Here is a 57671-nt window from a genome sequence, read left to right as displayed (position 1 = left end):
GGGCTGCAGCGCGAGGTGCGCGACTATGAGCCGCATCTCGCGCTGGAAGGCGGGCCGGACGGGTTAATACCCTACCGGCGTATGCTGGAGCAGCTTCCGCTGCTTGAGCAAATGCCTCGCATCGTCGCTTTCGAGCTCGGCATGGGCCAGCCTCGCATCGTCGCTGACATGATGCGAGAAATGTCGCAATGGGATGACATTCGCATCATCAGTGACTACGCTGGAATCGAGCGTCACGTCATTGCGACGAAGCATTAACTTCGCTCGCAGTAAAAAGCGGTTCCTCTAAGAAAGAGGAACCGCTTTTTGTATTTATCTGACTCTCCATTGCACATGTATCCCTTATCCCTAAGCAAACTTTAATGCGACAAGTATAATACGCCTCTAATCCTTATTCCGGCATCATATTGGTGCTTATCGCGATGCGATTCCATGCGTTGATCGTAATAATTGCCATAATGATTTCTCCGATTTGTTTGCTTTCGAAATACCGCGCAGCTTCTTCATACACAGCATCGGGCACATGTTCCTTCGTAATGACTGTGACCGATTCTGTTAAGGCGAGTATCGCTCGTTCTTCCTTCGTGAAATACGGCGTATCACGCCAAGCGCTTAAAGCATAAATCCGTTGCTCGGTTTCACCCAGGCTTCTTGCGTCCTTCGTGTGCATGTTAATGCAGTACGCACAGCCATTTATTTGCGATGCGCGAATTTTAATCAATTCTTGCAGCTGCTTGTCGATGCTAGTAGTGCCTAGGTATTGTTCCAATCCAACCATTGCTTTATATGCGGCGGGTATTTCTTTGGCTATCTGGATTCTTTCTGACATGTTTCTCATTCTCCTCTGCGTTCTGATTTATTTGCTTTCATCCTCTAAGACAAAACACAGCGATCGGATGTGACAGCAGATTGATAATAAGGTTTAATTTATTTCGGGTTGCCCCATACTCCGTCTATCTGAATAGGTGGAGGTCCCAATTTTAAACAGATCATTCAATCCGAACATGCTTCAGCTTGTCGGGATTCAACATGACATAAATCCGCTCAACCTTCTGCCCTTCCTCATCCAGTTGAAAGCTGATAACGCTTCTTGGCATGCCGTCTTTGTTCACGATGACACCAGCTTGTCCGTTAACGTCAGCGAATTGATGGCCATCTCCCAAGAAGGTCCTCGGAATTACACCCTTCAAAAAGGCGATGACTCTGGCTCTGCTAATTATAGCGAAGATAGCTGCACGCACCTTGCCGCCTCCATCGGAAATAAGAATCGCTTCTTCCGACAAAAGAGAAACCAATTTATCGAAGTTTCCAGAAGCAGCTGCTTCCATGAATGCGACAGCAAGCGGCTCTGCTTTGACCGTGTTTGTGGGAAGCAGAGTCCTTTTCTCTTGAAGCTTCTCTTTAGCTCGGCTGTATATTTTACGGCAATTGGCTGCCGTTTTATGTAAGCATGAAGCGATTTCCTCATAATCGTATTGGAGTGTTTCTCTAAGTATAAACACAGCCCGCTCAACTGCTGTAAGCTGCTCAAGCATAACAAGCAGAGCATAAGAAATGTCTTCCTGCTCCGCATAAATTTCAGCAGGGTCTTGTTTGGTCGTGCTGACGTCTGGTTCGGGCAGCCAATGTCCAACATAGACTTCTTTTCTTTTGCGTGCAGATTGACTGAGATTGATCGAGCGGTTAGTGAGCATTCGAACGAGATAGGCTTTTTCATTTTTAATCTCACTGAGGTCTAGAAGACTGTAGTCTGCAAAAACATCCTGAACGAGATCCTCAGCCTCATTGAACGTGCCAAGCATTCGATAAGCAATCGAATGGAGCAGCGGTCGATAAGCTGTATAGGTTTTTTGGAAATCCATCAAGCATCCATCCTTCACATTTACTGACATTATTATAACTTGCTAGAAGGGCGTATGCGATAGGATCAAAAATAGATAGATTGCTAGGTTTATATATTCGGGTAAACGGACATAATGACGGATAGATACGTTCCGGAACGCAAGCAGACGCACTGACGGGTGCGACGAGAGGAGCTTGTGTTATATGTCCAGCCATTATTCCCTTCATTCCTATTCCAATATTTCAAAATCCGCTCATTCTAATTCGGGTCATTCTAATAAGTTAGTTTATCGTAAATCGTATGGTTTTATTATTTTTGCACTTATTGTCTTAATTATGAGCTGGGAAGCCCAGCAAATGGATGCTGCGGTTGCGGGCGGAGAAATTCCGCAGGAAGCGATTCGCCTTCGTATTTTAGCCAATTCCGATAATCCTGCTGATCAAGTCGTGAAGCGTCTTGTCCGGGATGAAATCGTTAAAGCGATGAATAGTTGGGTAACGGGCCCTCAGACAATTGAGGAAGCACGTCAGACGATTCTCGCCAATATGCCTGAAATTGAACGGATTACAGCGGAAGTGTTGAAGAGCCGCGGCTTTGAATATAGCTCCTCCGCAGAGCTTGGCATGGTTCCGTTCCCGACGAAGATGTACGGCAATCAAGTTTACCCTGCTGGAGACTATGAAGCATTACGTATTACACTTGGTGAAGGCGGCGGTCAAAATTGGTGGTGCGTACTGTTCCCGCCACTATGTTTTATCGACGCTGTAAGCGGTGAGGCAGCGGCAGCATCTGGAGCAGAGACAGAACAAGCAGCGGCAGTGAAATCGGATACTGCACCTGCCAAGACAACTGCACTAGAAACAGCTTCTGCAGACACTCCTTCTCAAGGTGAAGCGCCAGAAGCGAAATTTTTTCTTTGGGAAATGATCAAGTCCTTCATTGATTGGATAAAATCACTGTTTTCATAAGAAACGACAGCTGCGCCTTTAAAGGTGAAGACGCAGCCGTCGTTTCTGCTTGTTTACGGGTGCTTATGCTATAATAGCGAATGAATGAACAATTTCAATTAAGAGCAAGGATTGAAGGATAGAGATGACTAAAACAAATGTATGGCGCGTGAATAAGGCTCATGATCATCAACTGCGGGAAGAACTATCGGAAGCCGCGAATCAATTAAGAGAAGGCGGCCTTATTGCTTTCCCGACCGAGACGGTTTATGGGCTTGGCGCGGATGCTCGATGCACAGCGGCGGTTGAGCGAATTTTCACCGCAAAGGGGCGTCCATCGGACAATCCTCTAATTGTGCATATTGCCAATCGCAAGCAATTAGATGAGCTTGTGCTGCCTTATTCTGAACTGGCTTCATCGCTGATGGAAAACTTTTGGCCAGGACCGCTTACCATTGTGCTGCCCGTTCGTGAAAATGCGTTATCGCCGCTCGTAACGGCTGGACTATCTACCGTCGGTATTCGAATTCCTGATCACAGAACGGCGTTGGCGCTGCTTGAGATAGCAGATTGTCCGGTCGCAGCACCGAGCGCCAACCGATCTGGAAGGCCAAGTCCTACACTTGCTGAGCATGTGCTGGAGGATCTGGATGGACGCATCGATGGCCTCATTGATGACGGTGCGACTGGTGTCGGCCTCGAGTCAACGGTGATCGAGCTCGCTGGCGAGAATAGCATTCGTATTTTGCGGCCAGGCGGAATTACTCGCGAAGCGCTTCAGAAAGCGGCACCCTCTGCGGCAATTGATAGCGCCTCAATAGAAGAACCAGAGTCGGCCCCGCGATCTCCAGGCATGAAATATACACATTATGCACCAAAAGGGGAGCTCGAGCTGGTACAGGGTGATTTTGAAGCTGTCTCAGCATACATTCAAGATCAAGTTGGAGCTGCAAGGGAGCGCGGCGAGGTAACTGGCGTGCTCGCCTTCGAGGAAAGATTGGATCGCTACGATGCGGATTATGTATTCTCGTTAGGCAGTGAGGAGGAGCTTGGCACAGCGGCTCATCAGCTTTATGCGGCATTGCGTGATTTTGACGGAGCTGGCGCTCAGCGCATTTGGGCAGAGAGCTGCAGTGAGCACGGCATCGGCGCAGCACTAATGAATCGGCTAGCCAAAGCGGCTGGAAACCGAATTATTCGCGTATAGAAAGTGATCTAGGAGTGAATATCATTTTCCAAACAAAATTAGCCTGAAACCGCACTAGTATGTTTGTCCTCATGTCCGCATATGTTTGGTAAAGACTACAAGCGGACATGGGGGAGATAGGCTGTGATTGAAGCACAATTGCAAGCTGGACAGTTTTTAACGCTGCTCATTATTGCGGTGGCGCTCAGTCTAGACGCTTTTTCTCTTGGACTGGGCATCGGGCTCAAAGGCATAAGGCTAAGGGAAATATTGAAGCTGGGCGTTGTTATCGCGTTGTTCCATATGATTATGCCGCTGGCAGGCATTTTTACAGGTCAATACGTAGGCTCCCTGCTTGGAGATGTGGCCACGACTGCGGCGGGTATTTTGCTGGTACTGCTCGGCGGACACATGATTTATAGCTCGCTGCGCGGTGAGGCGGTTCAATCCTTTGACCATAAATCCTTGTGGGGTTTGCTCGTGCTTTCACTTAGCGTCAGTATTGACTCATTCTCAGTTGGCATTACGCTTGGGATGTTCGCAGCAAACATGTTGATGACGGTTCTGCTTATTGGCCTGCTCGGCGGTGTGATGTCGATATTTGGCTTAATGCTTGGCCGTAAAGTCAGCGGTCAGCTTGGCGAATATGGAGAGGCAATAGGCGGAGGGATTTTATTCGTATTCGGCATCTTGTTTATTTTTTAAAAGATAAGAAAGTAGATCATCTTCTAATACTTATTTATATTTCACCGTCAAAGGTGCTTCAGCGTCTAAAGGACGCCGAAGGCGTTTCTGCTTGATCGTTGAACAGTTTGGCATAACGTGCAAAAGGAGTTGGCAGTGTGAAACGTATTTTATTTGTTTGTACAGGCAATACATGCCGCTCGCCAATGGCAGAGGCTATGCTTCGCCGGATGGCTGCTTTGAGAGGAATTACCGTCGCCGTTCGCTCCGCAGGCATATCCACCATTGATGGCCTGCCAGTGTCAGCTCAAGCAGTGGAAACACTTAGGCAGCGGGACATCGAGCACAAGAGCACGTCGCTGGCGCTTACGAGCGAGGCGGTCGGTTGGGCTGATATTATTTTGACGATGACGGTTAATCATAAACGTGGATTGCTGCAATGGCATCCCGAAGCGGTTGACAAAATCTATACGCTAAAGGAATATGCGAATCAAGACGCTCAGGTGCTCGCTGATATTGAAGAACTGGAGCAGCTATATACGGAGCTTCATATGAAGCAAGCGCTGGGTCAGCAGCTGACAACTGGCGAGAGAAGACGATTGCTCGAACTGGAGCGTCGTATACCGAGCTTTGACATCGTTGATCCTTTCGGAGGCTCGCTTGCTATATACAACAGCAGCGCCAATGAAATAGAGGATGCACTCGTCAAGCTGCTGGACAAGCTGGCCAAAAGATAATTCGTGACAGGACAGCTTCAGCTGTTTAATGGATTGATTTTTTAAGCCGTTTCAGTTATTATAAAATGACAATATACGGTTTCCGATGTAACTGGCGACGGAAGTGGGTAACCACGGTGGAGCATCGGAATATACGGCCGGTCGCCTGGGCAAAGAGCAGCATGCTAATAAGCATGTCTTGCTCTTTTTTCGTCTTTTTGAGCAAAAATAGGTATACTAGCACTGTGATGTTACATTTCTAAGGAGGTCTTTACGTTGAAAATTGCTATTGGTGCTGATCATGCTGGATACCGTTTGAAGGACGTCGTTGTACCGTTTCTTCTGTCGCTTGGCCATGAAATTGAAGATGTTGGTTGCAACTGTGACCAATCAGTCGATTATCCGGACTATGCATTGCCCGTATGCGACCTTGTTACAAGCGGCAAAGCAGAGCGCGGTATACTGATTTGCGGAACGGGTATCGGTATGACGATTGCGGCAAATAAAGTACGCGGTATCCGCTGTGCACTCGTGAATGACATGTTCTCAGCCCAAGCAACTCGGGAGCATAATGATACGAATGTTTTGGCGCTTGGGGAACGAGTGGTTGGTCCTGGAGTGGCACTTGAAATTATTCGCATCTGGCTTGATACGCCGTTCTCGAACGGAGAACGTCATGTCGGTCGTCTTAATAAAGTGAAACAAATTGAAGAACAGAACAGCAGCCAGTCCTAATTAGGGGGCAATCGCAATGAACGTAGACGAAAACGTACAGTTTGGAAGCATTTCAGAGCAGGTGGAACAAATTGTTCGGGAGCTAGTTACGGCAGGCAAGCTTGTTATGAGTCAGCTGCTAGTAATCGGTGTAAGTACTAGTGAGGTGCTCGGTCACCGCATTGGAACTTCGGGTACAATTGAAACGGCTGCACAAATTTACGCAGGCGTTGAAGCGGTTCGCAGCGAGGTTGGCTTCATTCCGGTTTATCAATGCTGCGAGCATCTGAATCGTGCGCTTGTGATTGATCAAGCTTCCGCAGAACGATTGGGACTAGGCATCGTAGGTGCAATTCCGGTACCGAAAGCGGGCGGATCAATGGCGGCATACGCCTATCGTCAGCTGAAGGCACCTTGTCTGGTGGAAACGGTACAGGCCCATGCGGGTATCGATATCGGTGATACGTTTATTGGCATGCATTTGAAGCGGGTGGCTGTTCCCGTTCGTCCGACTATTCGTGAAATTGGCGGAGCCCATGTCACGATGGCCATTACGAGACCGAAATTAATAGGCGGCTCCCGTGCAGTATACGAGCTGAGCACGGATATAACGGCACAGCAATCTGCTGGGACATGCGAATAGTTGATTTATGATCATAATGATTTGATTTTAAATAAAGGGTTTCTAATTTGAGGAGGAATTTAATCATGGAAAATTTGCGCAAACAAGACCCAGAAGTATTGAAAGCATTAGGACTAGAGCTTACACGTCAGCGTGACAACATCGAGCTTATCGCATCCGAGAACATCGTTAGCGAAGCGGTATTGGAAGCTATGGGAAGCGTCCTAACGAACAAATATGCAGAAGGTTACCCAAGTAAACGTTTCTATGGCGGTTGTGAACATGTTGACATCGTTGAGGATATTGCACGCAATCGTGCGAAAGAACTTTTCGGCGCTGAGCATGCGAACGTGCAGCCACACTCCGGCGCACAAGCGAACATGGCTGTTTACCTTGCAGCTTTGCAGCCTGGCGACACTGTACTTGGTATGAATCTTGCGCATGGCGGCCATTTGACGCACGGCAGCCCTGTTAATGCATCTGGATTGCTTTATAACTTCGTTGCATACGGCGTGCAAGAAGATTCCTTCACGATTGATTATGAAGAAGTTCGTAAGCTTGCTTTCAAGCACCGTCCTCGTTTGATCGTTGCTGGTGCAAGTGCATATCCACGTACGATCGATTTCGAGAAGCTTGGCAAAATTGCTAATGATGTAGGCGCTTTGTTCATGGTTGATATGGCACACATCGCTGGTTTGGTTGCAGCTGGTCTTCATCCGAGCCCAGTGCCTCATGCTCATTTTGTAACGACTACAACACACAAAACACTTCGTGGACCTCGCGGCGGTATGATCCTTTGTCGTCAACCTTGGGCTGCAGCCATCGATAAAGCGGTTTTCCCTGGCTCGCAAGGTGGTCCTTTGATGCATATTATTGCTGCTAAAGCAGTAGCTTTCGGAGAAGCGCTTAGGCCTGAATTCAAGCAATACGCAACACAAGTTGTTAAGAATGCAAAAGTTCTTTCTGAAGAGCTTGTTGCAAAAGGCTTCAATATCGTATCTGGCGGAACAGACAATCACTTGATGCTGCTTGACACACGCAGCCTGAACATTACAGGTAAAGTAGCAGAACATGTGCTTGATGAAGTCGGAATTACCGTTAACAAAAATGCAATTCCATTTGATCCGACAAGTCCGTTCGTAACATCTGGTATTCGTATTGGTACACCAGCAGCAACAGCTCGCGGCATGGATGAGAAAGCAATGAAGGTTATTGCTGAGGTTATTGCACTTGTGCTTAACAGCCCTCAAGATCAAGATGTGCTCGCCAAAGCGCGCGGCATGGTCCGTGATCTTACGGCACAATATCCGCTTTACCCTGGCATGACTTACTAATCATAAATAAATTATTATTTAAAAAGACCTATTTGTGCATATGCATGAATAGGTTTTTTTTTGATTATATGCCGTGCATAAATAATATTTCTATAAAAAATAATCCAGCAAGAAGCAGATTGCAATCGATGAGCAAACGTCAATATTAAAATGAAAAAATGTTCAGCCAATGCATCTAGAAATTAATAAATATATATAATAGTCGATATAACATATGTTATAGTGTAAAGACTGAAAAAAACGGGTTTTAAGTGATAAATAAATATGATTTTAAAATTAATATGGAAATATAAAGTATATTGAATTTAATCTGTATTTTTAAAAATTAGTTCTATTTTTGTTAATAATTAACTGTAAAAATATTAATGTGAAAAATTAATGAAATAATTAACTGAATAAACGCTGTACAGCATTAACGCAACAAATTAATTAATTGAATAAACGCGTCAAAGCGCTAAAGAATAGTGTATAAAAGTAAATATAAACAAAAATTTACAGCTTACATATTCTTGATAAATAATTAACATGGTTGTATAGTGAAAAATATTATTAAATATAATCTCATTGTTTAAATGGGAAGAGTGTTTGACAATGCTCAAGGGGATACGTGCATTTGCATTGGACAAGCTAGTTGAAGATGCAAAAGTTTGTGTATTAGGCGCGAGTGGGTTGAACGGTATTGCCAAGTTAAACAGAGCAGAGAAAAAAACGGGAGGATTACAATGAGAACAAGAAAGTTTGGTTTATCATTTATTGCTGCTTTACTCATTCTTGCTATTGTTGCTGTAGGTTGTACGCCGAAAGAAGAAACAGGCAACAACGGTGCTACAAACGGCGCCACAAACGGAGGAACAACTGCAGCGAAAGTTTTCAGATTGAACATTCACTCTGAGCCTTCAACTCTTGACCCGGCACTTATGGAAGACAACGTATCAGGTACACTTGCAACTGGTATTTATGAGGGTCTAACTCGTAAAAATGAGAATGGTGAATCCATTCCTGCAACAGCTGAAAGCTGGGAAAAATCAGAAGACGGCAAAACGTACACTTTTAAAATCCGTAAAGACGCAAAATGGAGTAACGGCGACCCTGTTACTGCAAATGACTACGAATTCTCTTGGAAACGCGCTCTTGATCCTGCTGTAGGTTCAACTTACGCGTACCAATTCTACTACATCGTTGGCGCACAAGATTATAACGAAGGCAAAACGACAAACACTGATGCGGTTGGTATCAAAGCTCTTGATGCTCAAACGCTTGAAGTTAAACTCGTTTCACCTACGCCTTACTTCTTGAGCCTTACTTCTTTCTATGTTTACAACCCTGTTCATCCTTCAGTGAAGGACAACGAGGCTTGGGCTGCTGATGCAAAAACAATCATCGGTAATGGTCCTTTCAAAATGAGCGAATGGCAGCACAATACTTCCATTAAGCTTGTTCCTAACGAAAACTACTACGAAAAAGACCAAATTAAATTTGCAGGCGTTGACTTTACAATGATCACAGAGTCTGCAACTGAGCTTGCTAACTACGAGACAGACAAACTTGATTACACTGGTAAACCAACGGGTGAAATTCCAGCTGAACAAATCCCGGTTCTGAAAGAATCGAAAAAAGACGAGATCGTTACAAAAGGTATCGCAAGCTCGTACTACTACCAATTCAACACAGAAGAAGTTCCTTTCAACAACTTAAAAGTTCGTAAAGCACTTGCAATGGCGATCGACCGCCAAGCAATCGTTGAGAGCGTAACGATGGCTGGCGAAGTTCCTTCGTTTGGATTTGTTCCACCAGGCATCATCGGTTTGAAAGAAGATTACCGTAACGAAGTAAAAGATGATTTCTTCACTGAAAATGTTGACGAAGCAAAAACATTGCTTGCTGAAGGTCTAGCTGAGCTTAAGCTAGCTAAGTTCCCTAAAGTAACATTGACATTCAACACAAGCGACGGCCACAAGAAAATTGCTGAAGCAATCGTTGAAATGTGGCGTCAAAACCTTGGTATCGAAGTTGGTATCGAGAACCAAGAGTTTGCCGTTCTACTGAAAAACCGTACAGCAATGAACTATCAAATCGCTCGCGCAGGTTGGGGAGCTGACTACAACGATCCAATGACTTACTTGGATATGTTCGTAACTGGCGGCAGTCAAAACAATACAGGTTTTGCTTCTCCTGAATATGACGCTTTGATCAAAAAAGCGAATGCAAGCGGAGATCAAGCTGAACGTGTTGCGGCTATGACTGAGGCAGAAAAAATTCTTATGGAATACATGCCGATCATGCCGATTTACTACTACAGCAACGTTTACATGCTTAAACCTGGATTCAAAAACATCGTTACAGACTATAAAGGCGACATTGACTACACAAGAGGTTACTACGAAGCGAAATAGTCGTCCTTCCAGCACCTGAAGCTAGGGATATATGCGGGGTGTCCGCATATATCCCTTTCTTGTTGACAGATTCAGGCTTTATCACTTATAGCATTGCTTCTTGTTTATATTCTGTAAGGAGGTGTCCATTGCGTTGATAAAATATGTATCCAAGAAGTTTCTATCCATGTTTGTCTCGTTGTTTGTTCTTGCGTCCGCTACGTTCTTTCTTATGAAAATCATCCCGGGCGATCCCTTTATTAGGGAGAAGGCTATTCCCGAGAAAATAAGAGAGCACCTCTTGCAAATGTACGGCCTTGATCAGCCGGTATGGAAACAATATTTGATGTATTTGAACAATTTGCTTCATGGCGATTTAGGGATGTCAATGAAGCAGCAATATATGTCCGTTACTCGTATTATTAAAGAAAGCTTTATTTATTCTGCGCAAATCGGCCTTTTTGCCGTCATTGTGTCTTTAGCATTAGGTTTGATTCTGGGCATCATTGCGGCGCTTAATCATCGTAAATTTTTGGATAGCTTCACGATTGTTATTGCAGTGCTAGGGGTATCGATTCCCAACTTTTTGGCAGCATCCATTTTACAGTTCGTGCTAGGCAGCAAGCTGCGCTGGCTAAATGTATCGGGACTTAACGATCCTACAGATTTCATTATGCCTGTTCTTGCGCTTTCATTCCTTCCAGCCGCATTTATCGCGCGTCTGACGCGCTCAACGATGCTAGAAGTACTATCCGCTGACTACATTAAGACCGCTCGCGCCAAAGGTCTCAGCGGCCGCATTATCTTGGTTCGTCATGCTCTACGCAATGCTATTTTGCCAGTAGTAACTTATATCGGACCGATGACCGCTAACATTATTACCGGATCTGTCGTTGTCGAACAAATTTTTGGTATAGGTGGAATTGGAAAATATTTTGTACAAAGTATTACTAACCGTGACTATACGCTCATAATGGGGCTTACTTTATTTTATGGTATTATCCTGATGGTTGCGCGGTTCTTGACTGACGTTGCTTATGGCTTTGTCGATCCGCGTATCAAGCTGACAAGAGGAGGCGGAAAAGGATGAAGGATAAGACCTTTACGCCGGATCAATTCGCTAAGCTGAATAAAGACGAGAAGCACACGGAAGTTGTTGTTCGTGAGAGCATCTCTGCATGGAAAGATGCTTGGCTGCGTCTGCGTTCCAACAAAATAGCAATGTTCAGCTTAATTGTATTGCTTATCGTCTCCCTTGCGGCGATTTTTGGCCCGATGATATCGGAGCAGGATTTTCAAACCAATCACTTGAAGGAAAAAAATCTGGGCCCTAACGCTACCTACTGGTTTGGTACAGATGATCTCGGACGGGATCTCTTCACCCGTACTTGGATGGGCGCTGGAATATCTCTGCAGGTTGGTATATATGCTGCACTAGCTGACTTGGTGCTCGGAGTTATTATCGGCGGAATTATGGGTTATTTCGGCGGACGTGTCGATGAGATATTGAACCGTTTTTGTGAAGTTCTATACTCCATTCCAAGCATGCTTATTATCATTCTTTTGATTGTCATATTAGAGCCTAGCATGTTCACGATCGTGCTTGCGCTTAGTATAACCGGTTGGATCAGTATGGCTTGGATTGTGCGCGGCCAGATCATGCAGCTCAAAAACCAAGAATACGTTATGGCTGCTCAAGCGCTCGGCGCTAGCACTCCACGTATTCTATTCAGACATCTTATTCCTAACGCAATGGGCCCGATTATCGTAACGTTGACGCTTACTGTTCCAAGTGCGATCTTCGCAGAGGCATTCCTCAGCTTCTTGGGACTAGGTGTTCAATCCCCGGCTGCGTCACTGGGTACGATGATAAATGATGCAATTAAAGCATGGACACTGTATCCGTGGAGAATGATTTTCCCAGCAGCAGTTATAAGCATTACGATGCTTTGCTTTAATATTTTTGGCGACGGTCTGAGAGATGCGCTTGATCCGAAAATGAAGAAGTAGGAGGTGGTCAATGATGGAGAAGTTACTTGAAGTAAAAGACCTTCGTGTTAATTTCAAAGTTCGAGGCGGTATCGTTAAAGCGGTTCGCGGTGTGAATTTTCACGTCAACAAAGGCGAGGCAGTAGCCATTGTTGGGGAGTCCGGTTGCGGCAAGAGTGTAACCGCACAATCGCTCATGCGTTTGATTCCATCGCCTCCGGCCGATACTAAAGGATCGATTATGTTTAAAGGCCAAGAAATTTTGAAAATGTCCAATAGTCAAATGGAAGACATCCGTGGTAAAGAGATGGGGATGATCTTTCAGGATCCGATGACCTCTCTTAATCCTACGCTAACGATTGGCCGTCAGATTACAGAGGGACTAATCAAGCACCAAGGAATAAGCGGTGCAAAAGCGACTGAACGCGCCATTGAAATGCTTGAACTTGTAGGTATTCCGAACCCTGCTTCACGGGTTAATCAATATCCGCATCAATTCTCTGGAGGCATGCGTCAACGGGCGATGATTGCTATCGCACTTGCATGCAACCCATCGCTTCTTATTGCGGATGAGCCTACAACAGCATTAGACGTTACAATTCAAGCGCAAATTATGCGAGTCATGAAGGACTTGCAGCAAAAACTTGGCACTTCTATTATTCTTATTACGCATGATTTAGGCGTTGTAGCAGATATGTGTGACCGCGTTATCGTTATGTATGCAGGTAAGGTTGTAGAAACGGGTACAAAATGGGAGATCTTCAAAAACCCTAAGCATCCTTATACAAGAGGACTGCTGCGCTCGCTTCCGCGTCTTGATCAGAAGAAGGAAGAGCCGCTGGTGCCGATTTACGGTATGCCGCCGGATTTGATTAAACCGCCGACGGGCTGCAGCTTCTGTGCTCGCTGCGATGAAGCAATGCGGGTATGCGTGGACAATGATCCTGAATTGCTCCCGGTAGATGGCAATGAGAATCATGAGTCAGCATGCTGGCTAGCACATCCTTATGCAAATCGGGAGGTGTCAGTATGAGTGCACCATTAATTGAAATTAATAATTTGCGTAAATCTTTTAATTTAGGCGGTGGAGCGACGCTCCATGCTGTTAATGATATATCCTTCTCCATCAAAAAAGGAGAAACGGTCGGCGTCGTTGGCGAATCCGGTTGCGGAAAATCAACAGCTGGTCGTACCATCATGCGGCTTTATGAACCAACTAGCGGTGGTGTTAACTTCGACGGGCAAGATATTTATAAGTTGAAGGGTCCTAAGCTCAAGGAACTTCGCCGTGATATGCAAATGATATTCCAAGATCCATACGCATCATTAAACCCGCGTATGACGGTTATGGACATCATTGGAGAAGCGCTTGATATTCACAAGCTTGTTGCTAGTAAAAAAGAACGCAAGCACAGAGTTGAGAATCTACTTGATGTCGTTGGTCTTAATCCCGATCACGCTACAAGGTATCCGCATGAGTTCTCTGGCGGTCAGCGTCAGCGTATCGGTATTGCCCGCGCACTTGCAGTTGATCCGCGTTTCATCATTGCGGATGAGCCGATCTCAGCGCTAGACGTATCGATTCAAGCGCAAGTTGTAAACTTAATGATGGATCTGCAGCGTAAGATGGGCTTGACTTACTTGTTTATCGCGCATGATTTGTCCATGGTTAAGCATATAAGCGACCGCGTAGCGGTTATGTATCTTGGTAAAATCGTCGAGCTTGCAGAGAGCAGTGAATTGTACGCAAGTCCAGCACACCCTTATACAAGAGCTCTGCTATCGGCTATTCCAATTCCAGATCCGGAGATTGAAGCTACCCGTGAGCGTATTGTATTGACTGGCGATTTGCCAAGTCCTATCAATCCGCCATCAGGCTGCCAATTCCATACGCGTTGTCCGATTGCGACTAATAAATGCAAAGTGGACGAGCCTGCACTGCTTGAAGTGAGAAAAGGGCATTTTGCCGCTTGTCACTACGCGTCAGTATAAAGAGACGATGTTTTATTCAACATTTAGAAAACATTCATTGAGGGCTATTTAAGCTTCATGTGTATAGATTTTTTGAAAAAGGTGGAGCAAGGATGATTCCTGCTTCATCTTTTTTTGTTTTGAGCAGGTTGTGCACAATTTTGTGAATATTCTGTGGACAATTGTGGATAACTTACGTTAAAAATGTGGATAGTTTATAATTTGAACGATTTTTTTGAATATATAAAATGATTACTTCACTGAATGTGGATAAAAGTTTGCATGTTTTCTTCACGATCCCCTGTAGATAAGCTTGAGGAGAGCGGCTTCGCAGTGCGCAAGCACAAGGAGCAGGATCATAGAGCGGTTGTGCTGGACATTACGGGGAAGGGTGAGGAAAATCCGTCCGTAACAATGAAGTAGGCATACACGGCATTACAGCACTGTTTAACGGCTTCTCTTCAGAAGAGCTTTAATTTTGTATGCGAGCTTCTTTATCGTCTTGCTTAATGTGCAAATGTTCACAACCGCATGGCGGTTTTTTTATTTTGTAGGATAACAGCAATGGTCCGTGCTATTAGGAGATGTGTTAATATATGGGGAAGACGAACTGACGTGGGAGGGTTAGGATGGAGCAATTTGTAACGATATTGTTCATTGTAGTTTTGGTTATTGTTGTATTAAGTGCAATTTCAAAATCGAATAGTTCAAACAGCAACGCTAAATCGGGCGGAAGAGGCAGAGGTTCCGTTGGTCGTACCAATGCGTTTACACCTTGGCCGAATGCCGAGCTGCCGACTGCACTTGGCGTACCGTACGGCCACCCTGCGAGAACCGCGGCGGAACGCTTGGAATCCGCGCTAGGCATCGATTTTGAGAGCCGAGTAAAGGATAGGGTATTGAAGGAGTTTCCAAGGATATCGGATAAAGAATGGAACTGGACCTGGTTTGAGCTTAAGCGCTACTTTCTCATGTGCGGCATCATGCGCAGCGTTCCTATGTATAGCAAGCAGGTTGATGCGGTATGGCATGAGATGCTGATGTTTACAAGGGAGTATGAACAGTTTTGCACGCGCTTCTGCGGAGAAATGATTCATCATGCCCCGCATGCTCCAGGTGCACAGCCGCTTATGGGAGAACGAGCGATGTTTGACTGGGCGTATGGCGAGCTGTTTGGGCAAGCGCCGGCTAGCGGCAGGTTATGGGGTGCCTTTTACCGAACGCAAATGCCGGAGCAAAGGCTGGGAGAACTTGCTGGGTGGAGCAATGAAGAGCTGCGCAAGGAGTGGTTCAACGTTAAAACAACAGCGCGTTATGCCGATTTGAATGCCGCGGCTGACTATATGATCGAACGGGCAAAATCACAGCTTATTGCGGCTGGAGACGGCAATGCTCCGCACGGCAAAGAAATTCGCACGCGAAACAGCTATAATTATGATCCTGTTCTTGGAGCTACTGGCCTGCTTTCGGGACTTCTTATTTACAATTCTATATCGCATCCGAATGATTTTGCACAGCAGATGGATCAAGCTCAAAATGAAGAGGAGCGCAAAGCAAATGGAAGCGGCGATACCACTTATGCTTGCAGCGGCTCATCCGACGATGGAAGAGATGACCATTCGGACGGAAGTGACAGCGGAGATAGCGGATCAGGCGGGGATTCATCCTGCGGAAGCGGTGGAGACGGTGGTGGATCATCTTGCGGCGGCGGAGGCTGCAGCAGTTAAAAGGAATATAGTTACAGCGGCCTGTGACTCCTATTTTTGGAATCACCGGCCTTTTTTTGCGCAATCATAAAACTCAAGATGCAAGGGCTTGTTTACAATGCTATAATATACGGGATTGTGTGAAGACTACTATACAATAACAACAACAAACGGGAGGAATACCGCTCCATGAGCAAAGTAATCATTTGCGACCATCCGTTAATTCAGCATAAGCTGACTTTTATTCGGAATAAAGAAACGAATACAAAAGATTTTCGGGAATTGGTTGATGAAGTAGCTACAATGATGTCATACGAAATTACGAGAGAAATACCGCTTGATACGATTAAGGTGCAGACGCCTGTAGCCGAGACGGATTCGAAGGTTGTATCCGGAAGAATGCTTGGGCTTGTGCCTATTTTGCGCGCTGGTCTTGGTATGGTCGACGGTATACTGAAGCTGATTCCATCGGCAAAGGTAGGTCATATCGGTCTTGCACGTGATCATGAAACGCTCCAGCCTAAGGAGTATTACATTAATTTGCCTACGGATGCGCCGAATCGTCTGCTCATCGTTATCGATCCAATGCTTGCAACTGGCGGTTCTGCTATCGCAGCCATCAATTCGCTAAAAAATCATCATTGCGATCAAATTAAATTAATGTGTCTTATTGCTGCTCCAGAAGGCGTGAAGGCGGTTCAAGAAGCGCATCCTGATGTCGATATTTATATCGCCGCACTCGATGAGCGTCTGGATGAGAAGGGTTACATCATCCCTGGTCTAGGTGATGCTGGAGACCGCATGTTCGGAACAAATTAGCACAGAGTCGTATGAAATGATAATAGGAGTGGAATCTTTTGTCTAAACTGAAGGTAATGACTATTTTTGGAACACGTCCTGAGGCAGTCAAGATGGCGCCGCTCGTACTTGAGCTCCAGAAGCGAGAGGATGAAATCGAATCGATCGTCTGCGTGACTGCGCAGCATCGCCAGATGCTTGATCAGGTGCTAGATTTTTTTGAAATTCATCCCAACTACGATTTGAATGTGATGAAGGATCGTCAAACGCTAACGGAGACGACTGTGCGCGTATTAGAGGGGCTTGATCCTGTTCTAACGCAAGCGAAGCCTGATATCGTGCTTGTTCACGGCGATACACAGACAACGTTTCTAGCGAGCTATGCAGCGTTTCTAAAGCAAATAAAAGTCGGCCACGTTGAGGCGGGACTTCGTACTTGGAATAAACTTTCTCCGTATCCGGAAGAAATGAATCGGCAGCTTGCCGGCGTGCTCTCAGATGTGCATTTTGCACCGACAGAATGGTCGGCGAACAATTTACGCAAAGAGAACAAGTCGGATGCTGCCATTTATGTGACTGGGAACACGGCTACAGACGTATTCCAATATACGGTGGACGAGTCCTTCTCGCATCCAGTCATCGACTGGGCGAAGGGAAAACGGATGATTCTCATGACAGCTCATCGGCGTGAAGCGCTAGGCGAGCCGCATCGCAACATTTTCAGAGCGGTGAAACGTATTGCCGACGAGCACGAGGATGTCGTTGTCGTGTATGCGGTACATCCAAATCCAGCCGTTAGGGAGCCTGCGAATGAGATTTTGGGCGATCACCCGCGTATTCGCTTGATTGACCCGCTTGATGTGTTCGAGTTCCATAATTTCTATCCACATGCCTTTATGATCATGACGGATTCTGGCGGTTTGCAAGAGGAGGCTCCGTCGTTTGGCGTGCCGACTCTCGTGCTTCGCGATACGACCGAGCGTCCTGAGGGGATTGAAGCAGGAACGTTAGAACTGGTCGGTACGAATGAGGAGCTGGTGTACAGCAGGGCACATGCGCTGCTAACCGATTCTCAGCTGTATTCTCGTATGAGCCAAGCGGCTAACCCTTATGGCGATGGCACCGCTTCCGAACGTATTGTAGATGCGATCTTGCATCATTTTGGCAGGCTAAAGGATCGTCCTGTTTCGTTCACAGAACGTTCATAGATTACACCGAGGTGATGAGCTGAGAGGCGAATGTACAGCATACAGTAGTACTGTACGGTTTTCGGGACGCACAACACCTTATGTATCAAGGGTTTTGGTCGATCAATTCACCAAAAGTTTGCAGTTAATTCAATTGACAAACGTGTTGTGGCTTGGATAAAATAAATGAGGATTGACAGGGGTATGAACCATGAATAAAAAGGACAGAAGGGACAATCCACTGCTCGCGGCCGGACTAGTCGGTGCACTCGGATTGCAAGTCGCTGTATGTATCTTTTTAGGCTATTGGATCGGCACTTCCCTCGGGAACCGTTTTGGTGACGCGAAGGGATGGGCGCTCGGTGGCATACTGGTCGGTCTGGCTGTCGGACTACTCTCAGCCATTCTGCTCGTTAAGAAGGTTATGGAGGACGCCGATGGATAAAATAATGAAGACAGCTTTACGTACGCTTATTTATGCAATGGCGGTATGCCTAATTGTATGGGCTTTCTTGCCGGACTGGCGTACGGTGGCTCTCGGTCTTCTTGTGGGATTGGCAGCAAGTTCCATGAATGCGTTTTTACTAAGACGCAGAGTAGAAATGGTCACCCTAGGAGCAGCGGGGGTTGGACCACGCAAGAGAGGTCTTGGTCTAGGAAACCGCATCGCAACAGTGTTGCTGGTTGCCATGATCGCCTATCGTTTTCCGGAGGATCTCAGCATGCCGGCCGCGTTAGCTGGCTGTATGGTCATGCCGTTTATTCTTTTGGTAGCAGCATATATTCACAATAAAAACAATCTTAGCGGAAAGGGGTGAAAATTTTAGATGCATGTATTTCCGGTGATACCACTCGGGCCGTTTAATATTGATCTCTCGACCTTGATAGCACTTGTGGTGTCAGTCATTGTGACGTTCTTGATCGCTAAGCTGGCTGTTCGCAACCTTTCGGTGGACAACCCGTCGAAGATGCAGAACTTCATGGAATGGGTAGTGGAGTTTGTACACAGCTTTATTGCTAGTACAATGCCGCTCAACCGTGTAAAGCCATTCTTGTCTCTAGGTCTAACGCTTATTATGTTCATATTTATCTCCAACGTGCTAGGCTTGCCATTCGGTATCGTTACTGAACCGCATCACGCGATGCCTTCGATAGGATTTACTGAAGAGATGTTAGAAGAGCATAAGGAAGTAGCATGGTGGAAATCACCAACGGCTGACATTTCAGTAACTGCTGGGCTTGCGCTTATCGTATTCGTGATCATCCATTTCCTTGGTTTGAAGCAGAATAGAAAGCACTACTTGAAGCATTACTTGCATCCGTTTCCGGTTTTCCTTCCAGTTAACTTGCTAGAAACAATCGCTAAGCCAGTAACACTTGCGCTTCGGTTGTTCGCTAACATCTTCGCAGGTGAAGTACTGATTGCAACAATCCTGATGCTGGGCTGGATTGGTACGCCGTTCCTGGTTGCATGGCAGGGCTTCAGTCTTTTTGTAGGCGGCATACAGGCTTTCTTGTTCACGATTCTGACGATGGTTTATATTTCACAATCAGCCATTCACGATGAAGAGGAAGCACATTAATTTTCGCTTTATGTCTTAATTCAACATTGAGGTTGGTTATACAAAAAAACAACAATTTTCGAGGAGGATTTTAAAAATGGAATTATTAGCAGCAGCTTTGGCAGTAGGTTTGGGTGCGATTGGCGCGGGCGTAGGTAATGGTATGATCGTTAGTAAAACAGTAGAAGGTATCGCTCGTCAACCAGAACTTCAAGGTAAATTGCAAACAACAATGTTTATCGGTGTAGGTATCGTCGAAGTTGTGCCTATCATCGGCGTAGTTATCGGTTTCTTGGCTTTCTTCCAAGCATAATATTTGAAACTGGCGGGGAAGGCCTTAGCCCTCTTCGCCTTCGTTATGATTAAGACAATATTGTGGTGAGAAAGGAGTGGCATCAATGGCATGGATTTGGGAATCGACAGTAATCGCAATGGTCGCGTTTGGCGTATTGTACTGGTTACTTAATAAGTATGCGTTCGGTCCGTTATTCGATGTAATGGAGAAGCGCAGACAGCTAGTTTTAGAGCAAATGAATACAGCTGAAAACAGCCGCAAAGCAGCCGATCAGCAAATGGAAGAGCAGAAGTTGGCACTCCAACAAGCTCGCAAAGAAGCTTATGAAATTATTGAGCAATCCAGAACGACGAGCTCGAAGCAAGCAGACGAGATCGTTCAAACGGCAAAAACAGAAGCATCCCGTCTGAAAGACGATGCTCTCAAAGATATCGAAAGCGAGAAAAACAAAGCTATTGCAGCGCTTCGTACAGAAGTTGGCGGCATCTCCGTGAAAATCGCGTCGAAAATTATTGAGAAGCAAGTGGATGAAAAATCACAAGAACAGCTTGTTGGTCAATATTTGAAAGAAGTTGGAAATAAATGAGCCGCGATGCAGTCGTAGCGAAGCGCTACGCTAAAGCACTGTTCGAGGTTGCGCTGCAGCAAAAGGTTGTTTCAGAGGTTGAGGAGCAGCTTAAGCTGATCGTGCAAGCTCTTGAGCAGGACGCTGACATTGAAAAATTTCTGTCTGTCCCAAGTATTGCTCCAGAACAAAAGATCGCCGTTCTCAAAGCAGCATTCGGTGATCGTGTATCTGCACTAGTTTTCAACACGGTACAGATTCTTATCACTCGCAGACGCCAAGATGTTATTGCTGATGTATATGCAGCATACACCAAGGTTGCGGGAGATTCGCTTGGTCAAGCGCATGCTACGGTTTATTCCGCACAAGCTATGTCTGATGATGAGCTTGCTAATGTAGCAGCACAGTTCGGACAATTGACCGGCAAAACTATTATTGCACAGCAAATCGTAGAACCATCTTTGCTAGGAGGCGTACAAGTACGCATCGGCGACCGTCTATATGATGGAAGCTTGTCCGGCAAGCTGGAACGTTTACAAAAATCGTTTAAAATCTAATGCACTGTAGATAGGGGTGAACGAATTGAGTATCAGACCTGATGAAATCAGCACGCTGATTAAACAACAGATCGAAAATTTTAAATCCGAAATTCAAGTCGTAGACGTCGGCACCGTAATCAATGTCGGTGACGGTATCGCCCGCGTACACGGTTTGGAAAATGCGATGCAGGGTGAATTGCTCGAATTCTCAAACGGTGTAGTCGGTATGGCTTTGAACCTCGAAGAAAGCAACGTCGGTGTCGTTATCCTTGGACCATACACGGATATTCGCGAAGGCGATCAAGTTAAACGTACAGGCCGTATCATGGAAGTACCTGTCGGCGAAGAGCTTCTTGGCCGCGTAGTAAATCCACTTGGTCAGCCACTAGATGGTAAAGGTCCAATCAACACGACTCAATTCCGTGCAATTGAATCTCCAGCACCAGGCGTAATCGACCGTAAATCGGTTCATGAGCCTATGCAAACAGGTATGAAAGCAATCGACGCAATGGTACCAGTAGGCCGCGGACAACGTGAGCTTATCATCGGTGACCGTCAAACGGGTAAAACTTCCATTGCAATCGATGCAATCATCAACCAAAAAGGCAACGGCGTAAAATGTATTTACGTTGCTGTTGGTCAAAAACAATCCACTGTTGCTAACGTAGTGGAAACACTTCGTCGCCACGGTGCTCTTGAATACACTATCGTAGTAACTGCTGGTGCATCTGAGCCGGCTCCATTGCTCTTCCTAGCTCCTTATGCTGGTTGTACAATGGGTGAGTACTTCATGTACAAAGGTGAGCATGTTCTTGTTATCTACGATGATCTATCGAAACAAGCCGCTGCTTACCGTGAGCTTTCACTCTTGCTTCGTCGTCCACCGGGTCGTGAAGCATACCCAGGTGATGTATTCTACCTTCACTCCCGTTTGCTAGAGCGTGCGGCTAAACTAAGCGACGCTAGAGGCGGCGGTTCAATGACGGCATTGCCATTCATTGAGACACAAGCATCCGACGTATCGGCATACATTCCTACGAATGTTATCTCGATTACAGACGGTCAAATCTTCCTAGAAGCAGATCTGTTCTATTCCGGTCAGCGTCCAGCGGTTAACGTTGGTATCTCTGTATCCCGTGTAGGTGGTTCCGCTCAAATCAAAGCAATGAAAAAGGTTGCTGGTACTCTTCGTCTGGATCTTGCGGCTTACCGTGAGCTTCAAGCGTTCTCGCAGTTCGGCTCAGACCTTGACAAATCGACGCTAGCTCGTCTTAACCGCGGTGCGCGCACGATGGAAATTCTTAAACAAGACGTTAACAAGCCGATGCCTGTTGAGAAGCAAGTTATCTCGATCTTCTCTGCTGTTAAAGGTCACTTGGATGAGATTCCAGTTGGCGATATCCTTCGCTTTGAGGAAGAGTTCCACGCGTACCTCGATTCGAACAGCCCTGAAATCGGCCAATCGATCCGCGATACGAAGGATCTTGTTGCGGATAACGAGAAAGCTCTCGTTGATGCTATCAATAAATTTAAGAAAAGCTTCTCTGTATCAGCATAATCCAGCAAATACGGGTGAAACTTATACCTTCTTATAATCCAATATAAATCTAAGCCCGTTCTTCATGTTCGGGCCTAGATAACTTTCTCCACCAACACCAGGCTTTGGAGCAGGTCCAAAGCAACAAAGGCGGGTGAAAACCAAATGGCAAAAGGTATGCGCGATATTAAACGCGAAATCAAGAGTAAACAAAATACGAAGCAGATTACGAAAGCAATGGAAATGGTTGCCGCTTCCCGTCTTAGAAAAGCACAAGAAGCAGCGCAAGCATCACGTCCATATGCTGAGAAGCTGAAGGAAGTTGTAGCAAGCATCGCAGCTGGTACTAAAGATGTGAAGCATCCTATGCTAGAGAAGCGTCCAGTGAAGAAAACGGGTTATCTCGTTATTACATCGGACCGCGGACTAGCAGGCGGCTACAATGCGAATATTCTTCGTAAAGTAACGCAAACGATTCGTGAGAATCATAAGTCGACTGATGAATATGTATTGTTCGTTATCGGACGGAAAGGTCGCGACTATTTCCGCCGCCGCAACATGACAATTGTTGAGGAAGTTATCGGCTTGCCAGATGCTCCAACATTCGCAGACATTAAATCGGTTGCTTATTCAGCCGTTAATATGTTCTCAGAAGGCGCTTATGATGAGTTGTACTTGTACTATAACGAATTCGTTAATGCGATTACTCAAGTGCCGACAGACGTACGTTTACTGCCGCTTGCAGAAGTAGGCGGGAACACGGCTGTCACATCGTATGAATACGAGCCATCACCGGAGGGCGTGCTTGAAGTGCTGCTGCCTAAATATGCGGAAACGCTCATTTACAGCGCAGTTCTAGACGGAAAAGCAAGTGAATTCGGGGCACGTATGACTGCCATGGGAAGCGCCACGAAAAACGCGACAAAAATCATCAACCAATTGACGCTCACTTACAATAGAGCGCGTCAAGCAGCGATTACACAAGAAATTTCCGAGATCGTTGCAGGGGCAAATGCCCAATCTTAATATATACACTGCAAGGGCCAGGCGCTTGCGATAAGCTGACCGGCGTGCAGTAACAAGAAGGAACCAGGAGGGAAAACCATGAAAAAAGGACATGTTGTATCCGTCATGGGTCCGGTCGTAGACTTAGAGTTCGAACGCGGCAATTTGCCGGAAATTTTGAACGCTGTCAAAATCGAGCAAAAGGGCGAAGCAGGCGGCATTGATATTAACTTGACGCTTGAAGTAGCCGTTCACCTCGGTGACAATAAGGTACGTGCCGTAGCTATGAGTACGACAGACGGTCTTGTACGCGGTATGATCGCTGTAGATACAGGCGCACCTATTACTATTCCGGTTGGTGCTTCTACGCTTGGTCGCGTATTTAACGTGCTAGGCCAACCAATTGACGAAGCTGGCGATGCTTCATCGGCAGTTAACCTTCCGATTCACCGCGCAGCACCTGCTTTCGACGAATTGTCCACGCAAGCGGAAATTCTTGAAACAGGCATTAAAGTAATCGATCTTCTTGCTCCATACGCAAAAGGCGGTAAAATCGGCCTCTTCGGCGGCGCAGGCGTAGGTAAAACGGTTACGATTCAAGAGCTTATTAACAACATCGCTCAAGAGCATGGCGGTATTTCCGTATTCGCGGGCGTTGGTGAGCGTACTCGTGAAGGAAATGACCTTTACCACGAGATGAAAGATTCCGGCGTACTAAGCAAAACAGCGATGGTATTCGGACAAATGAACGAGCCGCCAGGCGCACGTCAACGCGTTGCTTTGACAGGTCTGACAATGGCTGAGTATTTCCGTGACGAAGAAGGAAAAGACGTACTATTGTTCGTCGATAACATCTTCCGTTTCACGCAAGCAGGTTCCGAGGTTTCGGCCCTTCTAGGCCGTATGCCTTCCGCGGTAGGTTACCAGCCAACGCTGGCAACTGAAATGGGTCAATTGCAAGAGCGTATTACGTCTACGAAAAAAGGTTCGGTTACTTCGATCCAAGCGATCTATGTACCTGCCGATGACTATACGGATCCAGCTCCTGCAACGACGTTTGCCCACTTGGATGCAACGACAAACTTGGAGCGTAAAATCTCCGAGATGGGTATCTTCCCAGCGGTTGATCCACTCGCGTCGTCTTCACGTATCCTAAGCCCATCTGTTTTGGGTGCTGAGCACTATAACGTAGCTCAAGGCGTTAAGAAAATTCTTCAACGCTACAAAGAGCTTCAAGATATTATCGCAATTCTTGGTATGGATGAGCTAAGTGAAGAAGATAAATTGACCGTGTCTCGCGCACGTAAAATTCAACTTTTCCTTTCTCAACCGTTCCACGTTGCTGAGCCGTTCACAGGAACTAAAGGAAAATATGTACCTGTAAAAGAATCGGTTCGCAGCTTTAAAGAAATTCTCGAGGGCAAACATGACGACCTTCCGGAAGAAGCTTTCCGATATGTTGGTGTGATTGAAGAAGCCGTGGAGAAAGCCAAAACGCTTTAATAGCGAAAGGCGGGAGGAATCCACATGAGTTCTTTTTTAGTAGAGATTGTAACACCTGAGCGTAAAGTGTACGCAGAGACTGCGAATATGGTTAGTGTAACAGGCGTTGAAGGTGAACTTGGCATATTGCCAAATCACATTCCGCTTGTCACACCGCTTCGCATTGCACCTGTCGTTATCAAACGCGGTAATAAAGTAGATGTTGTTGCAGTTAATGGAGGCTTTATCGAGGTACGCAAGGATAAGATTGTTATTCTTGCCGAGAGCGCTGAGCTTGCAACTGATATTAATGTTGAACGTGCAGAAGCCGCTAAACAGCGTGCACAGCAACGTCTTGCTGCGAAGCAAGACCAAGTTGATTTCCGCCGTGCAGAGCTTGCTTTGCAGCGTGCGATGAATCGTCTGCATGTTAAACAAAAATAAGCATCATCCAGTAAAGCACTGTCAACGCCTTTAAGGCGCTGGCAGTGCTTTTTTTATTGGAATGAGAGATTGTGTTTAAAAGGAAAAGAATATATAACATCTAGAACTGACATTATAGTAGATGATGAATATTATATGTTAGGTTCTTACTAATATTCGTGTTTTAGCAGCAATCTGATGTGATATCTCTTATATCGTATGTGTTTTCGACAAAAAAACTAATAATTTGTATATTTTTCCCTCAATTATATGTTAATATAGTTAACATCATATACGATAGAAGTAGCGGGGGGAGAGCAATATGTTTGATTGGCTAGGTACGAAGGTAGGATTTCCACTCTGGGTTTCATGGCATTTGAATAAAGATATGAAAACAGATGTCGAGCAGAGCTTTGAGGGAATTGCCGAGACACGGAAGGAACTGCTCACTTCGTGGGCGACGGAATATTGGAATTATATCGACCAATTGGGGGACCAAATGGCAGTGTTCCTTGCTCAAAACAAAGATTTCAATACTTCTACCGTACAGTCACAAATAGAAAGACTATTTGAAAGAACATATGCTCGAGCGATTGATATAACCGAACTATTTTTGCTAGATGCGAAGCAAACTGTCATAAGCTCCACTCACAAGCCACATATTGGAACACGCTATCAGGAAGACAGCAGTTTGCAGCTTGGACTTGCTTATACTAAGCAGGCGAGCAGCTCTCGTCGATGTCTGTATGGTCCCTATAGTGATTCGCTAACTTTAAAGCTGGGGGCGCGCTCTTCATCTTTTCACGATAAAATGACTTTGCTATTTATGCTTCCGATTTCGGTAAGTGGGAGCTTTGTAGGCACATTATGCGGACGCGTGCCTAATGATGTTCTTGGAGACTTGATTCAGCGCGAATCAGGGCACGTCTATCCAGATTCCGGTGACAATTATATATTTATGGCGAAGGCAGGATTGAATACTCAAATAGCGCCAGGAACGGCTCTTTCCAGAAGCCGGTTCGAGGATCGGACATTCACACATGGTGAAAATCTCAAAGACGGTGTAACAACCGATTGGGGCAAAGTTTCGATCAAGGAGCATACAGAACTTGAAATCATCTTTACTGACCCGGCAACAGGGCAGCTTCATCCGGGGGTAGCGAATACGATTGGCAATGGCAGCAACCTATTCGTGGAATATCCGGGTTATTCCGATTATCGGCATATATCTGTTATTGGTAAGGGGGTAACGTTTCAGTTGCCGCATTGTCCAGACAAATGGGGGATGATGTGCGAGGGTGATTTGGAGGAAGTGTACCGGATTCGCAGTATAGGCTGGAGACAACGTAAGCTGCAGCTTATGTCGATTGTGAGTGTAAGTATTTTGACAGTTTTACTGATCTTACTTCTCTCAGTTCATGCTCCTGTTTGGGTAACTGCAACATCGGTAGGCATACTCCATCTTATATTTGGATTGTTATTTAGCAGTTCCCTGCAGAAGAGGGAGTCGAAGCGTGTCGTATCACATCTGCGTCAGATTAACCGTTTTATTCGAATAAATGCAGAAGGAAAAGGCGATTTGACGCAGCGTCTGCAACTAAGTGATTTTGATAACGATGAATCCAAGGAATTAGCTAAATGGATCAACAATATGATAGATTCACTGGAAGGTATTATGCTTCAGGTTAGGCTTGCCTCCTCAGATGTTCTATCCAGCCAGCTTGTGCTGAATGAGTCGGCAGCCGTCACATCGGCCTCGACGGAACGGGTTAGCGGGAAAGTATCCGATATGATTGGAAGCATTAGATTGCAATTGAAGGATATTGATATGGCGAAGGATGCGGCAGGCGATATGCAGGCAACACTGAGACAGATTGAGGAACAAGCAGCTGAGCAGATTGAGGTAGCCAAAGCCGAGGTTGATCGCATTGGTGAAAAGATGCATCACATTTCTGCCAAGGTAGGAGAGACCAACGGCACTATCCATAAATTTATGGATACAGTGCAGGAAATACAAGGGGTTTTGCATGTCATCGAAGAAATATCAGCACAAACAAATTTATTGGCGCTTAATGCATCGATCGAGGCAGCAAGGGTTGGCGAGCAAGGAAGAGGTTTTGCGGTTGTGGCATCAGAAATCCGCAAGCTTGCAGATATGACCAAAAAATCGACCGAAGAAGTGCATGAAATTACTCGTCATATTTATGATGAGGCGAAGCAAGCCTACGCTTCTATGGATGAAGGCACACGAGTGGTCGAGGAAGGCAATCAGCTTGTCGCTGCAGCAGCCAGTACGCTTGCCTCCGCGCATGCTGAGGATCTTCGCAAGACGCAGGTTGTTGATGAGGTCGTACAGCTTATGGAGAAAATTGCACTCGTAAGTAGAGAAAATCGGAAGATTTCTTCCGATGTGGAAAGTAAAGTACAAGAGCTCATTGGCGAAATGACAAACGTGAAGCAAACGTCACAGAGTGTGGAGTCGATTACGACGCTGCTTCAGCAGCTTGTTGGTCAGTTTAAGCTGACAGAATCGCGAATTCGATAGATGAATGGATATAGGGTCGCAGAAATCCGTACCAAAACGGATCTGCGGCTCTTTTTTGTGCCATGGTCACAAGTATTCAAAATGTCTCAATACATAATTATGCCATGGAAGAGTTATCCTAAGAAACAATCCAAGCCATGAGTCAGAAAGGAGAGGGGTATATGTTCCGAACTTACAGGCAAGGCAATAGCAGCACCGGCAATAAGGCTGACAAGCGCCTAACCAAAGCTGAGATGCATGAGAAGGAACAACTTCAGCCTTTTGCGGAGAAAGCCCTTTTCACTTCTCTGGATCAGAATATGGAGGCTATGAAGCGTGAGCTAGGAGAGAGTCAGGATATTATCTATCGTGAGCTGAAGTTAACAGATATAGGACAAACCAAAGCGCTCATTGTTTATGTGCAAGGGATGGTTGATGATGAACGTCTCGACCATTTCGTCATACAACCGCTGCATATAGGGAGATATCCGGAGGATGTTGATTTAGAGCCTGCTGAGCTGCTTGCCTTTATGAAAAACAACTTGCTTTCAACGGGCATAATTAACGATTTATGTGATTGGAAGTTGTTGTTTCAAAAACTGTTTATGGGTTATTGCATCATCATGGTAGAGGGAGCAATCCATGCGATAGGAACCAACGTTGTAGGCGGAGCAAGGCGAAGCGTAGAAGAACCAAAAACCGAAATGGCCATACGTGGACCAAGGGAAGGCTTTACGGAGTCCATTCGAACAAATACATCCCTGATTCGCAGGAAAATACGGAGCCCCAAGCTGTGGATGGAGCAATGGACGATCGGAGAGATTTCGCAAACCCCTGTATGTATTATGTACATCAAAGGTTTGGCGGATGATAATGTGCTCACAGATTTAAGAGAACGATTGGAAGAGATACAGATTGACGGCATCTTGGAATCTGGTTATATCGAGGAACTGATTACGGATCAGAAGTGGTCACCATTTCCTACCATTATGAGTGTTGAACGGCCGGATGCTGTGGCAGGCAATCTGCTGGAAGGTCGAATAGCAATTTTTGTTGATGGAACACCTTTTGTTCTGATCGCACCCACGATATTAAATATGTTTTTTCAAGCGTCCGAAGATTATTATCAGCGGTTTGATATAGCGACATTTCTGCGGCTGCTTCGTTTTGTATCCTTTTTAATCGCACTGCTTATGCCGTCGATTTATGTCGCAATCGTTGGATATCATCAGGAAATGATACCGACGCAGCTGCTGCTCAAGCTTGCCGCACAGCGGGAGGGCGTGCCTTTCCCTGCTTATTTGGAAGCTTTTATTATGGAATTTGTATTTGAAATATTGCGGGAAGCCGTTGTGAGAATGCCGAGCGCCGCAGGGAATACGATATCGATCGTTGGGGGTCTTGTTATCGGGCAATCGGTCGTAGAGGCGGGAATTGTCTCTCCGGCAGTCGTTATCGTCGTTTCTTTCACGGCGATCGCGAGCTTCGTATCTCCTAACTACAGTCTTGGAATTGCAGCAAGGCTGCTGCGCTTTCTGCTGCTTCTAGCCGCCTCCACGCTTGGTTTTTATGGGATTGGGCTAGTTGTGCTGCTGCTTCTGCTGCATTTGAGTAATTTAAGATCGTTTGGCATGCCGTATATTAAACCGTTTGCTCCAATGTATCTAAAAGATATGAAGGATACGCTAGTGCGGGCTCCCCTTTGGATGATGCGTGAGCGTCCACAGCAGCTCGCATCTGATAATAGAATTAGACAAGATATTGATTTGGAGCATAGGAAGGAGCCGCAGCAATGAGCAAAGGCAGCACCAATGCGAGGAATCGGTTTTTAGCGTTCAGGAAAATAGGACGAAAACTGGTTCTTGCATGGATCATTTGCATGATGCCATTATTAAGCGGCTGTTGGGATTTACGCTATTTGGACAGACTCGGAGTCGTACTTGCTTTAGGGGTTGATGAAGACCCTTCGGGTAAAAATAAGCTGGAGCTGACGGTTCAGGTCGTATTGCCGCAAAACGTCGCAGCGGAAGCCAAGGGAAGTATAGGTGGTACAGCGGTGACGACGTTTACTGAAAAAGGAGATACATTATTCGAGGCGATCCGAAAAATGTCGACAAAAACGTCTAGGCGGCTTTTTTTCTCACACACGCAAATGTTGATTATTAGTGAGAAAATGGCGAAAAAAGGGATTTATCCATTAGTGGACTTAATAGAGAGAAACCCGGATATACGTACGGATATTTCTGTTATCGTTACTCGCGGAGTGAGGGCGAAGGATATGCTGCAACTAACGACTCAAATGGAATCGATCCCTGTTAATCAACTGCGTGAGATGGTTGAGGTGAACCAGTCTGCCTATGCGTCGGGCTACGTCGTGAAGGTTAAAGAATTAACGAGGTTATTGGGGGGAGGGAAGCAGCAGGCTGTATTACCTTCTGTTCGCATTGAAGGAAATAAGGAGGAGGGCCACTCGAACGATAATACAAACAGTATACCTGCGAAGGCCATTCCCGTGCTGTCAACGATGGCGGTGTTTCGCGAAGGCAAACTTATTGATTATTTGAAACCTAGGGATTCAAGAGGGTTATCCTGGCTTCAAAACAAAGTGGAAAGCACCGTCATAAAGATGGGATGCCCGGAAACGGAGGGGGAGCTAATTGTTGAGGTGCAGGATACAGCGACAGTGTATAAAGTCAAACAAGGCCCAGATGGCAATCCAACCATTGAGGTCCATATAAGTGTAGTGGGCGGTATTCAAGAGATCATGTGCCACGGCGTCAACATTTCTGACGAAAAGGTGCTGGTCACTGTCGGCAAAATGACAAGTAAAGCGATCGAGGAAGAGGTAGCGGGCACTATCAATAGTTTGCAGAAAAAATTCCGTTCGGATGTATTAGGTTGGGGGAAAGAGGTCTATTTCAATGAGCCCAACATTTGGAGGAAAATCGAAGGAGATTGGGAAGACATATTCCCTCAAGTGAAAAGTAAAGTAATCTGTTCGACAACAATAACAGGATCAGGTATACGGGGCGAATCTATATCGAAATGAGTGAACAGTATGATGGTTCTCATTGTCATTTTCGTATTTGCCGCTGCGGTTGGTACGGCAATATGGAAACGCAACAGCCAAAATAACCGTCAGCGCGAGGGGGGCTGGGCATTGGTTATTTTGGCAATAGGGGTGGGAATTATGGCGGCAAAACATCTGCATCTCCCGATACCCAATCCGGCAGATTGGATTACAGCTATTTTCTCGCCTGTATATAAACCTATATTAAAGTGGTTAGAGGAGGGGGCGCAGTAGAGATGAGTAAATATGCAGGAATAAACAATGCCGAGATTACATCGGGGCAATGCGCCAAAATACTGTTTTTATTTGCACTTGGAAGTGCAGCGCTCATATTGCCAACACTGGTAACGTCGATTGCCAAGCAGGACGGATGGATTTCGATGGTGCTCGCAGGACCATTTAATTATTTCATTCTGCTGATCTACCTAGCGCTTGCTGAACGTTTTCCTAGGCTGACTTTGGCTCAATACTCAGAAAAACTGCTGGGGGTTTGGCTTGGGAAGGCGCTGACTTTACTGTATATTTTTTATTTTTTACTGCTCAGTGCATTGGTACTTCGAAATATATCCGATTTTATGAATTTGTCCGTATTGCCACAAACTCCAGAGTGGTTCATTAATCTCACATTCATGATTGTTATAATATATGGTGTTTTTTTGGGTATAGAAACGATTTCAAGAACGGGTGAGATTCTATTCAGCTGGTCTATATTGGTCATTGGACTTGTTATCTTTGCATTGTTCAATCAATTTAATTTTCAGAACTTTGAACCTTTCTTGTATGAGGGTTGGTTAAGGCCGATCAAGGGGATATATCCGATTCTGGGGTTCCCTATTGCGGAATTTGTATTTATTACAATGATTTTTCCGCTTGTGCGGCAGGAGGATCGCAAAAAATTAAGAAAATCACTCAAGCTCTCTGTTGTTGCCATTGCATTTGTGAGTACGCTGATTACGATTTTTTTGGTTGCTGTAATGGGCGTTCAAGAAGCGAGCAGAAGCCCGTTTGCCGTCTATGATATGGCGAAAAATATTAATATCGAAGAGATATTGGTACGTGTTGAAATATTAGTTGCGATGGTCTGGATCGGAACAGTCTTTATGAAGCTTGCACTTTGCGTCTATGTACTGACGGTCTTAACTGCTCAAATGGTTAATCTTTCTACATATCGACCATTGGTTATTCCCTATTCATTTGTCATTGTGCCTATCTCGTTGATGGTTTATCGGAATGCTGCTCATGCGCATGAGTTTAGCATAGGAGGCTGGACGATTTACAGCTTACTGCATGGTTTTGTTATGCCATTATTGCTGCTGCTGGTTGCCGTTATTAGAGGGAAAAAGGATATGAGCGATGGGCGGTTTAAAGATGAGCAGGGGTCTAATAGTCGCAGACAGAAGGATAGTGAAGCAGCAGAAGGAAATTCAGATATAACGAACAAGGAACCTGCCTACGATGCAACTCCATCATAGACGGCAGTGGAAGCATTTGTTATAATTGTGAGGAAAATTGACCAAGCGGCTACCTACTCGAATTGACGGAGGCGATCGTGTGGAACACTACTCCAATAATTATGTCGTCGTGGCTATTTTTATCGTGCTTGGCATCTTGCTTCCAGTAGTTGCATTGACTGTAGGAAGACTGCTAAGGCCGAATAAGCCAAATGAGCTCAAGCAAACCACCTATGAAAGTGGCAATGAGCCGGTAGGTGAGGGACAGGTCCGTTTTAACATTCGCTATTACTTGTTTGCGCTAATGTTTGTCATCTTTGATGTAGAAACCGTTTTCTTATATCCTTGGGCCGTTGCATATAATAAGCTCGGCTTATTTGTGCTAGTCGAAATGTTGATTTTTGCGGGAATGCTGCTTATTGGTCTTCTATATGCCTGGAAAAAGAAGGTGCTGAAATGGAATTCAGTTTAGAATCAATTTCGTTAGAGGAACGCAAAGAGCTGGAACGCAACGTATTTATGGGCACCTTGGAGCAATTGAAGGCTTGGGCTAGAAGCAACTCGTTATGGCCGCTCACATTCGGTCTTGCTTGCTGCGCGATTGAAATGATGGGAACGGGCGCATCGCATTATGATCTGGACCGCTTTGGGGTCATGTTCCGAACCTCGCCGCGGCAGTCCGATGTTATGATTGTGGCCGGTACAGTTACGAAAAAGATGGGGCCACTTTTAAGGAGGCTTTATGATCAAATGCCAGAGCCGAAGTGGGTTATCGCAATGGGATCCTGTGCAACGGCCGGCGGACCTTATATTAAATCCTATTCAGTCATAAAAGGCGTCGATCAAATCGTACCCGTTGATGTGTATATTCCAGGTTGTCCGCCTAACCCGGCAGCGCTGATCTATGGCATTAATAAGCTGCAGGAGAAAATCCGCTATGAAGCGAAGACTGGGAAGCGGGTGACCGGTCGATGAGTGAAGATGAGAAGCCGGTCACTGAGACGCCACCTGTAGACGCGGAGCGTGAAGCCAAGCTGAAGGCTGCTGCCGAGGCGCGCGCTGCAAGGGCTGCAGCAAAGGCCAAGGCTGAAGCGGAAGCTGGGTCGAATATAACAGAGCCAGAACAGCCTAAAGCTCCCTCCCCAAGACAGCCCGAGCTCGATGCTATTGTAGCGCTCCTGAAACAGGAGGTAGCTGATGCTGCGGTTGAGGATGCCTATCTAAATGAATTAAACGGCGATATGCCGATGATTTTTGTAAACAACGCACACTGGCGGGAAGCTGCAAGGCTGCTCAAAGAGCATGAGCAGCTGCAATTCAATTATTTGCGTAATGTGTCAGGTGTTGATTACGAGACGCATATAGAAGTGGTTTATCATATGATCTCGCTCGGAACCAAAAGAGAGGTCGCGATAAAGATAAAGGCTGATAGAGAAGCATCAGCCGTATATTCTGCGACACCAGTCTGGGCAACAGCCAATTGGAATGAACGTGAAATATATGATTTACTTGGAGTTGATTTTCCTGGACACCCCGACATGCGGCGGATCATGATGCCCGACGACTGGGTGGGCCACCCGCTGCGCAAAGATTATGAATCGATAGATTCGGAGGTGTAGGCAGCCCTTGATCCGTACAGAAGAACTGCTCTTAAATGTAGGTCCTCAGCATCCAAGCACACATGGCGTATTCCGGATAATCGTTAAGCTCGATGGTGAAGTAATAACCGAAGCGACACCTGTCATGGGTTATTTGCACCGAGGTACCGAGAAGATCGCGGAAAACTTAAATTTCACACAAATCATCCCCTACACCGATCGAATGGATTACGTATCAGCGATGACTAACAATTACGTACTCGTACATGCAGTTGAAACGATGATGGGGCTTGAAGTACCGCAGCGGGCGGAGTATCTTAGGCTTCTCGTCATGGAACTGCAGCGTATAGCAAGCCATCTTGTTTGGTGGGGAACTTACCTGCTTGATATCGGGGCAATGAGTCCGTTTCTTTACGCATTCCGTGACAGGGAAATTATTATCGATTTATTTAATGAGCTGTGCGGTGCAAGATTAACTTATAACTACATGCGAGTCGGCGGAGTAAAGTGGGATGCGCCTCCTGGCTGGCTGGATAAGGTGCGAGACTTTATTCCTTATATGGAGAATAAGCTGCAAGAGTACGATAAGCTCGTCAGCGGCAACGAAATTTTCCTTGCCCGTATTAAGGGGATAGGAAAATATGATGCAGCAACAGCAATTGACTACGGCTTATCGGGAGCTAATTTACGATGTACAGGGGTAGACTTTGATATTCGCAAGGCCGAGCCATACAGCTTGTACAGCCAATTCGAATTTGATGTGCCGCTAGGAAAAGTCGGGGATTGTTATGATCGTTATCGTATTCGGCTGGAAGAAATTCGCCAAAGCTTGCGTATTTTGAAGCAGGCACTGGATCAATTTCCTACTGGCGGGGAGACGATGGGCAAGGTTCCACGTGCAATCAGACCCCCTGCTGGCGAAGTGTATGTGCGAATTGAATCGCCGCGCGGCGAAATTGGCTGCCATATCGTATCCAAAGGAAAAGCAGAACCTTATAGACTCAAATTCAGAAGACCGTCATTCGTCAATTTGCAAATACTGCCGAAGCTGCTCGTAGGCGAAACGATGACGAACCTCATTACGATACTGGGCGGCATTGATATTGTCGTCGGGGAGGTCGATTGCTAATGCAGTCATGGCTTAACCAATCGCTAACTTGGGGAAATGCACTTGTGCTGTTCCTTTGGGCTGTCGTATTCTTATTCATCGTGCTTGGCTTCGTCACGTACGCAATTTATTTCGAGCGTAAGGTAATAGGCTGGATGCAGCTTCGCATCGGTCCCAATCGCGTAGGCCCATTTGGCTTGCTGCAGACTGTAGCTGATATTTTTAAGCTGCTTATCAAGGAGGACACGATACCGCGCAAGGCTGATCGGGCGTTGTTCATTCTTGCACCTGCTCTAGCTTACATACCAGCCTTCTCCGTGCTGGCAGTGCTGCCCTATACGCAAAATTTATATTTTGCAGATTTGAATGTCGGTTTGCTTTATTATGTTGCTTTGTCGGGTATCTCGACGCTTGCAATCGTGCTTGGCGGCTGGGCGTCTAATAATAAGTATGCGCTCCTTGGGGGTATGCGCTCGGCAGCACAAATGATAAGCTATGAGGTACCGCTCGTTATTTCGGTAGTAGGCGTTATTTTACTCAGCGGTAGTTTGAATCTACGCGATATTGTAGCGGCGCAGGATGGCGGCTGGTTTTGGGACTGGAATTTCATTCCTCAAATTATCGGTTTCATTATTTTTATTATTGCAGCTGTATCGGAGCTCAATCGTACGCCCTTTGATTTGCCGGAGGCGGAATCTGAGCTTGTTGCAGGTTATCACGTAGAATATAGCGGCTTTCGCTTTGCGTTTTTTATGCTCTCGGAATACGTGTACGTTTATGCGATTGCTGCTTTAACAACGGTGCTGTTTCTGGGCGGCTGGCACGCACCGGCACCATTTCTTGATTTTGTACCGGGGATTATATGGTTTTTGCTCAAATTTGCGTTTATTGTGTTTTTCTTATTTTGGATTCGCGCTACACTGCCGCGCATACGGGTGGATCAGCTCATGGGTCTTGGCTGGAAGGTATTGCTTCCGGTGTCGCTGCTTAATGTGTTTCTAACGGCTGTATATTTGGAGCTGTTTATTAAGAACTAGCAAAGGGGAGAAGGAAATGAAAGGAATGCTGCAAGGACTGGGTGTAACGCTCAAATCAATGACGGCTCCAAAAGTGACCACCTCCTATCCTGACGTGCCTTTTGTCATGCCGGATCGGTTCCGTGGCATTCAGCACTTTATTCCGGATTTATGTATCGTTTGCAACCAGTGCGCACGCATTTGTCCAACAGACTGCATAACGCTAACAGGCAAACCGAACCCAGATCCTGATAAAAAGGGCAAGGTAATCGATACGTTTGATATTAATTTTGAAATATGCATCTTGTGTGACCTGTGCACCGAGGTTTGTCCAACCGAAGCGATCGTCATGTCCAATCATTTTGAACTGGCGACCTTCAGCCGCGATGATTTGTTCAAGGATGCAGAGTGGCTGACAGACAATAACACACTTACTCGGCAGGACAATAACAATATCGGAGCGCCGGCCAAAGGGGGCGCAAAATAGTTGTTCAATATTGCATTCACAGGCGAATTTGTCGCTTTCTTTATTTTCTCAGTAATCATGATATGCGGTGCTGTGCTAATGATCAGCCTTGAGAAGGTCGTACATATGGTCATCTCTATGGCAGCTGTTTTTTTAGGCTTAGCAGGGATGTTCGTGCTGCTTGAGGCGGAGTTCGTCGCTTTCGTTCAGGTACTTATATATGCTGGAGCTGTGTCCATTCTAATGATATTCGGCATTATGATGACGAAGCATCATGCAGGTGAGCGTGAGCCGGTTAAACCGCTGCATGAGACGCTTGCCGCAGTAGGCGCGCTCAGCTTGTTCGGCTTATTGTTCTATGCGATCCGATCTACGACATTTCCGGAGCCTCAGCCATTTCAGCCTGGAGAAGACAATACGATGGCAATTGGCGAGCTCCTATATACAGGGTATGTGATACCGTTCGAGCTGCTCTCGGTGCTTCTGACGGTAGCTTTTATCGGAGCAATCGTGCTTGCCAAAAAGGAGGAGGAATAATTACATGCTTCCTTCCTATTTAACGATGGCGGCTATTCTGTTTTGTATCGGGTTATATGGCGCGTTAGTGAAAAGAAATGCGGTAGTCGTTCTGCTCTCGCTTGAGCTTATGCTGAACGCGGTTAATTTGAATTTAGTTGCCTTTTCGAAGTACGGTGTTGTTCCGTCCTTGACTGGTCAAATTTTTTCTTTATTTACGATTACGGTCGCTGCGGCTGAAGTTGCAATCGGAGTAGCTATATTAATTGCATTGTTCCGATTGCGCGGGACAGTTAATGTCGATGAGTTTGACAAAATGAGGAGGTAGCGCAGCGTATGAATATGTACTCACAGTCGGCTTGGTTAATTCCGCTGTTTCCGCTGGCAGCATTCCTCGTTTTGACGGCGCTCGGTCGCAGTTATCGTCGAGCGGGCGTTTTCATCGGATCACTTGGTTCATTTGGCGCTTTCGTCCTTTCTTTATTTATTTTGATTGACCGACTAGGTGCTAACGAAGTCGATTATAACTATTCCTTTGATTGGATTGCGATAGGAGATTATACGTTGAAGATTGGGTTCGAGGTGACCAATCTGACAGCACTTATGCTGGTGGTCGTAACACTCGTCAGCTTCCTCGTGAATGTGTACTCGGCCGGCTACATGAAGAATGATGAGCGAATAACCGTGTTTTATGGCTATGTTGCCTTGTTCACATTCTCAATGCTAGGACTTGTACTATCTGATAATTTATTATCGCTTTATATTTTCTGGGAATTAGTAGGCGTATGCTCGTTTCTGCTGATTGGCTTCTGGTTTACACTGCCGAAAGCACGTGCAGCGGCCAAGAAAGCATTTATCGTAACAAGAATTGGCGATGTCGGCTTGCTGATCGCTATTTTGCTTCTGTTCTGGTATATGCCGGATCACGCTCTTGATTTCACCACGATTCAAAGTGTGTTCGATGGACAATCGGGCGCGATCACGAACGGTATTACGACGTTAATCGCTTTACTTATTTTTGTAGGTGCGGTCGGCAAATCAGGTCAGTTTCCGCTTCATGTGTGGCTTCCTGATGCGATGGAAGGGCCAACCCCGATTAGTGCACTGATTCATGCGGCTACTATGGTTGCAGCAGGCGTGTTCCTAATTGCACGGACTTATGATATTTTTCAGGACTCCGCAGCTGCTATGGAGACAATCGCTTATGTTGGTGGTTTTACAGCTATATTTGCTGCGACGATTGCGCTTGCACAAAAGGATATTAAACGGATTTTAGCCTATTCCACGGTCAGCCAGCTAGGTTATATGATGATGGCGCTTGGTCTTGGTTCCTTAACGGGCGGCATCTTTCATCTGTTCACGCACGCTTTCTTCAAAGCGCTGCTATTCCTTGGGGCTGGCAGTATCATTCATGCGGTACATACACAGAACATTCATGAGATGGGCGGACTTGGCTCAAAAATGCGAGTGACGACATGGACGTTCGCAATTGGCGCATTAGCGCTTGCTGGCATTCCGCCATTATCGGGTTTCTGGTCGAAAGACTTGATTTTGACGATTGCTTGGGAGACAAATCCACTTTTATTTATCGTGGGGCTGGCAGCAGCTTTCTGTACGGCGCTTTACATGTCTCGGTTGTTCTTCCTTGTGTTTATGGGAAAACCAAACGAGGCCTCTTCTCATGCCAAAGAATCGCCAATTTCTATGACGCTGCCGATGATCGTGCTCGCTGTACTGGCAGCAACAGTTGGATTTATTGAGACACCATGGAACGGCTTTTTTGGCTCATGGATCAATGATAGTGTGGAAGAGCCGCATAACAGCGGCATCGCAATCGTTGCATCCATTGCTGTAGGCCTTCTCGGTATATATATCGGCTGGCTCATCTATGGTAAAAATAGCGTCAATAAAAACGTGTTGCATGAAAAGATGCCCAAGCTTGTAAAACTGCTGGAACGCGGTTATTACTTGGATGAGCTTTATGCCGTTATGATTGTGAAGCCGATAAAGCTGCTTGGCTCCGCACTCATGGCGTTTGATTCCTATGTTGTAGGCGGGATCGTTCGGATAACAGGCACAGCTGCAACCTCTGCTGGGAAAGTGGCTGCTCGGCTGCAGAACGGTCAAGTACAAACTTATGGTTTGGCTGCCGTTATCGGATTCGTTATTCTTGTGGCTGCTATCGTTGGAAGGAGGTTCCTGCCATGAGCATCCTGAGTGACATTCCTATATTATCGCTTATTTTGCTAACACCGCTGCTTGGTATAATTGTACTGCTGCTGCTTCCGAAGCATCGAAGCAGATGGATGAAAACAACGGTTGTCATAACATCATTAGTTCCTCTGCTGCTCTCCCTGTGGCTTTATGCTGATTATAATAAACAGCAGGGCGGCTCGGCATATGAGGAGCAGTATAGCTGGGTGGAAGTACCTCTAAATAAAGAGGTGCCAGACGGCGTTTCTGAATTTATGTTTACGTTTCAATATGAGCTGGGCATAGACGGACTATCGCTTCCGCTTCTCTTACTTGCAACGCTCGTATCGGCGATGGCTGCACTTGCTGCCGTCCATATTAAAAAAAGATGGAAATCGTTTTTTATATGGTTTTTGCTGCTGGAGCTTGGGATGCTTGGCGTGTTTCTAGCCCGTGACTTATTTTTGTTTTTTGTGTTTTTCGAGATTACACTTGTTGCGATGTACTTCTTGATCGGTATTTGGGGCTATTTCAATCGCGAGCGCGCGGCAAATCAATTCTTGATCTATAACGGAATTGGGTCAGCCATCATGTTGGTTGCATTCGTTATCCTCGTGAACACAGCTGGCTTCCGTGTCGATCAAGTAGGCGATCAAGTAAGCTTTATTTATAGCGGCAGCTATATAGACATCTTCCGTAACATGGCTGACGCAGCCGCTTGGGTTAACTTGACTCCTGAGCAGGTTGGTTCAATCAATCCATTCCAGCTGACGGATACGATGCAATGGATGCTGTTTATTATGCTGCTGGTTGCCTTCGGCATTAAGCTGCCGATATTTCCGTTCCATACCTGGATGCTTAAGGTGCACACGGAAGCTCCAACCTCTATTGTCATGATTCATTCCGGCATATTGCTTAAAATGGGCGCATATGGCTTGCTGAGATTTGGGATCATGCTCTTCCCTGATCAAGCACGACAATTTGCGACAGTGCTAGCTGTGCTTGGCGTCATAAATATACTGTATGGAGCGCTGCTTGCCTTCAGGCAGCGTGAGTTTAAACTGGTGCTTGCTTATTCCTCCATTAGTCATATGGGGATCGTCTTGCTTGGGATTGCTGCAATAAATGAGATTGGCTTGCAGGGAGCTGTGTATCAGCTCGTATCGCACGGGCTTATATCAGCATTATTATTTCTGATTGTTGGCAGCATATATGAACGAACGGGAACGACCGAGCTGCAAGAATTAGGCGGGTTGGCTCGCTCAATGCCATTCATAAGCGGAGTACTGCTAACTGGGGGACTCGCTTCACTTGGACTTCCTGGTTTATCCGGATTTATAGGGGAGTTTCTATCCTTGCTTGGTCTATTTGAGTCACATCGCTGGCTGACTGTGGCTGCTGCGCTCGGCATTATTTTGACCGCAGTCTACGTGCTTCGCGCCGTACTCAAGATTACATTTGGACCACAGCGGGAGGCGTTTAGCGCATTTAAGGACGCAAGGCTTATTGAAGCGGCTCCGATGATTGTGCTGCTTGCATTCATTGTGCTTCTCGGCTGTTTTCCTTCCATTCTTACAGATACTATGCAGTATGGCATGGATAGGCTGTTCGGACAATTACTTGCAACAAGGGCGGGGGGATAGACCATGTACGAAGGCGTTTCTTTTATACCACTGACATGGACGGATATGCTCTACCTTGCCCCTGAGTTAATGTTGGCAGTTATGTTTTTGGTTCTTGTTGTAGCGGATTTGCTGATGCCCAGGCGTGTGAGCAGGCGATTAATGGGCCCGCTGACGCTAGTAGGCATTCTCGCGTCGCTGCTGCTAGTCGTGCTTCGGTTGATGGATATGAATCAGGGGAATTCTTCCGCTGAGGCGATTCAACTACTTAGCAATAGCTATCGTATTGATGATTTTGCCAGCCTGTTGAAAATCGTATTTTTAACGGGCACTGCACTTATCATCCTGCTCGCAATTGGATCGGATCGGGATGAGGACGCGATAACGGACAAATCGGAGTATTTCTATCTGGTGCTTCCCGCGCTTATGGGTGCGATGATGATGGCTTCGTCAGGAAACTTGGTTTCGTTGTACATCGGACTAGAGCTCCTTAGTATTACAAGTTATGTATTGGTGGGCCTTAGACGCAAATCAACTTTATCGGCTGAGGCGGCATTCAAGTATGTCGTTATTGGCGGGATTTCCTCGGCGATGGTGCTGTTCGGGATGTCGTACCTATACGGCATAACGGGATCAGTTGATCTCGGTATAATAGGAGAGGCATTGCCACGGGCTATGCAGGATTTCAAAGCACTTGCCTATGTGGGTTTCTTGTTTATGATTGCCGGCTTCGGCATTAAGATCGCAGCAGCTCCGTTTCACGCTTGGGCACCTGATGTATATCAAGGGGCTCCGACACCTGTGTCGGCTTTTCTGGCGGTTATTGCCAAAGGCGCTGCGCTAGCTGCTATATTCAGAGTTATGTTTAGCACCGGTTTATTCCGTGCAGCTCAGGAAGCTGCAGAAGTATCGAAAGATCTCTTTCTAGTTCTGCTGGTGATCGCTGCTGCAGCGATGCTCGTAGGAACAACAGCTGCGCTAAAACAAAGGAACGTGAAGCGTTTGCTTGCCTTGTCAGGCGTGGCTAATGCGGGTTATATGCTGGTGCCTATTGGAATCTCAATAACCGCCGTACATAGCAGCAACTTCTCTGAATTTGTTTATTATCTGGTTGCGTACTTGTTTATGACGATAGGAGCGTTTGCGGTCTTTACAGTCGTGAGCCGCGCATCGGGGCAAGAGGAGCTGAAAAGTTTCGCGGGTATGTACTACCGAGCGCCTTGGACGGCTGCGGCTATGGTTGTGTTCATCTTGTCTTTATCAGGATTACCGATATCCGGCGGATTTTTTGGCAAACTGTTTATCTTGCTGGGAGCAGCTAATGCCAAAGCGTATTGGCTTGTAGCTATTATCGTCGTAAGCAGCGTCATTTCTTACTATTTCTACTTTGGCATAGTTCGTCAGATGTTCATGCGCAGCGGAGAAGAGAATAATGAGGTGCGAATATCAGGAGCAACGGGAGTTGTGATCTGGTTATGTGCAGCGGCAACGATTGCGCTAGGTATTTTCCCAGGACCTTTAATGCAATGGATTGATGCGATATTCTCGATCAAGGGCGATTTAATGATCATGGGATAAGCAGATTGCAGTAGATTGCTGCTTTTGTGGGAAGTGTAAAAATAATAGGTCGTTTAAGTAGATGATGTCTATTTAAACGATCTTTTTTTGTTTCCTGTTTGGATGGAATTTGCGAGGCGGCACAGGGGAAGTAGGTAGTAGTTAAAGCTAGAAGTAGAATTGTAGTCAAAGTTACTGTTAAGGACACAGACTGTAACAGCAGTTTTAGATATGATTGTAATAATAATCGTATTCAAAGTTATGGGTAGGGGCACAGTTGAGGCAGTAGATATAGCTGTAATTAAGGTAACCAATCAAGAAAAGTCATACGCACAACTAAGATTAAGGATAGGTCAAGGCTGTAGCCGAAGTCTGATTAACAGGAAGAACTCCCATTAATATAGCTGAGAATAGCGTAATCATCGAGTTTAACAGGAAAAACTCCAGCTAATTTTGGGGATTCGGTCACTTTGCTAGTAAATGAGCTGAAATAACAGGAGAAAATCCTGTTCATCTGATATAGACACTAAAAAGAGCTAAAATAGCAGGAACATTTCCCGTTCGTTAAAGAGAAATAGGATATATGTAATCTTTCGTTTCTTTTTTATAACAAAATAGGAAGGGACGAGTCTGCCTGACGTTGTTCTGAAAGGGGAATGTGAGTAGGATTACAATAGGTACTGTTTCAGTGATGAATGATGTGGGTAATGTGCTGCAAGGGGGTATAGATTCATATCGTAGTAGATATGGAGTACTATGATGTCTATGAAAGTATGGTTTATACTCGTCTATATTTACCGGGAAATAATAGTTTGTGCCGAATACTGCCGTTCATAGTTATGGAGCGGGGAAACTGTAGGACTTTTGTCCTTTTTGTCTTTCTAAAACAAGGAAAATGATGTCTGAGAAGAGAAATTATAGTTAAAGAATATCCAATTGAATGGGGTAACAAACTATCACCCATTTGATACGAAAAGGCAGAATATGATGAGTAATGAAAAAGAGCCAAAACGAATACGAAATTCGAAAATGATTAGTCAGAGTCGATTAGTTGACCGATTGGCGTCTGCGGTCAACATGCATACAGCGCGCTTGTATAAACAAGCAAGCGCCAATGCCACGCTCGCCGCGCGCAAGCTCCTTCGTCGCGCGCTGCCCGCGCTGCTGCTCGGGAGCATCACCCTCGGGGGCATAGCCCCCGCAGGTCTCGCTCCCGGAGCGACGCCTACGGCGCTAGCCGCAGCATCTCCTGCGGCTGAGGACGCCGAAGGCGCCGATGTAGAGCAGCCGCAAAGCTGGCTGCTCAAATGGCGTGACCCCGCGCTAGCGCATGAGCTGCGCGGGACAGAAGTGCTTCGCCGCCAGAATGAGGCGGCGGTCACGCTCGTACGTCCGGCCGATGAAGGCGCGGACGTACAGGAATGGCTGCACCGGCTGCGAAGCCTGCCGGGTGTAGAGTACGTGCACCCGAACAATAGGGTGCACATGCTTGCTCTGCCTGCCGGCGAGTCGGAGGACGCAGCCTCGGCAGTCTCAGATGCCGCGCGCAGCTCTGCGCGGCAGTCGCCGAAGGCGACAGCGCCCTCAGGGTCTTCACCTATCGGCGTAACGCCTTCAGGGTCTTCACCTATCGGCGAAGCGCCTTCAGGGTCTTCACCTATCGGCGTAACGCCTTCAGGGTCTTCACCTATCGGCGAATCGCCTTCAGGATCTTCACCTATCGGCGAATCGCCCTCAGGAGCTTCAATCTCAGGGTCTTCACCCTCAGAGTCTTCTCCATCAGCGACTCCGCCAGCAGCGTCAACGGAATCTGAAGCTGCTTCCACAGCGAAGATAGCAGCAGCAGTTGCGCTGAAAGCGAATGATCCAGAGCTGTCTAAGCAGCTCTATCTCAGTCAGATCGGCGCGCAAAAGGCGTGGGAAACCGTCCGCGAGCAGCAGCAGCTTACGATTGCGATCGTGGATACCGGTATTGATTTGGAGCATCCGGATTTGAAGGGAAATCTTGTCCCGGGCGTTAATCTAGTCAGCCCCGGCGAGACACCTGAGGATGATAACGGCCACGGCACGAGTGTAGCAGGTGTAATTGCAGCTGCGGGAAATAACGGGATTGGTGTATCAGGTATCGTCTGGAAAGCCAAAATAATGCCGATAAAGGCACTCGATCATCGAGGAGACGGAACAGAGCAGGAGCTGGGCGAGGCTATTTTGTACGCCGTTCGCAGCGGAGCAAGCATCGTCGTGTTATCGGTTGGCCTGCATCGTTACTCTCCGTATATGCTCGATATTGTACAATATGCGGAAAGCAAAAACGTTCTGCTCGTAGCAGCGGCAGGCAATGACGGCGTAACCTTAGGAGAGAAAGCGTCAGTAAAATATCCGGCAGCCTATCCGACCGTACTCGCGGTTGGAGGCGTAAAGTCCAATAATACGGTTGATAATCGATCGAATCGAGGCACCGAGCTTGATCTCGTTGCACCTTGGAATGTATATACAACAGCAATTGGTGGACTTTATAAGAAAGAGGAAGGAACATCAATGGCAGCTCCGCAAGCAGCGGCTGCAGCAGCGCTCATATGGGCACGTTACACGGACTTGAAGCCTTACCAAATACGTGAGCTGCTGCGCCAGACGGCTAAGGATATTGGTCCACCTGGTCCGGACGGCACGTCAGGCTATGGTTTGCTGCAGATTGACCAAGCGGTGCGAACTACTTTGAAGCAAGACGGCTTTGAACCGAATGAAAGCCAATCAACAGCGGCACGCTTTCCGCTAAATACACAAATTTCTGCTATGCTGCAAGGCGTATCTGATCATGATTGGTATCAAATCGATGCTCCATATGACGGTACGTTAACTCTTCACTACGAAGGGCTTGTTGCCAGCGGGAAAATTGTCCCGCCTGTTCGGCTCACCCATTACATGAATGGCGTGAAGCAAAGTACAAGCGATACGAAGCTTGCAAACAGATTCATTGATCTTGAGGTTAAAAAAGGGCGGCAGCTCATTCATCTAGAGCTTATTAATCAGAGCAGCAACGATGAATTGCCCTACCGGCTTACATCTGCCTTTACGATGAAGCCAGACGATTACGAAAAAAATGATAAATCTTTTGAAGCATCGACATTGCAGCCTCGTACTCAGTCGATTACAGGCAACTTTCACCAAATGGCGGATCGTGACTGGTTTGCGGTAACTTTTACGCAGAGCGGTAAGCTGAGTCTTGTGCTCAGTACCAATACGGCACGTATTGATCTGGGGCTAGCTATTCAAAAGGCGGGCCAGCAATTAATGGTGTACGACGATGAAGGCGAAGGGGAGATCGAGCAGTCACCAGTCATAACTGTGACTCCTGGTAAATATTATATTCGTGTTCACAATGCAATCTCCTCAGAAGCTAGTCCGACAATAGGCACTTACATATTGAAGATGGATTATATGCCCAAATATGATGATCCGAATGAACCAAACGATAAATCGTACGAGGCGTATATGATTAATCCAGGTACGGAGTACCTTGGTGTAATTAGCAGCTACTCCGACGTAGATTGGTTTCAAATCCGGGTTTCAAGCTCCAGCATTATCAGTATGACGTTAAGCGGCGTACCGTTTGACATTGATTTGAACCTATTGCTGTATGACAAGCGGATGAAACAGCTTACGTCCTCCTCTACGGGAACTGGCGGGAAGCTGCAATCCCAAGAAAAGGTGCTGCAGCCTGGTGTGTATTACGTGAAGCTGCAAGCAGACGCGCCTTTTGACAAGCAGTATTATCGGTTAAAGGTAAAGTCCGAGGAGCTGGTTGCTGGATTCCGTGATATTAAGGGTCATTGGGCACAAAATGAAATCGTCGCTTTAAACAAAAAAGGCATCATTAACGGAACAGGACAAAATCGTTTTGAGCCTAGACGCCCAATTACGCGAGCCGAGGCTGTTTCTATGGTTGTGAAGGCATATAATCCGATTACAGCTCGTAGCGTACAAGGGAAACCCTTTAAAGATGTCCCATTGAACCATTGGGCTAATGATGCGATTGAGAGGGCTGTCGGTCAAGGGTGGGTAAAAGGTTTTCCGAATGGCGAGTTTAAGCCGGATCAGCCGATTACACGAGCTGAAATGGCGATGATTATTGGGTATGCGGATGGTGTTCAGCCGAGGCTGCCCATCATAGACCCGTTCACCGATGTACCAAAGTCCCATTGGTCGGCGCCTATGCTGTATGCCATGAAGTTGAATAAGCAAATTGAGGGTATTGAATCAAATCTGTACAAACCTAGCTTGCAGGCTAGCCGAGCGGACTATACTGTGCTGCTCCACCGATTCATCACCTAATATTTTCTTCGAACAAAAGAGCTTCTCATTTCGTTTGTAATAGAAAGCAGAATGTGTCCGCCATTCTTGCTGCTAATATGGCTGCTTGAGTTTGAAGCTTAAAACATGAGAAAGCTCAGGAGGCAACATGGACGTAAATTATGATCTTTACGATGGTTTGCAAAACTATACCGGAATGACTGGATTATTCTCTATAGTTATTGTCATTCTTAGTATTATTCTGGTGTGGTTTGTACTGCAAGAGGTAAAGTGGGAGACGTTTTTCCGTTTTCCCAAGAGCCCAAAAGCTCGGTTGTTTCAAGTATTTATTGCTATTATTATGGGTCATTTGTTAGCTAAATTCATCATGGAATATTGGGGCTACACCGTCCTTCTTAAATCATTTGTCGAATAACAAAAGCGAAACATGTCAACAATGGGTAATACATGACGGTCTCAAAAAGCAGATGGCTTGCGAATAGGTATAAATCAGGACCCGTAATCGTACTGGAAACGTATTTTTCCCTTGGAAAAGAGACGTTTTTGGAGAAAAAAGTCATAAAACGCCCTGAGAATGACATGTAAAAAATGGTAATAATATAACGCTTGTCGATTGGTGTAATTGAGTGATAAGATGAGGGTTGGGTAAAGTGAGATAATCCTTGTTTTTCACGAATAAGAAATAGAAAATGCAGTTCGCGGAGGGAACCAAAAGATGACCAAAATTATCGTCCGCGGAGGCCAGCGTTTGAAGGGAACGGTCCGTGTTAGCGGAGCAAAAAATGCAGTACTCCCCATTTTAGCGGCCTCATTATTGGCGACAGAAGGAGACAGCGTCATCTATGACGTACCCCTCCTCGACGACGTTATGACGATTCAGAAAGTGCTTGCCTCTTTAGGCGCACAACTATCCTATAATAATGAAACGATGCGCATTACAGCGCAGACCATTACGACTTATGAAGCTCCTTATGAGCTTATTCGGAAAATGCGGGCATCCTTCCTCGTTATGGGTCCTCTTCTTGGACGTATAGGCAAGGTAAGAATTTCATTGCCTGGTGGCTGTGCGATCGGCACTCGTCCGATTGATCAGCATTTGAAGGGCTTTGAAGCCATGGGCGCAGAAATTACGCTTGGGCAGGGCTTTATCGAAGCCAGCACAAAGACTCGTCTTAAGGGTGCGAAGATTTATCTCGACGTAGCCAGCGTAGGCGCAACGGAAAATATTATGATGGCAGCTGCTTTAGCAGAGGGCACAACGATTCTTGAGAATGCAGCCAAAGAACCAGAAATCGTGGATTTGGCCAACTATATCAATGCAATGGGCGGCAAGGTTCGTGGCGCTGGTACAGGAGTTATTCGTATCGAAGGCGTGGACCGTATGTTTGGCGCAGCGCATAATGTGATTCCTGACCGCGTTGAAGCAGGCACTTATATGATCGCTGCTGCTATTACAGGCGGTGACGTATTCGTTGAAGGTGCTATTTCCGACCATCTGACGCCGGTTATTTCTAAGCTGCAAGAAATGGGCGTAGAAATTACGGAGAGCGACAACGGGATCCGTGTACAATCCAGTACGCAATTGAAATCGGTTGATGTGAAAACATTGCCGCATCCAGGTTTCCCGACAGATATGCAATCTCAAATGATGGCTCTTCTCCTTGTGTCTGAGGGAACAAGCGTTATTACGGAAACGGTTTTCGAGAATCGTTTTATGCATGTCGAGGAATTCCAGAAGATGAACGCTCAAATTAAAGTAGATGGACGTACAGCTATCGTTAACGGCGGTATGCCGCTAACGGGTGCAAAGGTATGTGCTACCGATTTGAGAGCAGGAGCAGCACTTATTTGTGCAGCTTTGCGTGCAGAAGGCGAGACTGAAGTAACAGGTCTGCATCACGTGGATCGTGGTTATGTCAACATTACAGGCAAGCTTGCAGCTCTTGGAGCTGATATCCATCGTATTGAGCTGATTAGCGAGGAAGATTCGGCGTCGAGCAAACCATCCGTTTCGGTCCATGTAACATCGGCGGTACGGGATACAGCTGCTGTAGTGGCGATCTCTTCAACAACATCATCTGATGTGGATACAGCTGCTTCATTTAAGCGTGAGAAAGAGGTTGCGGTTCTCAAAGTTCAGCCAACCTGGGCTTAATTCTGCGATACGAACAAGACGAAGAAGCTGTTTCAAATAAGCCGTAAGGGGCTTATCTGAAACAGCTTCTTTTTGTTTGAAGGATCTATACTTTTGAATTGTAAATTAAGTATAATTATGCTAACCATTTAGCTATAATGGGTACTACTACTGCAAGAAGCAAAGGGGCGGCCATGGCAACGATACACGATGTGGCAAAAATAGCGAATGTTTCCGTGACGACGGTTTCCCGCGTTTTAAACAATCGGGGTTATATCAGTGAAGCAACTAGAACTAAGGTTTATAAAACGATGGAGCAATTAAATTACCAGCCTAACGAGATTGCGCGTTCTTTACTAAGAAAACAATCTAACGTAATTGGACTAATTATACCTAGTGTATCTCATCCTTTTTTTGGTGAGCTCGCGAACCACATAGAAAACTATGCCTATGAGCTAGGCTTCAAAATGCTGCTTTGCAATTCTCAGCTAGACCCTCAGAAAGAAAAGGATTATATCGAAATGCTTAAGCGAAATCGTGTAGACGGCATTATTATGGGTAGTCATACGCTGCAGGTTGAGGAGTACAAACATTTGAGTTCGCCAATTGTAACGATTGATCGTCAGATCAGCAGTGATATCCCGTATATTTCTTCGAATAATTTCGAAGGTGGAAGTCTGGCGGCACAATTGCTGGTTAGTAAAGGCTGCAATAAAATTGCACATATATGTGGTAACTTGGAGCTACATTTACTCGCAAACCAGCGAACAGAGGCTTTTCAGGCCGTGATGAAGGAGAAGGGGATCGAGCATGTGATCATTCAGACAGATATGAATGTGTTTGATCAACTGCAGTATGAGCAAATCATACATCAGCTGTTTCAGGATCACCCTGATTTAGACGGTATTTTCGCAACGAGTGATATTATTGCTGCTTTTGCAATCAAGGAGTGTGCGATCGCTGGCAAACGGATCCCGGAGGATGTGAAAATTATCGGTTATGACGATATTAGCGCTGCCAGATGGCTCACGCCAGAGCTGACAACGGTAAAACAGCCGATTGCAGAAATTGGGAAAATGGCGATTGATTTGATTTTGAAGCAAATGAACGAGGAAGCCTTCGAACTCGAAAATATTTTACCGGTTGAGCTGATTAAACGAGCATCTACATAGACTGTAGAAGACGTGAAAAACCCAAGCGCAGCAAGGGTTTTTTTATTTTTTGAAGACTATGTCAATCGTTTAACATGTCAAACGATTGACATAGTCTTATTTACAATTATATAATACGTTTTGTAAGCGGTTTACACGATCGGTAACCCGCCTTTCAATTTCATATATCGGGGGCAATCAAATGAAATCATTGAAGTGGATGCAAGCGATAGCACTATCGCTTATGGTAGTGATGGTTGTAACGGCATGTGGTAATTCGGGCAACTCCGAATCATCTAATGGAGGTTCTGCAGTAAAGATATCATTGCTTAACTCGAAGGGTGAAATTCAAGCCCAACTGGAAGAAGCTGCGAAAGTATTTAAAGAGGATAATCCTAATATTACACTTGAAATTATACCTGTACCCGCTGGACAGTCTCCTTTTGAGAAAGCCTCTGCACTTTATGCATCAGGCAACCCGGCTACGATTACAATGCTGGATACAGGAGATGTTGAGAAATTCAAGGATCGTGTCCTTGATCTTAGCGGCGAGAAATGGATGTCCGATGCGGTTGATCGCAGCACAGCACTAACTACATTTGAAGGTAAAAACTACGCTTTCCCGCTGGCGATTGAAGGCTATGGCTTTATTTATAACAAAGCAGTTGTGGATCAAGCGGTAGGCGGAGCATTTGATCCAGCAACGATTAACACAACAAGCGCACTTGAAGACTTGTTCAAGAAAATCGAAGCTTCAGGCAAAGCACCACTTATCATCTCTCCGATGGATTGGTCGCTAGGAGCACACTATTTGCCACTGGCTTATGCTGGTCAATCAGCTGATACAGCAGTTGTTGCAAAGTTCATAGACGATTTGAAAGCAGGTACAGTCGATTTGACTAGTAATAATGTTTTTAATGGCTTGATGGATACGTTTGACGTAATGACCAAATACAATATCGACAAAGCTTCCCCATTGTCAGGCACCTATGAACGTGGTCCGGAAGTGCTAGGTAAAGGTGAGGTGGGTATCTGGTTCCAAGGAAACTGGGCATGGCCGCAAATTAGCAGCTTCGATACTGCAAGCGGACAATACGGCTTTCTGCCTGTGCCTGTGAGCAACAATCCAGATGATTTTGGTAACACACAAGTGTCCTCTGCTGTCTCGAAGCGTCTCGTGATAGACAAGGAGGAAAATACGGCTGAGCAGCAGGCTGCTGCCAAAACGTTTTTAGAGTGGATGGTATACAGCGAGAAGGGGCAAGACTTTCTTGTGAACAAAGCGAATATTATTCCAGCGTTCAAGAATATTACGCTTGAAGCTAATGATCCGCTTGCAAAGTCCATTTCTGAACATATCGCAAAAGGCAAAACACAAGATTCAATTAGCACGCTGCCAGCCGATCACTGGGCTAAACTTGGCGCATCTATGCAAAAGTATTTAGCAGGTGCGGCTGATCGTGCGACGTTAACGAAAGAAATTCAAGAATATTGGAAGACGGTTAAGTAATCATTTATAGCTAACGAAAGGCTTACCCCGCCAAATGACGGGGTAAGCTGTTTACTCTTAAACGTTTTTTGATTTACAAAACCATGCTTGAATGTGAGGGATCATGATGATAACGGAAAAAGGGCTGTGGAATCGATTGCGATTACGGCTGCTGTTTACCGGACCTACTTTGTTTGCTTTTCTTGCTGTAATGATTATTCCTTTCTTGTATGGGATTTATTTGACCTTTACAAATTGGGATGGCATATCGACGACAAGCAGTTTGGTCGGGTTTGAGAATTACGTATCGGTATTTAAGGATGCTGTTTTTTGGAAGTCATTTTTACTGACTTTGAAATATGTTTTCATTTCAGTCGCACTTATAAACGTGGTCGCGTTTCTACTAGCCTATGTGCTGACGAGAGGATTGAAGGGGCAAAGTATTTTCAGAGCCGGCTTCTTTATTCCAAACTTGGTGGGCGGTATTGTACTCGGCTTTGTATGGCAATTCATTTTTTCGAATGTATTGGTGTACCTAGGAAAAGAATGGGGTATTCCGCTGTTCAGCTCCTCGTGGCTGGCAGACCCGGATAAAGCCTTCTGGTCGATGATTATCGTCACGGTATGGCAATATGCCGGTTATATGATGGTTATTTATGTAGCTGGGCTTATGAATGTGCCTAAGGATATTTTGGAGGCAGCAAGTATTGATGGCGCGAGCTTATGGACCAAAATGCGCAAAATGATTTTGCCGCTTATGGTTCCATCGTTTATCGTCTGCATTTTCCTCTCACTCCAAAGATGCTTTATGGTTTATGACTTGAACGTCTCGCTAACAAAGGGAGGACCGTTCAAAAGCACCGAAATGGTATCGATGCATGTGTACGAGAAGGCATTCCTATCGCGAGATTATGGGGTAGGTCAAGCAGAAGCTTTTGTGCTTTTCTTGCTTGTGGCGACGATTACCATTGCACAGGTTTATTTTAGCAAAAAGCTGGAGGTAGAGGCGTGATGGAGAAAAAGAACCAATGGCTCGTTTGGACGAAGTTCATCACCCTCTTCATTATTTTAATATTGTTCGTGTTTCCTTTTTTCATGCTGCTTATCAACTCATTTAAGGAAAACAAGGCGATTACATCAAGCCCGCTGTCCTTGCCGGATAGCTTTAGCTTTGCTAACTACACGAATGCTTTTGAAAAAATGAATTTCATTTCCGCTTTTATGAACTCCGTTATGATAACCGTGCTTAGCGTTATACTGATCTCTATTTTGGCTGCTATGACGGCTCATTATTTTGTGCGAAATCAAACCAGGATGAACCAATATATTTTTTTCCTAATGGTTGCGGCAATGATCATACCTTTCCAAGCTATTATGATCCCTCTCGTCAAAATATACGGAACCATTGGTCTTCTAAACAGCAAATGGGCCCTTATTTATATGTATATCGGATTTGGCAGTCCGCTGGCCGTCTTTATTTATCATGGGTTTGTGAAAAGCATACCAGCTGAGCTGGAAGAAGCGGCGCTTATCGATGGTTGTACGCGAACGCAAACCTTCTTCCGTATCGTTTTTCCGGTGCTTGCTCCGACGACGGTTACGATTGCGATTTTGAACGTGTTATGGATTTGGAATGACTTCCTACTGCCTTCCCTCGTGTTAATTTCGCCGGATGAGCGAACACTGCCGTTGTCTACTTTCTATTTCTTCGGTACGTATACGGTTGATTATGGACCACTTATGGCTGGTCTTATGCTGACCATATTGCCTGTGCTTGTTGTCTACTTATTTGCGCAGAAATATATTATCCAAGGAGTCATGCAAGGCTCAATCAAATAATAAGTAAGGGTTGGATGCTTTATTTTGTATACAAGAGAAAATGCCGACACATTTATTGCAGAGTGCAAATATTTGCTGAAAGAGGAATACCGTCTTACCTTTCATTTAATGAGCGAGTTTGGCTGGATGAATGATCCGAATGGTTTTGTCTATTACAATGGCGAATACCATATGTTCTATCAGCATTATCCGTACCAGCCCGTATGGGGTCCGATGCACTGGGGACATGCGGTTAGCGATGATCTAATGAAGTGGAAACATCTACCGGTCGCTCTTGCGCCTGATCAGGCTTACGACCGCGACGGCTGCTTCTCTGGCAGCGCTATTGAGCGGGATGGCAAGCTGTATTTGATGTATACGGGTCATTTGATAACGGGGCCAAATAAGGATCTCGATTACTGTCAAAATCAAAATATTGCCGTTTCCGAGGATGGAATCCGTTTCGAGAAGCTGACAAGCAATCCTGTCATCGGTCCAGAGCAAATACCGGCAGGACTCAGCCAGAAGGATTTCAGAGATCCGAAGGTATTTGAGCGTGACGGTGTATATTATGTGGTCTTGGGATCAAATGACGGACAAGGCAACGGGCTCATTTTGATGTATCGTTCTATGGATCTTGTTAGTTGGAGTCTTGTTGGAGAAATCGCGCGCAGTGACGGGAAGCTCGGCGACAATTGGGAGTGTCCGGATCTATTTGAGCTCGGCGGACATGACGTGCTTATTATGTCGCCTCAGCGTATGCCTGCGCAAGGAGATGACTATCACAATCTGCACTCCACTACCTATATGGTTGGACGCTTGAATATCGAGCAAAGCAGCTTTCAGTATGATCGGTACGAGCCAGTTGATTGCGGCTTTGATTTTTATGCTCCGCAGACAACGATTGATGAAAAAGGCAGACGCATCATCATCGGCTGGATGGAGACATGGGAGCAAGAAATTCCAACGCAGCTCGGACACTATTGGGCTGGTGCGATGACAATGCCGCGCGAAGTTGTTTTGCAGGGAGAATTGTTATTGTTCAAGCCTTTGGAGGAAACCAAGAATTATCGGCATAATGCTTTTGAGGCAAGCGATATTTACTTGTCGGGTGCTAAGGATATGGAAGTCAGTGGTGATTGTTATGAGCTTGAGGTTGTATTCAAGGCCGAGCAAACCGAAGAATTTGGCTTAAAGCTGCGGGTGTACGGCGAGGAAGAGACTGTCTTGTCTTATCGACAGGAGGAAGGCATTTTCCGTTTTAACCGCGATAAGTCAGGAATCGGTCTTGGCGGGGAGCGCAGAACGAGCGTTGAACTGAAAGATGGTTTGCTTGCTTTGAGCATCTTTGTTGATAAATCCTCCGTTGAGGTGTTCATTCAAGGCGGCGAGAAGGTTATGACAGGCCGTATATACCCAGGTACTGATTCGCTTGGTATTCTCGCTTATGCGGAAGGTGAATGTACTATAGTATCCTTTAAAAAATGGGACATCAGGTAGGGGGGCTTAAACTGTCGAAACTATATACGATTGGTGAGGCGTTAATTGATTTTATTCCAGACACCAGAGGTGTTGAGCTTAAAAATGTTGTTGGATTCACGAAGGAGGCGGGCGGTGCGCCTGCTAATGTCGCATGCGCGGTAGCGAAGCTAGGCGGCAGCAGTGCCTTCATCGGTAAGCTGGGCAAAGACGCTTTCGGTGATTTTCTTTTGGAAACCATGAAAGAGTCAGGTGTCGATACGCAGCATGTGCTCCAGACCGATGAGGCGAACACTGCTCTTGCATTTGTAAGCTTAAAAGCTGACGGGGACAGAGATTTTTCTTTCTACCGGAACCCAAGCGCCGATATGCTGCTTTCTGAGGAAGAGATTAGCGAGGAATGGTTCTCTAAGGGAGATATTTTGCACTATTGCTCTGTTGATCTCATTGAAGCCCCTGTGAAATATGCGCATCTTAAAGCGATTTCGGCGATGAAAGCAGCAGGCGGACTCATCAGCTTTGATCCTAACGTGCGGCTGCCGCTTTGGGTGGATCATGAGCAGTGCAGACAAACGATTTTGGAATTCATCCCGCTAAGTCATCTTGTCAAAATAAGCTCGGACGAGCTTGCCTTTGTGACGGGAATTGAAGACGAGAGGGAGGCTATTTCCTCTTTGTTTGTCGGGGATGTTCAGGCTGTTGTCTACACGAAGGGAGCGGATGGTGCGGCATGGTATACGTCCTCCTATAAAGCATCCACTCCTGGTCAGAAGGTAGCGGTCATGGATACAACCGGCGCAGGTGATGCTTTTATTGGAGCATTGCTGTACCAGCTCCAACGAATCGAAGGGGCTTTGAGTGAAATAGATGCTGAGAAGGCAAAGCGGATGATTTCGTTCGCCAACGCTGCCGCTGCTCTTACGACAACAAGAGCAGGCGCGATTTCTTCACTGCCTGTTTTGCAGGAGCTTCCTCCTATATAACCGCTGCTGTATATGTTAATGAGAGTATGTTTCTTTCTTGCCACTTTGGGAGAACGAAATATACTCTTTTTTTATAGTGCAGAAGCAGCTGCGGTGGGTGAAAGAGTGCGCCCATATGATCTCTAGGTTGGGCTATTTGACACACACGTTGCAACACGTGCAATCAAGTGAAAGTTTGTAATTTGGTAAGCACTTGTCATAGAATTAATTAAAATATTTCATTTCGTATAACGAAGGGTGTGTTGCCGAATGGCTACCATGAAGGTAATCGTCGCAGAAATCGATAAAGACATAGAAGTTAAAGAAATAGAAATAAATGAAAACATCTACGACGGATTAGAAGGAATTGCAGAGGGGGACGTCGAGTCTATTACGATATGGAATGACATTGTTTTATGGATTAACATGGACTTACAGAGAGATGGTTCAGCATTCAATTTCCATCTTACCGAGAAATTGCGAATCAGAAACCAAGATGAGTACGAACCTAAAGTATCCGTTATTGGAAATGCTGTCTTCACTGGAACCGATGAAGACGGCGAGCCGGTTGGGTTGACAGAGGACGAAGTTAAGGTTGTTATGAGTAACTTCATCGACCGTAAGACATATCACCAATTCACTAGAAAATAATAGGGATGAGTTCTTGTCGCCAAACGTAATATTCCTAAATCATACGCATGCTCCCATCTGTTCAATAGGTGGGGGCTATTTTACGTACGCGTTCTTACACTGAGGAAAAAGCGATGATTAGATGGCTGTAAGCACGCCAGTGTTCTTACAGTCAAGAAATAACCGTGGTTAGTCGTCTGTAAGCACGTATGTGTTCTTATGGTGCGAATACGCGTATGAGTTGGCAGAAAGAATGGCTGTAAGCACGCAGGTGTCCTTACAGCGAAGGAATAGGTATGGTTAGTCGTCTGTAAGCACGTATGCGTTCTTATTGTGCGAATACGGCGTATGAGGCGGCAGAAAGAATGATTGTAAGAACGCAGGTGTTCTTACAGTCAAGAAATAACCGTGGTTAGTCGTCTGTAAGCACGTATGTGTTCTTATGGTGCGAATACGCGTATGAGTTGGCAGAAAGAATGGCTATAAGCACGCCAGTGTTTTTACAGTCAAGAAATAACCGTGGTTAGTCGTCTGTAAGCACGTATGCGTTCTTATTGTGCGAATACGACGTATGAGGCGGCAGAAAGAATGGCTGTAAGCACGCAGGTGTTCTTACAGCGAAGAAATAGGCATGATTAGTTGTCTGTAAGCACGTATGCGTTCTTATTGTGCGAATACGGCGTATGAGGTGGCAGAAAGAACGGCTGTAAGCACGCCAGTGCTCTTACAGCGAAGAAATAGGCATGATTAGTTGTCTGTAAGCACGTATGCGTTCTTATTGTGCGAATACGACGTATGAGGCGGCAGAAAGAACGGCTGTAAGCACGCAGGTGTCCTTACAGCGAAGAAATAGGCATGATTAGTCGTCTGTAAGAACGCAGGTGTTCTTACAGCGAAGAAATAGGCATGATTAGTTGTCTGTAAGCACGTATGTGTTCTTATGGTGCGAATACGGCGTGTGTGGCGGCAGAAAGAATGACTGTAAGAACGCAGGTGTTCTTACAGCGAAGAAATAGGCATGATTAGTCGTCTGTAAGCACGTATGTGTTCTTATGGTACGAATACGGCGTATGTGGCAGCAGAAAGAATGGCTGAAAGC

55 protein-coding genes and 1 riboswitch (1 of these 56 only partly in view) are annotated in these 57671 nt (G+C 45.9%); of the genes, 53 read left to right on the top strand and 2 right to left on the bottom strand.

The features are described 5' to 3' along the window. Positions 1 to 258, top strand: the 3' portion of a protein-coding gene (prmC, locus tag AC787_RS14835) for a peptide chain release factor N(5)-glutamine methyltransferase (protein WP_054025481.1). The gene continues 693 nt to the left of window position 1, outside the view; the window shows 258 of its 951 coding nt (coding positions 694-951); its start codon lies beyond the left edge, outside the window; the stop codon is at positions 256 to 258. Between the two features lie 133 nt (positions 259 to 391). Here the strand turns inward: prmC and AC787_RS14830 are convergent, their stop codons facing one another. Further along, positions 392 to 829 (bottom strand): carboxymuconolactone decarboxylase family protein, encoded by a 438-nt coding sequence (locus AC787_RS14830; RefSeq protein WP_054025480.1) that lies wholly within the window; start codon positions 827 to 829, stop codon positions 392 to 394. Between the two features lie 160 nt (positions 830 to 989). Continuing rightward, positions 990 to 1862, bottom strand: coding sequence for an RNA polymerase sigma-70 factor (locus AC787_RS14825; protein WP_054025479.1), 873 nt, complete (start codon positions 1860 to 1862; stop codon positions 990 to 992). 184 nt (positions 1863 to 2046) lie between these two features. Here AC787_RS14825 and spoIIR point away from each other — a divergent pair, with 184 nt between their 5' ends. The 52 genes from spoIIR (at position 2047) to AC787_RS14570 (ending at position 56593) form a co-directional block, all read left to right on the top strand. Continuing rightward, positions 2047 to 2811 carry a stage II sporulation protein R gene (gene spoIIR / locus AC787_RS14820; protein WP_082360778.1) on the top strand — a complete coding sequence of 255 codons (765 nt, stop codon included), beginning with the start codon at positions 2047 to 2049 and terminating at the stop codon, positions 2809 to 2811. Between the two features lie 124 nt (positions 2812 to 2935). Then, positions 2936 to 3997, top strand: a complete 1062-nt coding sequence (locus tag AC787_RS14815; protein ID WP_054025478.1) for an L-threonylcarbamoyladenylate synthase — start codon at positions 2936 to 2938, stop codon at positions 3995 to 3997. A gap of 123 nt (positions 3998 to 4120) precedes the next feature. Beyond that, the gene (locus tag AC787_RS14810; protein ID WP_054025477.1) at positions 4121 to 4681 is read left to right on the top strand and encodes a manganese efflux pump MntP family protein; all 561 of its coding nucleotides are present in this window, start codon (positions 4121 to 4123) and stop codon (positions 4679 to 4681) included. 137 nt (positions 4682 to 4818) lie between these two features. Then, a complete protein-coding gene (locus tag AC787_RS14805; protein WP_054025476.1) occupies positions 4819 to 5397 on the top strand; it encodes a low molecular weight protein arginine phosphatase in 579 nt (192 codons plus the stop codon). Positions 5398 to 5474: 77 nt separating this feature from the next. Next, a riboswitch (ZMP/ZTP riboswitch) is annotated at positions 5475 to 5555 on the top strand. A 97-nt stretch (positions 5556 to 5652) separates the two neighbouring features. Continuing rightward, complete coding sequence (gene rpiB / locus AC787_RS14800) at positions 5653 to 6111, top strand: ribose 5-phosphate isomerase B (RefSeq protein WP_054025475.1); 459 nt, start codon at positions 5653 to 5655, stop codon at positions 6109 to 6111. Between the two features lie 16 nt (positions 6112 to 6127). After that, entirely contained in the window at positions 6128 to 6733 is a 606-nt protein-coding gene (locus tag AC787_RS14795) for a TIGR01440 family protein (protein ID WP_054025474.1), read from the top strand. Positions 6734 to 6798: 65 nt separating this feature from the next. Further along, positions 6799 to 8046 (top strand): serine hydroxymethyltransferase, encoded by a 1248-nt coding sequence (glyA, locus tag AC787_RS14790; RefSeq protein WP_152970638.1) that lies wholly within the window; start codon positions 6799 to 6801, stop codon positions 8044 to 8046. Between the two features lie 722 nt (positions 8047 to 8768). Next, a complete protein-coding gene (locus tag AC787_RS14785) occupies positions 8769 to 10439 on the top strand; it encodes a peptide ABC transporter substrate-binding protein (protein ID WP_054025473.1) in 1671 nt (556 codons plus the stop codon). A 133-nt stretch (positions 10440 to 10572) separates the two neighbouring features. Then, a complete protein-coding gene (locus AC787_RS14780) occupies positions 10573 to 11508 on the top strand; it encodes an ABC transporter permease (protein WP_054025472.1) in 936 nt (311 codons plus the stop codon). Beyond that, a complete protein-coding gene (locus AC787_RS14775; protein ID WP_054025471.1) occupies positions 11505 to 12428 on the top strand; it encodes an ABC transporter permease in 924 nt (307 codons plus the stop codon). The genes AC787_RS14780 and AC787_RS14775 overlap by 4 nt, the downstream gene beginning before the upstream one ends. 13 nt (positions 12429 to 12441) lie before the next feature. After that, complete coding sequence (locus AC787_RS14770) at positions 12442 to 13440, top strand: ABC transporter ATP-binding protein (protein ID WP_054025470.1); 999 nt, start codon at positions 12442 to 12444, stop codon at positions 13438 to 13440. After that, positions 13437 to 14399 carry an ABC transporter ATP-binding protein gene (locus AC787_RS14765; RefSeq protein ID WP_054025469.1) on the top strand — a complete coding sequence of 321 codons (963 nt, stop codon included), beginning with the start codon at positions 13437 to 13439 and terminating at the stop codon, positions 14397 to 14399. The genes AC787_RS14770 and AC787_RS14765 overlap by 4 nt, the downstream gene beginning before the upstream one ends. Before the next feature lie 261 nt (positions 14400 to 14660). Next, a complete protein-coding gene (locus tag AC787_RS34100) occupies positions 14661 to 14801 on the top strand; it encodes a hypothetical protein (protein ID WP_161807542.1) in 141 nt (46 codons plus the stop codon). 206 nt (positions 14802 to 15007) lie between these two features. Continuing rightward, positions 15008 to 16105: a hypothetical protein gene (locus AC787_RS14760; protein WP_054025468.1), complete on the top strand. Its 1098-nt coding sequence runs from the start codon at positions 15008 to 15010 to the stop codon at positions 16103 to 16105. Positions 16106 to 16273: 168 nt separating this feature from the next. Next, the gene (gene upp / locus AC787_RS14755; protein ID WP_054025467.1) at positions 16274 to 16903 is read left to right on the top strand and encodes a uracil phosphoribosyltransferase; all 630 of its coding nucleotides are present in this window, start codon (positions 16274 to 16276) and stop codon (positions 16901 to 16903) included. A gap of 38 nt (positions 16904 to 16941) precedes the next feature. Continuing rightward, the gene (gene wecB, locus AC787_RS14750; protein WP_054025466.1) at positions 16942 to 18090 is read left to right on the top strand and encodes a non-hydrolyzing UDP-N-acetylglucosamine 2-epimerase; all 1149 of its coding nucleotides are present in this window, start codon (positions 16942 to 16944) and stop codon (positions 18088 to 18090) included. A gap of 190 nt (positions 18091 to 18280) precedes the next feature. Beyond that, positions 18281 to 18514, top strand: a complete 234-nt coding sequence (locus tag AC787_RS14745; RefSeq protein WP_054025465.1) for an AtpZ/AtpI family protein — start codon at positions 18281 to 18283, stop codon at positions 18512 to 18514. Further along, positions 18507 to 18887, top strand: coding sequence for an ATP synthase subunit I (locus AC787_RS14740; RefSeq protein ID WP_054025464.1), 381 nt, complete (start codon positions 18507 to 18509; stop codon positions 18885 to 18887). The genes AC787_RS14745 and AC787_RS14740 overlap by 8 nt, the downstream gene beginning before the upstream one ends. A 9-nt stretch (positions 18888 to 18896) precedes the next feature. After that, positions 18897 to 19652, top strand: a complete 756-nt coding sequence (gene atpB, locus AC787_RS14735; protein WP_054025463.1) for a F0F1 ATP synthase subunit A — start codon at positions 18897 to 18899, stop codon at positions 19650 to 19652. 76 nt (positions 19653 to 19728) lie between these two features. Beyond that, positions 19729 to 19944: a F0F1 ATP synthase subunit C gene (gene atpE / locus AC787_RS14730; RefSeq protein ID WP_054025462.1), complete on the top strand. Its 216-nt coding sequence runs from the start codon at positions 19729 to 19731 to the stop codon at positions 19942 to 19944. An 85-nt stretch (positions 19945 to 20029) separates the two neighbouring features. Further along, positions 20030 to 20512: a F0F1 ATP synthase subunit B gene (atpF, locus tag AC787_RS14725; protein ID WP_054025461.1), complete on the top strand. Its 483-nt coding sequence runs from the start codon at positions 20030 to 20032 to the stop codon at positions 20510 to 20512. Then, complete coding sequence (locus AC787_RS14720; RefSeq protein ID WP_054025460.1) at positions 20509 to 21048, top strand: F0F1 ATP synthase subunit delta; 540 nt, start codon at positions 20509 to 20511, stop codon at positions 21046 to 21048. The genes atpF and AC787_RS14720 overlap by 4 nt, the downstream gene beginning before the upstream one ends. A gap of 25 nt (positions 21049 to 21073) precedes the next feature. Continuing rightward, positions 21074 to 22588 carry a F0F1 ATP synthase subunit alpha gene (atpA, locus tag AC787_RS14715; RefSeq protein ID WP_054025459.1) on the top strand — a complete coding sequence of 505 codons (1515 nt, stop codon included), beginning with the start codon at positions 21074 to 21076 and terminating at the stop codon, positions 22586 to 22588. A gap of 144 nt (positions 22589 to 22732) precedes the next feature. Next, positions 22733 to 23593 carry an ATP synthase F1 subunit gamma gene (gene atpG / locus AC787_RS14710; protein WP_054025458.1) on the top strand — a complete coding sequence of 287 codons (861 nt, stop codon included), beginning with the start codon at positions 22733 to 22735 and terminating at the stop codon, positions 23591 to 23593. A 78-nt stretch (positions 23594 to 23671) separates the two neighbouring features. Beyond that, complete coding sequence (gene atpD, locus AC787_RS14705; RefSeq protein WP_054025457.1) at positions 23672 to 25075, top strand: F0F1 ATP synthase subunit beta; 1404 nt, start codon at positions 23672 to 23674, stop codon at positions 25073 to 25075. Between the two features lie 24 nt (positions 25076 to 25099). Then, positions 25100 to 25498: a F0F1 ATP synthase subunit epsilon gene (locus tag AC787_RS14700; protein WP_054025456.1), complete on the top strand. Its 399-nt coding sequence runs from the start codon at positions 25100 to 25102 to the stop codon at positions 25496 to 25498. 301 nt (positions 25499 to 25799) lie between these two features. Then, positions 25800 to 28022, top strand: a complete 2223-nt coding sequence (locus AC787_RS14695) for a methyl-accepting chemotaxis protein (RefSeq protein ID WP_054025455.1) — start codon at positions 25800 to 25802, stop codon at positions 28020 to 28022. Between the two features lie 161 nt (positions 28023 to 28183). Further along, positions 28184 to 29797, top strand: coding sequence for a spore germination protein (locus tag AC787_RS14690; RefSeq protein ID WP_161807541.1), 1614 nt, complete (start codon positions 28184 to 28186; stop codon positions 29795 to 29797). Further along, positions 29794 to 31050 (top strand): Ger(x)C family spore germination protein, encoded by a 1257-nt coding sequence (locus tag AC787_RS14685; RefSeq protein WP_054025454.1) that lies wholly within the window; start codon positions 29794 to 29796, stop codon positions 31048 to 31050. The genes AC787_RS14690 and AC787_RS14685 overlap by 4 nt, the downstream gene beginning before the upstream one ends. 9 nt (positions 31051 to 31059) lie before the next feature. After that, entirely contained in the window at positions 31060 to 31305 is a 246-nt protein-coding gene (locus tag AC787_RS14680; RefSeq protein ID WP_054025453.1) for a hypothetical protein, read from the top strand. A 2-nt stretch (positions 31306 to 31307) separates the two neighbouring features. Then, complete coding sequence (locus tag AC787_RS14675) at positions 31308 to 32543, top strand: GerAB/ArcD/ProY family transporter (RefSeq protein WP_054025452.1); 1236 nt, start codon at positions 31308 to 31310, stop codon at positions 32541 to 32543. A gap of 79 nt (positions 32544 to 32622) precedes the next feature. Continuing rightward, positions 32623 to 32994 carry an NADH-quinone oxidoreductase subunit A gene (locus AC787_RS14670; protein ID WP_054025451.1) on the top strand — a complete coding sequence of 124 codons (372 nt, stop codon included), beginning with the start codon at positions 32623 to 32625 and terminating at the stop codon, positions 32992 to 32994. Then, entirely contained in the window at positions 32979 to 33497 is a 519-nt protein-coding gene (locus AC787_RS14665; RefSeq protein WP_053373768.1) for a NuoB/complex I 20 kDa subunit family protein, read from the top strand. Before AC787_RS14670 ends, AC787_RS14665 begins: the two co-directional genes overlap by 16 nt. Next, on the top strand, positions 33494 to 34141 hold the full coding sequence (locus AC787_RS14660; RefSeq protein ID WP_082360777.1) for an NADH-quinone oxidoreductase subunit C: 648 nt from the start codon (positions 33494 to 33496) through the stop codon (positions 34139 to 34141). The genes AC787_RS14665 and AC787_RS14660 overlap by 4 nt, the downstream gene beginning before the upstream one ends. A 7-nt stretch (positions 34142 to 34148) precedes the next feature. Next, a complete protein-coding gene (locus AC787_RS14655) occupies positions 34149 to 35249 on the top strand; it encodes an NADH-quinone oxidoreductase subunit D (RefSeq protein ID WP_054025450.1) in 1101 nt (366 codons plus the stop codon). Then, positions 35249 to 36265, top strand: a complete 1017-nt coding sequence (nuoH, locus tag AC787_RS14650; RefSeq protein ID WP_054025449.1) for an NADH-quinone oxidoreductase subunit NuoH — start codon at positions 35249 to 35251, stop codon at positions 36263 to 36265. Before AC787_RS14655 ends, nuoH begins: the two co-directional genes overlap by 1 nt. Before the next feature lie 16 nt (positions 36266 to 36281). Further along, positions 36282 to 36731 (top strand): NADH-quinone oxidoreductase subunit NuoI, encoded by a 450-nt coding sequence (nuoI, locus tag AC787_RS14645; RefSeq protein WP_054025448.1) that lies wholly within the window; start codon positions 36282 to 36284, stop codon positions 36729 to 36731. Next, complete coding sequence (locus AC787_RS14640) at positions 36732 to 37247, top strand: NADH-quinone oxidoreductase subunit J (RefSeq protein ID WP_054025447.1); 516 nt, start codon at positions 36732 to 36734, stop codon at positions 37245 to 37247. A gap of 4 nt (positions 37248 to 37251) precedes the next feature. Next, positions 37252 to 37554 (top strand): NADH-quinone oxidoreductase subunit NuoK, encoded by a 303-nt coding sequence (gene nuoK, locus AC787_RS14635; RefSeq protein ID WP_054025446.1) that lies wholly within the window; start codon positions 37252 to 37254, stop codon positions 37552 to 37554. An 8-nt stretch (positions 37555 to 37562) separates the two neighbouring features. Next, complete coding sequence (nuoL, locus tag AC787_RS14630) at positions 37563 to 39434, top strand: NADH-quinone oxidoreductase subunit L (RefSeq protein WP_054025445.1); 1872 nt, start codon at positions 37563 to 37565, stop codon at positions 39432 to 39434. After that, a complete protein-coding gene (locus tag AC787_RS14625) occupies positions 39431 to 41062 on the top strand; it encodes a complex I subunit 4 family protein (protein WP_054025444.1) in 1632 nt (543 codons plus the stop codon). Before nuoL ends, AC787_RS14625 begins: the two co-directional genes overlap by 4 nt. Before the next feature lie 3 nt (positions 41063 to 41065). Beyond that, positions 41066 to 42619: an NADH-quinone oxidoreductase subunit N gene (locus tag AC787_RS14620; RefSeq protein WP_054025443.1), complete on the top strand. Its 1554-nt coding sequence runs from the start codon at positions 41066 to 41068 to the stop codon at positions 42617 to 42619. Between the two features lie 963 nt (positions 42620 to 43582). Next, complete coding sequence (locus tag AC787_RS14615) at positions 43583 to 46930, top strand: S8 family peptidase (RefSeq protein WP_235560982.1); 3348 nt, start codon at positions 43583 to 43585, stop codon at positions 46928 to 46930. Between the two features lie 127 nt (positions 46931 to 47057). Next, positions 47058 to 47324: a DUF1146 domain-containing protein gene (locus AC787_RS14610; RefSeq protein ID WP_054025441.1), complete on the top strand. Its 267-nt coding sequence runs from the start codon at positions 47058 to 47060 to the stop codon at positions 47322 to 47324. A gap of 300 nt (positions 47325 to 47624) precedes the next feature. Then, entirely contained in the window at positions 47625 to 49064 is a 1440-nt protein-coding gene (murA, locus tag AC787_RS14605; protein ID WP_054025440.1) for a UDP-N-acetylglucosamine 1-carboxyvinyltransferase, read from the top strand. Between the two features lie 173 nt (positions 49065 to 49237). Then, on the top strand, positions 49238 to 50215 hold the full coding sequence (locus AC787_RS14600) for a LacI family DNA-binding transcriptional regulator (protein ID WP_054025439.1): 978 nt from the start codon (positions 49238 to 49240) through the stop codon (positions 50213 to 50215). Between the two features lie 181 nt (positions 50216 to 50396). Next, a complete protein-coding gene (locus AC787_RS14595) occupies positions 50397 to 51704 on the top strand; it encodes an ABC transporter substrate-binding protein (protein ID WP_082360776.1) in 1308 nt (435 codons plus the stop codon). 106 nt (positions 51705 to 51810) lie between these two features. Continuing rightward, on the top strand, positions 51811 to 52695 hold the full coding sequence (locus AC787_RS14590; RefSeq protein ID WP_054025438.1) for a carbohydrate ABC transporter permease: 885 nt from the start codon (positions 51811 to 51813) through the stop codon (positions 52693 to 52695). Next, entirely contained in the window at positions 52695 to 53522 is an 828-nt protein-coding gene (locus AC787_RS14585; RefSeq protein ID WP_054025437.1) for a carbohydrate ABC transporter permease, read from the top strand. The genes AC787_RS14590 and AC787_RS14585 overlap by 1 nt, the downstream gene beginning before the upstream one ends. 24 nt (positions 53523 to 53546) lie before the next feature. Then, positions 53547 to 55001 carry a glycoside hydrolase family 32 protein gene (locus AC787_RS14580; protein ID WP_082360775.1) on the top strand — a complete coding sequence of 485 codons (1455 nt, stop codon included), beginning with the start codon at positions 53547 to 53549 and terminating at the stop codon, positions 54999 to 55001. Between the two features lie 11 nt (positions 55002 to 55012). Continuing rightward, a complete protein-coding gene (locus tag AC787_RS14575; protein WP_054027070.1) occupies positions 55013 to 55963 on the top strand; it encodes a carbohydrate kinase family protein in 951 nt (316 codons plus the stop codon). 249 nt (positions 55964 to 56212) lie between these two features. Next, a complete protein-coding gene (locus AC787_RS14570; RefSeq protein ID WP_054025436.1) occupies positions 56213 to 56593 on the top strand; it encodes a hypothetical protein in 381 nt (126 codons plus the stop codon). The last annotated feature ends 1078 nt before the right edge of the window (positions 56594 to 57671 follow it).

The sequence above is a fragment of the Bacillus sp. FJAT-28004 genome (assembly GCF_001280845.1).
Lineage (GTDB): Bacteria > Bacillota > Bacilli > Paenibacillales > Paenibacillaceae > Pristimantibacillus.
The sequence above is the reverse complement of the archived record's forward strand: the minus strand, read 5'-3'. Positions and strand labels throughout refer to the sequence as shown.

Coding starts and splice junctions, on each gene's coding strand:
- atpD (WP_054025457.1), top strand. CDS start 23,672: ATGAAAAAAGGACATGTTGTATCCGTCATGGGTCCGGTCGTAGACTTA.
- AC787_RS14745 (WP_054025465.1), top strand. CDS start 18,281: ATGAATAAAAAGGACAGAAGGGACAATCCACTGCTCGCGGCCGGACTA.
- AC787_RS34100 (WP_161807542.1), top strand. CDS start 14,661: ATGTTTTCTTCACGATCCCCTGTAGATAAGCTTGAGGAGAGCGGCTTC.
- atpG (WP_054025458.1), top strand. CDS start 22,733: ATGGCAAAAGGTATGCGCGATATTAAACGCGAAATCAAGAGTAAACAA.
- upp (WP_054025467.1), top strand. CDS start 16,274: ATGAGCAAAGTAATCATTTGCGACCATCCGTTAATTCAGCATAAGCTG.
- AC787_RS14680 (WP_054025453.1), top strand. CDS start 31,060: ATGATGGTTCTCATTGTCATTTTCGTATTTGCCGCTGCGGTTGGTACG.
- nuoL (WP_054025445.1), top strand. CDS start 37,563: ATGAATATGTACTCACAGTCGGCTTGGTTAATTCCGCTGTTTCCGCTG.
- AC787_RS14615 (WP_235560982.1), top strand. CDS start 43,583: ATGATGAGTAATGAAAAAGAGCCAAAACGAATACGAAATTCGAAAATG.
- AC787_RS14675 (WP_054025452.1), top strand. CDS start 31,308: ATGAGTAAATATGCAGGAATAAACAATGCCGAGATTACATCGGGGCAA.
- AC787_RS14720 (WP_054025460.1), top strand. CDS start 20,509: ATGAGCCGCGATGCAGTCGTAGCGAAGCGCTACGCTAAAGCACTGTTC.
- nuoK (WP_054025446.1), top strand. CDS start 37,252: ATGCTTCCTTCCTATTTAACGATGGCGGCTATTCTGTTTTGTATCGGG.
- AC787_RS14610 (WP_054025441.1), top strand. CDS start 47,058: ATGGACGTAAATTATGATCTTTACGATGGTTTGCAAAACTATACCGGA.
- AC787_RS14665 (WP_053373768.1), top strand. CDS start 32,979: ATGGAATTCAGTTTAGAATCAATTTCGTTAGAGGAACGCAAAGAGCTG.
- AC787_RS14660 (WP_082360777.1), top strand. CDS start 33,494: ATGAGTGAAGATGAGAAGCCGGTCACTGAGACGCCACCTGTAGACGCG.
- atpF (WP_054025461.1), top strand. CDS start 20,030: ATGGCATGGATTTGGGAATCGACAGTAATCGCAATGGTCGCGTTTGGC.
- AC787_RS14775 (WP_054025471.1), top strand. CDS start 11,505: ATGAAGGATAAGACCTTTACGCCGGATCAATTCGCTAAGCTGAATAAA.
- AC787_RS14765 (WP_054025469.1), top strand. CDS start 13,437: ATGAGTGCACCATTAATTGAAATTAATAATTTGCGTAAATCTTTTAAT.
- AC787_RS14825 (WP_054025479.1), bottom strand. CDS start 1,862: ATGGATTTCCAAAAAACCTATACAGCTTATCGACCGCTGCTCCATTCG.
- glyA (WP_152970638.1), top strand. CDS start 6,799: ATGGAAAATTTGCGCAAACAAGACCCAGAAGTATTGAAAGCATTAGGA.
- AC787_RS14595 (WP_082360776.1), top strand. CDS start 50,397: ATGAAATCATTGAAGTGGATGCAAGCGATAGCACTATCGCTTATGGTA.
- AC787_RS14785 (WP_054025473.1), top strand. CDS start 8,769: ATGAGAACAAGAAAGTTTGGTTTATCATTTATTGCTGCTTTACTCATT.
- nuoH (WP_054025449.1), top strand. CDS start 35,249: ATGCAGTCATGGCTTAACCAATCGCTAACTTGGGGAAATGCACTTGTG.
- AC787_RS14585 (WP_054025437.1), top strand. CDS start 52,695: ATGGAGAAAAAGAACCAATGGCTCGTTTGGACGAAGTTCATCACCCTC.
- atpB (WP_054025463.1), top strand. CDS start 18,897: ATGCATGTATTTCCGGTGATACCACTCGGGCCGTTTAATATTGATCTC.
- AC787_RS14700 (WP_054025456.1), top strand. CDS start 25,100: ATGAGTTCTTTTTTAGTAGAGATTGTAACACCTGAGCGTAAAGTGTAC.
- atpE (WP_054025462.1), top strand. CDS start 19,729: ATGGAATTATTAGCAGCAGCTTTGGCAGTAGGTTTGGGTGCGATTGGC.
- AC787_RS14685 (WP_054025454.1), top strand. CDS start 29,794: ATGAGCAAAGGCAGCACCAATGCGAGGAATCGGTTTTTAGCGTTCAGG.
- AC787_RS14760 (WP_054025468.1), top strand. CDS start 15,008: ATGGAGCAATTTGTAACGATATTGTTCATTGTAGTTTTGGTTATTGTT.
- AC787_RS14830 (WP_054025480.1), bottom strand. CDS start 829: ATGTCAGAAAGAATCCAGATAGCCAAAGAAATACCCGCCGCATATAAA.
- AC787_RS14795 (WP_054025474.1), top strand. CDS start 6,128: ATGAACGTAGACGAAAACGTACAGTTTGGAAGCATTTCAGAGCAGGTG.
- AC787_RS14570 (WP_054025436.1), top strand. CDS start 56,213: ATGGCTACCATGAAGGTAATCGTCGCAGAAATCGATAAAGACATAGAA.
- AC787_RS14815 (WP_054025478.1), top strand. CDS start 2,936: ATGACTAAAACAAATGTATGGCGCGTGAATAAGGCTCATGATCATCAA.
- AC787_RS14695 (WP_054025455.1), top strand. CDS start 25,800: ATGTTTGATTGGCTAGGTACGAAGGTAGGATTTCCACTCTGGGTTTCA.
- AC787_RS14770 (WP_054025470.1), top strand. CDS start 12,442: ATGGAGAAGTTACTTGAAGTAAAAGACCTTCGTGTTAATTTCAAAGTT.
- AC787_RS14690 (WP_161807541.1), top strand. CDS start 28,184: ATGTTCCGAACTTACAGGCAAGGCAATAGCAGCACCGGCAATAAGGCT.
- nuoI (WP_054025448.1), top strand. CDS start 36,282: ATGAAAGGAATGCTGCAAGGACTGGGTGTAACGCTCAAATCAATGACG.
- spoIIR (WP_082360778.1), top strand. CDS start 2,047: ATGTCCAGCCATTATTCCCTTCATTCCTATTCCAATATTTCAAAATCC.
- murA (WP_054025440.1), top strand. CDS start 47,625: ATGACCAAAATTATCGTCCGCGGAGGCCAGCGTTTGAAGGGAACGGTC.
- AC787_RS14600 (WP_054025439.1), top strand. CDS start 49,238: ATGGCAACGATACACGATGTGGCAAAAATAGCGAATGTTTCCGTGACG.
- AC787_RS14590 (WP_054025438.1), top strand. CDS start 51,811: ATGATAACGGAAAAAGGGCTGTGGAATCGATTGCGATTACGGCTGCTG.
- AC787_RS14620 (WP_054025443.1), top strand. CDS start 41,066: ATGTACGAAGGCGTTTCTTTTATACCACTGACATGGACGGATATGCTC.
- AC787_RS14740 (WP_054025464.1), top strand. CDS start 18,507: ATGGATAAAATAATGAAGACAGCTTTACGTACGCTTATTTATGCAATG.
- AC787_RS14625 (WP_054025444.1), top strand. CDS start 39,431: ATGAGCATCCTGAGTGACATTCCTATATTATCGCTTATTTTGCTAACA.